Source organism: Methylobacterium sp. ap11, from assembly GCF_900110515.1.
Classification (GTDB): Bacteria; Pseudomonadota; Alphaproteobacteria; order Rhizobiales; family Beijerinckiaceae; genus Methylobacterium; species Methylobacterium ajmalii.
Window position 1 is genome coordinate 322932 of record NZ_FOEB01000004.1, and the last position, 56737, is coordinate 379668.

50 protein-coding genes, 1 tRNA gene and 1 pseudogene (1 of these 52 running past the window's edge) are annotated in these 56737 nt (G+C 70.6%); 11 read left to right on the top strand and 41 right to left on the bottom strand.

Going from position 1 to position 56737, the window contains the following annotated elements:
* The 7 genes from BMX97_RS32720 to BMX97_RS32725 all read right to left on the bottom strand — a co-directional run.
* The coding region (locus BMX97_RS32720; RefSeq protein WP_177202146.1) for an MCP four helix bundle domain-containing protein at positions 1-1265 on the bottom strand (1265 nt) is incomplete at its 3' end.
* A gap of 61 nt (positions 1266-1326) precedes the next feature.
* On the bottom strand, positions 1327-3444 hold the full coding sequence (locus BMX97_RS08100; RefSeq protein ID WP_143074580.1) for a methyl-accepting chemotaxis protein: 2118 nt from the start codon (positions 3442-3444) through the stop codon (positions 1327-1329).
* Positions 3445-3529: 85 nt separating this feature from the next.
* Entirely contained in the window at positions 3530-5512 is a 1983-nt protein-coding gene (locus tag BMX97_RS08105; RefSeq protein WP_091747802.1) for a methyl-accepting chemotaxis protein, read from the bottom strand.
* A gap of 38 nt (positions 5513-5550) precedes the next feature.
* Entirely contained in the window at positions 5551-5961 is a 411-nt protein-coding gene (locus tag BMX97_RS08110) for a chemotaxis protein CheW (protein WP_060849471.1), read from the bottom strand.
* An 86-nt stretch (positions 5962-6047) separates the two neighbouring features.
* Positions 6048-8141 carry a chemotaxis protein CheA gene (locus tag BMX97_RS08115; protein ID WP_091747806.1) on the bottom strand — a complete coding sequence of 698 codons (2094 nt, stop codon included), beginning with the start codon at positions 8139-8141 and terminating at the stop codon, positions 6048-6050.
* 455 nt (positions 8142-8596) lie between these two features.
* Complete coding sequence (locus BMX97_RS08120) at positions 8597-8962, bottom strand: response regulator (RefSeq protein WP_091747809.1); 366 nt, start codon at positions 8960-8962, stop codon at positions 8597-8599.
* A gap of 17 nt (positions 8963-8979) precedes the next feature.
* Positions 8980-9270, bottom strand: coding sequence for an STAS domain-containing protein (locus tag BMX97_RS32725; RefSeq protein WP_177202147.1), 291 nt, complete (start codon positions 9268-9270; stop codon positions 8980-8982).
* A 350-nt stretch (positions 9271-9620) separates the two neighbouring features.
* Between BMX97_RS32725 and BMX97_RS08130 the strand changes: the two genes are divergently transcribed.
* A complete protein-coding gene (locus BMX97_RS08130; RefSeq protein ID WP_177202148.1) occupies positions 9621-10706 on the top strand; it encodes a methyl-accepting chemotaxis protein in 1086 nt (361 codons plus the stop codon).
* A gap of 870 nt (positions 10707-11576) precedes the next feature.
* Positions 11577-13139 (top strand): CRISPR-associated endonuclease Cas3'', encoded by a 1563-nt coding sequence (locus tag BMX97_RS08135; protein ID WP_280142790.1) that lies wholly within the window; start codon positions 11577-11579, stop codon positions 13137-13139.
* Between the two features lie 16 nt (positions 13140-13155).
* Here the strand turns inward: BMX97_RS08135 and BMX97_RS08140 are convergent.
* Positions 13156-13231: transfer RNA gene (locus BMX97_RS08140), tRNA-Glu, on the bottom strand.
* A gap of 128 nt (positions 13232-13359) precedes the next feature.
* Between BMX97_RS08140 and rlmB the strand changes: the two genes are divergently transcribed.
* On the top strand, positions 13360-14241 hold the full coding sequence (gene rlmB / locus BMX97_RS08145; RefSeq protein ID WP_244538329.1) for a 23S rRNA (guanosine(2251)-2'-O)-methyltransferase RlmB: 882 nt from the start codon (positions 13360-13362) through the stop codon (positions 14239-14241).
* A gap of 40 nt (positions 14242-14281) precedes the next feature.
* Here the strand turns inward: rlmB and BMX97_RS08150 are convergent, their stop codons facing one another.
* The 10 genes from BMX97_RS08150 to phnG all read right to left on the bottom strand — a co-directional run bounded on the left by BMX97_RS08150 (position 14282) and on the right by phnG (position 22813).
* A complete protein-coding gene (locus BMX97_RS08150; protein WP_091747821.1) occupies positions 14282-15844 on the bottom strand; it encodes a CYTH and CHAD domain-containing protein in 1563 nt (520 codons plus the stop codon).
* Between the two features lie 117 nt (positions 15845-15961).
* A complete protein-coding gene (phnN, locus tag BMX97_RS08155) occupies positions 15962-16492 on the bottom strand; it encodes a phosphonate metabolism protein/1,5-bisphosphokinase (PRPP-forming) PhnN (RefSeq protein WP_177202149.1) in 531 nt (176 codons plus the stop codon).
* Entirely contained in the window at positions 16492-17628 is a 1137-nt protein-coding gene (locus BMX97_RS08160) for an alpha-D-ribose 1-methylphosphonate 5-triphosphate diphosphatase (protein ID WP_091747992.1), read from the bottom strand. The genes phnN and BMX97_RS08160 overlap by 1 nt, the downstream gene beginning before the upstream one ends.
* A 14-nt stretch (positions 17629-17642) precedes the next feature.
* Positions 17643-18347, bottom strand: a complete 705-nt coding sequence (gene phnL / locus BMX97_RS08165; protein WP_091747827.1) for a phosphonate C-P lyase system protein PhnL — start codon at positions 18345-18347, stop codon at positions 17643-17645.
* The gene (gene phnK / locus BMX97_RS08170) at positions 18344-19117 is read right to left on the bottom strand and encodes a phosphonate C-P lyase system protein PhnK (RefSeq protein WP_091747830.1); all 774 of its coding nucleotides are present in this window, start codon (positions 19115-19117) and stop codon (positions 18344-18346) included. The genes phnL and phnK overlap by 4 nt, the downstream gene beginning before the upstream one ends.
* Complete coding sequence (locus tag BMX97_RS33585; RefSeq protein WP_244538330.1) at positions 19114-19821, bottom strand: GNAT family N-acetyltransferase; 708 nt, start codon at positions 19819-19821, stop codon at positions 19114-19116. Before BMX97_RS33585 ends, phnK begins: the two co-directional genes overlap by 4 nt.
* Entirely contained in the window at positions 19814-20689 is an 876-nt protein-coding gene (locus BMX97_RS08180) for an alpha-D-ribose 1-methylphosphonate 5-phosphate C-P-lyase PhnJ (RefSeq protein WP_091747833.1), read from the bottom strand. Before BMX97_RS08180 ends, BMX97_RS33585 begins: the two co-directional genes overlap by 8 nt.
* A gap of 13 nt (positions 20690-20702) precedes the next feature.
* A complete protein-coding gene (locus BMX97_RS08185) occupies positions 20703-21809 on the bottom strand; it encodes a carbon-phosphorus lyase complex subunit (protein WP_091747836.1) in 1107 nt (368 codons plus the stop codon).
* Positions 21810-21812: 3 nt separating this feature from the next.
* A complete protein-coding gene (phnH, locus tag BMX97_RS08190; protein ID WP_091747839.1) occupies positions 21813-22400 on the bottom strand; it encodes a phosphonate C-P lyase system protein PhnH in 588 nt (195 codons plus the stop codon).
* Positions 22400-22813, bottom strand: coding sequence for a phosphonate C-P lyase system protein PhnG (phnG, locus tag BMX97_RS08195; RefSeq protein ID WP_091747995.1), 414 nt, complete (start codon positions 22811-22813; stop codon positions 22400-22402). The genes phnH and phnG overlap by 1 nt, the downstream gene beginning before the upstream one ends.
* Before the next feature lie 146 nt (positions 22814-22959).
* On the opposite strand from phnG, the gene phnF reads away from it, so the two are divergent.
* Together phnF and BMX97_RS08205 are read left to right on the top strand one after the other, a co-directional pair.
* Positions 22960-23709: a phosphonate metabolism transcriptional regulator PhnF gene (gene phnF / locus BMX97_RS08200; protein ID WP_091747842.1), complete on the top strand. Its 750-nt coding sequence runs from the start codon at positions 22960-22962 to the stop codon at positions 23707-23709.
* 161 nt (positions 23710-23870) lie between these two features.
* Positions 23871-24101, top strand: coding sequence for a hypothetical protein (locus BMX97_RS08205; protein WP_091747845.1), 231 nt, complete (start codon positions 23871-23873; stop codon positions 24099-24101).
* 16 nt (positions 24102-24117) lie between these two features.
* On the opposite strand, the gene BMX97_RS08210 is transcribed toward BMX97_RS08205, so the two are convergent.
* From BMX97_RS08210 to BMX97_RS08230, 5 genes are all read right to left on the bottom strand, one after another.
* The gene (locus tag BMX97_RS08210; protein WP_091747998.1) at positions 24118-24888 is read right to left on the bottom strand and encodes an amino acid ABC transporter ATP-binding protein; all 771 of its coding nucleotides are present in this window, start codon (positions 24886-24888) and stop codon (positions 24118-24120) included.
* 41 nt (positions 24889-24929) lie between these two features.
* A complete protein-coding gene (locus tag BMX97_RS08215; protein WP_091747848.1) occupies positions 24930-25589 on the bottom strand; it encodes an amino acid ABC transporter permease in 660 nt (219 codons plus the stop codon).
* 18 nt (positions 25590-25607) lie between these two features.
* Positions 25608-26300 carry an aspartate/glutamate racemase family protein gene (locus BMX97_RS08220; protein ID WP_091747853.1) on the bottom strand — a complete coding sequence of 231 codons (693 nt, stop codon included), beginning with the start codon at positions 26298-26300 and terminating at the stop codon, positions 25608-25610.
* 123 nt (positions 26301-26423) lie between these two features.
* A complete protein-coding gene (locus tag BMX97_RS08225) occupies positions 26424-27275 on the bottom strand; it encodes a transporter substrate-binding domain-containing protein (protein WP_091747856.1) in 852 nt (283 codons plus the stop codon).
* A gap of 219 nt (positions 27276-27494) precedes the next feature.
* The gene (locus BMX97_RS08230) at positions 27495-28730 is read right to left on the bottom strand and encodes an ABC transporter substrate-binding protein (RefSeq protein WP_091747859.1); all 1236 of its coding nucleotides are present in this window, start codon (positions 28728-28730) and stop codon (positions 27495-27497) included.
* 1181 nt (positions 28731-29911) lie between these two features.
* Between BMX97_RS08230 and BMX97_RS31980 the strand changes: the two genes are divergently transcribed.
* Positions 29912-30676 (top strand): hypothetical protein, encoded by a 765-nt coding sequence (locus tag BMX97_RS31980; protein ID WP_143074577.1) that lies wholly within the window; start codon positions 29912-29914, stop codon positions 30674-30676.
* A complete protein-coding gene (locus BMX97_RS08240; RefSeq protein WP_210187624.1) occupies positions 30673-31743 on the top strand; it encodes a GSCFA domain-containing protein in 1071 nt (356 codons plus the stop codon). The genes BMX97_RS31980 and BMX97_RS08240 overlap by 4 nt, the downstream gene beginning before the upstream one ends.
* A gap of 1229 nt (positions 31744-32972) precedes the next feature.
* On the opposite strand, the gene BMX97_RS08250 is transcribed toward BMX97_RS08240, so the two are convergent.
* From BMX97_RS08250 to BMX97_RS08290, 8 genes and pseudogenes are all read right to left on the bottom strand, one after another.
* On the bottom strand, positions 32973-34034 hold the full coding sequence (locus BMX97_RS08250; RefSeq protein WP_177202150.1) for a glycosyltransferase family 32 protein: 1062 nt from the start codon (positions 34032-34034) through the stop codon (positions 32973-32975).
* A 347-nt stretch (positions 34035-34381) separates the two neighbouring features.
* On the bottom strand, positions 34382-34948 hold the full coding sequence (locus BMX97_RS32730; RefSeq protein ID WP_177202151.1) for a hypothetical protein: 567 nt from the start codon (positions 34946-34948) through the stop codon (positions 34382-34384).
* A gap of 757 nt (positions 34949-35705) precedes the next feature.
* A pseudogene (locus BMX97_RS08265) lies at positions 35706-36215 on the bottom strand (transposase); the annotation flags it as partial.
* Positions 36216-36288: 73 nt separating this feature from the next.
* A complete protein-coding gene (locus BMX97_RS08270) occupies positions 36289-36651 on the bottom strand; it encodes a nuclear transport factor 2 family protein (RefSeq protein WP_091747868.1) in 363 nt (120 codons plus the stop codon).
* Positions 36652-36805: 154 nt separating this feature from the next.
* Complete coding sequence (locus BMX97_RS08275) at positions 36806-37429, bottom strand: hypothetical protein (protein ID WP_091747871.1); 624 nt, start codon at positions 37427-37429, stop codon at positions 36806-36808.
* Positions 37429-38241, bottom strand: a complete 813-nt coding sequence (locus BMX97_RS08280; protein WP_091747874.1) for a TPM domain-containing protein — start codon at positions 38239-38241, stop codon at positions 37429-37431. The genes BMX97_RS08275 and BMX97_RS08280 overlap by 1 nt, the downstream gene beginning before the upstream one ends.
* Positions 38242-38245: 4 nt before the next feature.
* Complete coding sequence (locus BMX97_RS08285) at positions 38246-38851, bottom strand: LemA family protein (protein ID WP_091747877.1); 606 nt, start codon at positions 38849-38851, stop codon at positions 38246-38248.
* Between the two features lie 166 nt (positions 38852-39017).
* Complete coding sequence (locus tag BMX97_RS08290; protein ID WP_244538332.1) at positions 39018-41015, bottom strand: methyl-accepting chemotaxis protein; 1998 nt, start codon at positions 41013-41015, stop codon at positions 39018-39020.
* Positions 41016-41234: 219 nt separating this feature from the next.
* Between BMX97_RS08290 and BMX97_RS08295 the strand changes: the two genes are divergently transcribed.
* The gene (locus BMX97_RS08295; RefSeq protein ID WP_244538333.1) at positions 41235-42206 is read left to right on the top strand and encodes a hypothetical protein; all 972 of its coding nucleotides are present in this window, start codon (positions 41235-41237) and stop codon (positions 42204-42206) included.
* A 21-nt stretch (positions 42207-42227) separates the two neighbouring features.
* Here the strand turns inward: BMX97_RS08295 and BMX97_RS08300 are convergent, their stop codons facing one another.
* From BMX97_RS08300 to BMX97_RS32735, 3 genes are all read right to left on the bottom strand, one after another.
* Positions 42228-42509 (bottom strand): hypothetical protein, encoded by a 282-nt coding sequence (locus BMX97_RS08300; RefSeq protein ID WP_244538334.1) that lies wholly within the window; start codon positions 42507-42509, stop codon positions 42228-42230.
* Between the two features lie 155 nt (positions 42510-42664).
* Positions 42665-43162 (bottom strand): peptide deformylase, encoded by a 498-nt coding sequence (locus BMX97_RS08305; protein WP_091747887.1) that lies wholly within the window; start codon positions 43160-43162, stop codon positions 42665-42667.
* Between the two features lie 165 nt (positions 43163-43327).
* The gene (locus BMX97_RS32735; RefSeq protein WP_177202152.1) at positions 43328-43498 is read right to left on the bottom strand and encodes a hypothetical protein; all 171 of its coding nucleotides are present in this window, start codon (positions 43496-43498) and stop codon (positions 43328-43330) included.
* A 229-nt stretch (positions 43499-43727) separates the two neighbouring features.
* On the opposite strand from BMX97_RS32735, the gene BMX97_RS08310 reads away from it, so the two are divergent.
* Positions 43728-45293: a Do family serine endopeptidase gene (locus BMX97_RS08310; RefSeq protein WP_244538335.1), complete on the top strand. Its 1566-nt coding sequence runs from the start codon at positions 43728-43730 to the stop codon at positions 45291-45293.
* Between the two features lie 121 nt (positions 45294-45414).
* Here BMX97_RS08310 and BMX97_RS08315 read toward each other — a convergent pair whose 3' ends face one another.
* The 5 genes from BMX97_RS08315 to BMX97_RS08335 form a co-directional block, all read right to left on the bottom strand.
* The gene (locus BMX97_RS08315; RefSeq protein ID WP_091747890.1) at positions 45415-46374 is read right to left on the bottom strand and encodes a dihydrodipicolinate synthase family protein; all 960 of its coding nucleotides are present in this window, start codon (positions 46372-46374) and stop codon (positions 45415-45417) included.
* Positions 46375-46395: 21 nt separating this feature from the next.
* Positions 46396-47175, bottom strand: coding sequence for a FadR/GntR family transcriptional regulator (locus BMX97_RS08320; RefSeq protein WP_091747892.1), 780 nt, complete (start codon positions 47173-47175; stop codon positions 46396-46398).
* A gap of 112 nt (positions 47176-47287) precedes the next feature.
* Positions 47288-48358: an endonuclease/exonuclease/phosphatase family protein gene (locus BMX97_RS08325; RefSeq protein ID WP_091747895.1), complete on the bottom strand. Its 1071-nt coding sequence runs from the start codon at positions 48356-48358 to the stop codon at positions 47288-47290.
* A gap of 88 nt (positions 48359-48446) precedes the next feature.
* Positions 48447-49367 carry a site-specific tyrosine recombinase XerD gene (locus BMX97_RS08330; protein ID WP_091747898.1) on the bottom strand — a complete coding sequence of 307 codons (921 nt, stop codon included), beginning with the start codon at positions 49365-49367 and terminating at the stop codon, positions 48447-48449.
* A gap of 10 nt (positions 49368-49377) precedes the next feature.
* A complete protein-coding gene (locus BMX97_RS08335) occupies positions 49378-49524 on the bottom strand; it encodes a hypothetical protein (protein ID WP_048426069.1) in 147 nt (48 codons plus the stop codon).
* Between the two features lie 243 nt (positions 49525-49767).
* On the opposite strand from BMX97_RS08335, the gene BMX97_RS08340 reads away from it, so the two are divergent.
* A complete protein-coding gene (locus BMX97_RS08340) occupies positions 49768-50448 on the top strand; it encodes a shikimate kinase (protein WP_236012750.1) in 681 nt (226 codons plus the stop codon).
* A 31-nt stretch (positions 50449-50479) separates the two neighbouring features.
* Positions 50480-51598: a 3-dehydroquinate synthase gene (gene aroB / locus BMX97_RS08345; RefSeq protein ID WP_244538336.1), complete on the top strand. Its 1119-nt coding sequence runs from the start codon at positions 50480-50482 to the stop codon at positions 51596-51598.
* A 144-nt stretch (positions 51599-51742) separates the two neighbouring features.
* Here aroB and BMX97_RS08350 read toward each other — a convergent pair whose 3' ends face one another.
* Together BMX97_RS08350 and BMX97_RS08355 are read right to left on the bottom strand one after the other, a co-directional pair.
* Positions 51743-53113, bottom strand: coding sequence for an aminotransferase class I/II-fold pyridoxal phosphate-dependent enzyme (locus BMX97_RS08350; RefSeq protein WP_091747902.1), 1371 nt, complete (start codon positions 53111-53113; stop codon positions 51743-51745).
* Positions 53110-56737, bottom strand: the 3' end of a protein-coding gene (locus BMX97_RS08355) for a type I polyketide synthase (protein WP_091747904.1). 3809 nt of this gene lie beyond the right edge of the window; 3628 of the gene's 7437 nt are visible here — the last part of the coding sequence; its start codon lies off the right edge, out of view; it ends in the stop codon at positions 53110-53112. Before BMX97_RS08355 ends, BMX97_RS08350 begins: the two co-directional genes overlap by 4 nt.

Consider the following 56737-nt stretch of genomic DNA (forward strand, 5'->3'; position numbering starts at 1 on the left):
GTCGCCCGCAGGTTCGCGATCATCCGCGAGAGCGCCAGGCCCATCGTGTCCTTGTCGGACAGGGGCTTGGCCTCGACCGCGAGGTTGCCGCGCGCCACCTCGTCGGCGAGGTCGGCGGTCGCCCGCAGGTTGGCGGTCATGCGCGCCATGGCGCCGACGAGGTCGCCGATCTCGTCGCGCGAGGTCGCCTCGATCCGCTGGCCGAGATCGCCGAGGGCGACCGCATCGGCGAGGGACACCGCCCGGGTCAGGCCGCGGGAGATCGACAGGGCGAGCCAGGTCGCGAGGCCGAGGCCGAGGAGCAGGGCCGTCGCCACGGTGCCGATGAGGATGGTCTGCCCCTCGGCCGCGTCGGACTTCGCGCGCAGCACCGCCTCGGACATGCGGCGGTTCTGGAACTCGACCAGGGCGTCGAAGGCGCGGTTGGCGGCCGTGCTGGCGGCGGCGTACTCGCCCGAGGTCAGGTCGGTGGCCCGCAGGGTACTGCCGGTCTCGACGAGGGCGAAGGTCTTACGGAACGAGTCGAGCCAGGCCTCGGCCCGGGCCCGCAGGGCGTCGCCCGGGAGGCCTTGCGCGGCGGCGAGCCGGACGATCCCGTCGAGGGCCTTCGCGGTCTCGTCGCGCAGGGTGCGGGCGGCGGACAGGCGCTCCTCCAGCATCGGCAGCGTGGTGGCGCCGGTGGAGGCCTGGAGCTGGCCCCAGGCCCGCTCCGCCCGGTTCTGGAAGGCGAACACCGCCTGCATCAGCTCGCCGGCATTCTGCGCGGCGGCGCGCTGCATCAGCCCCTCGGCCTCGCCGCGCATGCCGTTCAGCGCCGGGCGCCCGGCCGCGTTGATCTCGCCCCAGGCCTTCACGACCACGTTGGCGCGGGTCAACTCCTGGACCTTCGCCGCCAGCTCGCGCTGGCGCTCGTACTTCGTCAGGAGGTCGGCCAGGAGGCGCCGGCCCTCCTCGGTCTGGATGTACTCCTTGGCCTTGGCGAGCGCGTTGACGGCGTCGGCCCGGTTGTCGGCGGACCGCTTGGCGAACTCGGCCATCTGGGCCTCGTCGGTCGACACGACCATGGCGCGCATGTTCGAGACGCCGCGGATCGCCTGGGCCTTGGCGTCGAGCACCAGGTTCTGCAGTTCCGACCGGCTGACGATGAAGGCCGTCGCCTCGTTGGAGGCGCTCAGCCGCTGGTAGCCGACGCCCCCGGCGACGCCGACGAGGACCAGGACCGCACCGAAGCCGGCCGCCAGCTTGAACTTGATCGTTACGCGCATCGTCGTGTCACCGGGAGAGTTCGAATCGTGTCGGGTGTCGGAGCGGGCCGCCCCGTTGCGGTCAGGCGCTGCGCTTGAAGGCGGCGTCGTCCTCGTCCTCGCCCATGTCGAAGGCAAAGCCGCCGGACGCGGCCGGCCGCGGCGGGGCCGGGCGGCTCGCCTTCACGGGGCTCTTCGCCGCGGTCTTGGCCGAGACATTGGCCGGAACATTGGCCGCGACCTTGGCCTTCGGCTTCGCGGGCGCGGCCATCCGGGAGGCGGCGCGCCGCAGCTGGCCCACCGCCGCATCCGTCTGCGCTCCCGCCTCGGCCTCGCCGATGCGGAAATACGCGATCGTCGCCTGAAGCTGCTCGGCCTGCGCCGCCAGCTCCTCCGACGTCGCCGACACCTGCTCGGACGCCGACGCGTTCTGCTGCGTCACCTTGTCGAGCTGCTGGATCGCCTGGTTGATCTGCGCCGACCCCACGTCCTGCTCACGGCACGCCGCCGTGATCTCCTCCACCAGGCCCGCCGTCCGCTTGATGTCCGGCACCAGGCGGCCCAGCATCTCGCCGGCCTCCCGCGCCACCCGCACGCTGTCGGCCGACAAGGTCCCGATCTCGGCCGCCGCCGTCTGGCTGCGCTCGGCGAGCTTCCTCACCTCGCTCGCCACCACCGCAAACCCACGCCCGTGCTCGCCAGCACGCGCCGCCTCGACGGCGGCGTTGAGCGCCAGAAGGTCGGTCTGGCGGGCGATCTCCTGCACGATGGTGATCTTCTGGGCGATCGTCTGCATCGCCTCGACGGCGCGCCCCACCGCCGCCCCGCTCGCCTCGGCATCGCGAGCCGACTGCCGGGCGATGGTCTCGGTCTGGCTGGCGTTCTGGGCGTTCTGGCGCACGTTGGCGGCCATCTCCTCCATCGAGGCCGAGGCCTCCTCGGTGGACGAGGCCTGCTCGGTCGAGCCCTGCGACAGCTGCTCGGCCGAGGCCGACAGTTCCTGGCTGCCCGCCGACACGTTACCGGCGGCGCCGAGCGCCTCCGACACGACGGTGCGCAGCCGGGCGACGGTGCCGTTCAGGGCCCGGACGAGGTCGCCGATCTCGTCGTCGCTGCGCGGCACGACCTCCCTGGTCAGGTCGCCGGCGGCGAGGGAATCGGCGAGGTCGCTCGCCCGCGCCAGGCTGCGGCCGATGCTGAAGGCGATCAGGAGCGAGGAGGCGAGGCCGACCAGCACCGAGGCGGCGACCACGGCGAGCATCAGCGTCTTGGCGGATTCGGCGCCCTTCAGCGCCGCGGCCGAGACCTCGTCCATGCGGGTGCCGGTGAACTGGGCGTATTGCCGGAAGCCCGCCATCACCTCGCGGCCGACCGTCAGGCCGTCGCCGACGGTGATCGCCCGCGCCCGGATGTCGCCCGCCGCGGCGGCGATCTCGGCCACGCGGCCGACGAGGCCGGTGATCTGCTCGGCCTTGGCCCGCACCTCCGCCGACGGGATCCCGAGCGGCACCAGGGCGGCGACGACGTCGCGCAACGCCGCGCCGGTGGTCTCCGACTCCGTCGCGACCGCGCGCCGCGCCGCCTCGATCTCCGCCAGGGTGGTGGCGCCGACGACCTCGAGGCTGACGCGGGCGAGGCGCGCCGTGCGGTAGCGCAGGGTCTGGAGGTCGAGGCCGGCCCGCTCGCGCTCGGGCGACGGGTCGGCCTTGGCGATCCCGGCGCCGGCGGCGTCGAGGGCGGCGTTGAACGCCGACACCGCGGCGAGGCCGTCGCCCTTCCACAGGCCGGCGGCGTGGTTGGCCGAGTTGAGCCGGGCGAACCGGATCATCTCGTCCTGGAGCTGGTTCAGGCGCCTGTAGCCGGCCTCGGCGGGAACGAGGAGCGCACGGCCCCGCTCGCTGGCGCCCTCGAACACTTCCCTGTAGAGCCGCTGCGCCTCGGTCCGGCGGGCGAGCAGGCTCTCGATGTGGGATTCGCGGTCCTTGTCGGCCGTCAGCAGCAGGATGTTGCGTTCCGAGCGGGTCTGGGCCTGGATCTGCTCCTGCAGCTCGCCGGCGCGGATCGCCTGGCGGCCCTGGGCGACGAGGGCGATCTCGGCCTGTCCCATCTCGGAAAGCTGGGTGTAGGCGAGGCCGCCGGCCCCGAGGGAGAGCAGGATCAGCAGCCCCGAGCTCGCGGCCAGCTTGGCCTTGATCGTCATTCGCACGTGAGATCTCCAGCGGATGGTCGCCGTCGCGCGGCGGTCGGTCGTCGTGTCGGGTCCGGGGCAGTCCGCCCCGCCTCGGTCAAGCGCTGCGCTTGAAGGCGGCGTCGTCCTCGTCCTCGCCCATGTCGAAGGCAAAGCCAGTGGCCGCGGCCGGCCGCGGCGCGACCGGGCGGGCGGCCTTCACCGGGCTCTTCGGGGCGATCTTCGATACAACCTTGGCCTTTGCGGGCGCGGCCATCCGGGAGGCGGCGCGCCGCAGCTGGCCCACCGCCGCGTCCGTCTGCGCCCCCGTCTCGGCCTCGCCGATGCGGAAATACGCGATCGTCGCCTGAAGCTGCTCGGCCTGCGCCGCCAGTTCCTCCGACGTCGCCGACACCTGCTCGGACGCCGACGCGTTCTGCTGCGTCACCTTGTCGAGCTGCTGGATCGCCTGGTTGATCTGCGCCGACCCCACATCCTGCTCACGGCACGCCGCCGTGATCTCCTCCACCAGGCCCGCCGTCCGCTTGATGTCCGGCACCAGGCGGCCCAGCATCTCGCCGGCCTCCCGCGCCACCCGCACGCTGTCGGCCGATAAGGTCCCGATCTCGGCCGCCGCCGTCTGGCTGCGCTCGGCGAGCTTGCGAACCTCGCTCGCCACCACCGCAAAGCCCCGGCCGTGCTCGCCGGCACGGGCCTCGGCGGTGGACGAGGCCTGCTCGGTCGAGCCCTGCGACAGCTGCTCGGCCGAGGCCGACAGCTCCTGGCTGCCGGCCGACACGTTGCCGGCGGCGCCGAGCGCCTCCGACACGACGCTGCGCAGGCGCTCCAGCATGGTCTTGAGGGCGAGGCCGAGGGCATCGCGGTCGGAGAGGGGCCTGGCCTCGACGGTGAGGTCGCCGGCGGCGATCGCCTCGGCCACGGACGCGTTCGCCTTCAGGTTCGCCGTCATGGCGTTGAGCGAAGCGACGAGGGCGCCGATCTCGTCCTGCGAGCGCACCGTCAGGGTCCGGGACAGGTCGCCCTCCGCCACCGCGTCGGCGAGGCCGACCGCCTCGGCGAGGCCGCGGCTGATCGCCAGCGCGATCCAGGTCGAGGCGCCGATGCCGATCGCGAGCGATCCGAGGAGGATCGCGAGCAGCATCATCTTGGCGCTGTCGGCATTCGCCGCGCCCTGCACGGCCGCCTGCGTCATCTCCTGCTTGATGAACGCCGCGACCTCGTCATAGGCCTTGATGGCGGCGGCCAGTTGCTCGCGGCCCTCGCCCATGGTGAGCGTCGCGGCGCGCAGGTTGCCGCCCTCCGCGGCGATCGCGAGCGCGCGCTTCACCAGCGGGGCGGCGGCCTCGTACCGGGAGGCGAGATCGACGGCGCCCTGGCCGAGGCCGGGGGCGGTGGCCTTCGCACGGGCGAGCTCGGCCCGAAACACGGCTTCGAGGGCATCCGCCTCCTTGACCACGCCGTCGAGCTCCGCGAGCGAGCCCGTCGACAGCATGAAGGCAAAGGAGCGGGTGTAGCGCAGCCAGTCGGCGCGCAGGCGCTCGAAGGCGAGGGCGCCGCGCAGAGCCTCCTCGCCCCCCTCCTTGACGATCCGGTCGCGGAGCGCGTCGGAAGCTGCCGTCAGCTGCCGGACCTGCGGCAGGATCTCGGCCTGGTAGAACTGCGAGGCGCGGAAGTTCGAGTTGAGCGAACCCCACTTCGCCGTCTCGGACTGGGTCCGGCCCGCCGCGGCGAGCTTGTCGGCCGCCGTCGCGAGGAGGCGCTGCTCGTCGCCGGTCGCACCGCGCTCGAGCTCGGCGCGCAGGCGGGCGAGCTCGGCGTTCTGATGGGCGAGGAGCTGGCCGAACTCGGCGATCCGCTTCGGATCGCTCTCGAGCACGATGTTCTTCTCGGTCCGGCCGGCGGCGCCGAGGGCGTTCTGCAGGTCGGAGATCGTCCCGACCCGCTGGCCGCGCGCCGCCAGCACCTGCTGGCTCGCCGCGAGCTCGCTCAGGCGCCAGTAGCTCAGGCCGCCGGCCGCCGCGGCGAGCAGCAGAACCAGGCCTGAGGACGCCGCGAGCTTGGCCTTCACCGAGAGCTTCATCGTCTGAACTTTCCGTCGTGATCGAGAGGGCCGGGATTTCAGGCCAGGATGGCTTCGAGGTCGGGCACGATCACGAACTGGTCGTTCCACTTGATCAGGGTGCGCACGAAGTCGGGGCGGATCGCGAGGCCGACCCGCGGCATCGGCCGGGCATCCGAGAACTGGATCTCGGTGACCTCGTGGACCTTGTCGGCGGTCAGCCCGACGCAGACCGGGTCGCCGTCGATCGCGAGCTCGACCACGACGATGCGGGTGTCGGGGCTCGCCGCCCGGGGCGGCAGGCCGAACCGCACCCGCAGGTCGGCGAGCGGGATGATGGCGCCGCGCACGTTGACGACGCTCGGCAGGTGGGGCCGGGCCCCCGCCACCCGGGTGGGAGGCAGGGGATCGATGATCTCGCGCACGAGCCCCGCATCGATCGCGAAGATCTCGTCGGCGATGCCGACCATCAGCGCCTGCACGCGGGTGCCCTCCTGCGCGGCGGCGCCCGGGACGGCGGGGGCTTGCGGGCTCTCGGCCCGGGCGGCGAGGGACATCAGGCGGCCTCGGTCAGGTTGGAGCCGTGCAGGTCGATCCCGGCCCGGGCCTGGCCGGCGGCCAGGAGTTGGGGCACGTCGAGGATCAGGGCGGCGCTGCCGTCGCCCAGGATGGTGGCGCCGGAGAACATCGTGACGTCGGCGTGCAGCTTCGACAGCGACTTGATCACCGTCTGGTGGCTGCCGACGATCTGGTCGGCGACGAAGCCGACCCGCTCGCCGGCGAGCGCCGTGATGATCACCATCTGGTGCGGCTCGGACGGGACGTCGCAGCCGAACAGCTCGCGCAGGCGCAGGTACGGCACCAGCTCGCCGCGGATGTTGAGCAGGCTGCGGCCCCGCGCCTCCCGGTCGGCCTCGGGCAGCTCGACGCATTCCTCCACCGCCGAGAGCGGGATGACGTAGTGCCCGTCGCCGACCCGGATCAGCAGGCCCTCGATGATCGCGAGGGTCAGCGGCAGCCGCAGGGTGAAGGCCGAGCCGGCGCCCTGCTGGGTCGCGAGGTCGATCGAGCCGCGCAGGGATTCGATGGTCTTCTTGACCACGTCCATGCCGACGCCGCGGCCCGACAGGGCCGAGACCTCCCGGGCGGTGGAGAAGCCCGGCGCGAACAGGAACTGGTGGACCTCGTGGTCGCTCAGCGGCGTGCCGGGGGACAGGAGGCCGTTCTCCTCGGCCTTGGCGCGGATGCGGGCGGTGTCGAGGCCGGCGCCGTCGTCGCGCACCGTGATCAGCACCTGGGCGCCGGCATGCTCGGCCTTGAGCAGGATGCGCCCGGTCGGGGCCTTGCCGCCGGCGGCGCGGCGCTCGGGCGCCTCGATGCCATGGTCGATGGCGTTGCGGATCAGGTGGACGAGGGGATCGGCCAGGCGCTCGATCACGGTCTTGTCGAGCTCGGTGTCCTCGCCCTCGGTGACGAAGGCGACCGGCTTGCCGAGGTCGCGCGAGAGGTCGTGCACGAGGCGGCGGAAGCGGCCGAAGAGCGAACCGATCGGCACCATGCGGATGCCCATCGTGGTGTCGCGCAACGCCGCGGCCAGGCGCTCGATCTCCTCCGCCACCGCCTTCACGGCGGGGTCCGAGCGCAGGGCAGCGATCTGGTTCAGCCGCGCCTGGGCGATGACGAGCTCGCCGACCCGGTCCATCAGCGCGTCGAGGCGCTCGGCCTGGACCCGCACGGTGGTGACCGCCTGGTCGTCGGTGCGGCGGGCGGCGGCGGGCGGGGCGGCGACCGGCGCGGGCTCGGCGGCTTCAGGGGCAAGGGCGTCGCGGGCAAGGGCGTCGCGGGCAAGAACGTCGCGGACTTGAGCTTGGACGACCGGGGCCTCGGGCGCCGCCGGCTCGGGAAGTGGCGCCGCCGGTTCGGCCGTCGGGTCGAAGCCGGCGGCCGGCCGCAGGGTGAGCGTCATCTCGTCCGAGACGAACAGGAAGACGTCCTCGATCGCCTCGCGGGTGACGCTGCCGGGCATCACCACGTCCCAGCCGAGATGGAGCCGCGCGGGGTCGAGGGCGGCGAGGTCCGGCACCGCGTCGGTGCGGGCGGTGACCGACCGGGCGCCGAGATCGCGCAATTCGTCGAGGAGCGCCAGCGGGTTGGTGCCGTTGCGCAGGATGTCGGGATCGAAGGCGAGGCCGAGATGCCAGTCCGGCCGGTCGGCCGCCGCCTCGGGGAGCGGCGCCTCGGCGGGGACCGGCACCTGCGGCGCGTCCGCCCCGGCGCCGGGCCGGACCAGGCGCTGCAGCTCGTCGAGGATCGCCGCGCCGATCACCGCGTCGGTGCCGTCCGGGTTCTCGATCAGGAGGCGGATGTAGTCCTTGGCCGAGAGCGACACGTCGATCAGGGCGCGGCTCACGCTGACCTCCCCCTGGCGCACGAGGTCGAACGCGGTCTCGAAATCGTGGGTGAAGGTCGCGACCTGGGCGAAGCCGAACATCGCCCCCGAGCCCTTGATGGTGTGGAGCGCCCGGAACGCGGTGTCGATCAGCGCCCGGTCCTGCGGCCGGTCGCCGAGGTCGAGGAGCGTCGATTCCAGCCGGTCGAGAAGTTCGCTGGCCTCCGTCAGGAAGACCTCGGCGGGATCGATGTGGGTCATGGCGGTACCGGATCACGCGGACGGCGCGGACGTGGCGCGCCCCCGGCAAACGAGGCGGGGCCGCCACCCTGGCGCGCCGTCTGTCGCAGGGTTCGTGACCGCAACCTGGCGCCGCCGTCGATAAATTTCTGTAAATCAGATACAAGTTTAGCGAGATCGGGCCGGAACCGTTCCGCCTGACGCCAAATGTAGAGAGACCGTTAACCGCGATGGCAGCGGCGCGCTCGACAAGGTCGGGAGGCCGGAGACGGCGATCTACCCCGCATCGTGGCGCCGCGCGCGGGGAGCGTGCGGCCGGGACCTGCGGGCGGTCCTTGCCGGTGCTGGGGCGCGAGCGATCGACGGGGGCGTTCCGTCACGCCTTCATCCCGGCGCGCCGCTCGGGCGCCCCGGGATGGGCAACGCGGATGCGCCGGGTGGAGCAGGGCCCCCGGAGGGCGAACCGCCGCGCCGGCTCAGCGCCGCACGAGCTTCGTCACCACCGAGACCAGCTGCTCGGGCTTGAACGGCTTGGTGATCCAGCCGGTCGCGCCGGCGGCCTTGGCCTGCTGCTTCACGCCGTCGTTCGACTCCGTGCTCAGGAACACGATCGGCAGGCCCGACAGCGCCGGGACGCCGCGCAGCCGGCGGATCAGCTCGAGCCCGTCCATTACCGGCATGTTCAGGTCGGTGATGACGAGGTCGATCGGCTCCGCCTGGGCCTTCTTCAGGCCCTCGGCCCCGTCGCCGGCCTCGATGATGGTGTGCCCGGCCGGGCTCAGCGCGACCCGGATCATCTGCCGGATGCTGGGGGAATCGTCGACCGTCAGGATGGTGGCCATGGTGCTGTTCGACCGCTTCAGTGTCCGGGCGGGGGAGGGGCGAGGTCGGACAGGGGGACGCCCGCCCGATCGAAGGCGGCGCTGGCCGCCGCCGAGAGGCCGGTGACGCGCAGCGACCCGCCCGACCGGCGCGCGGTGCCGACCGCGGCGAGCACGACCTGCACGAAGGTCACGTCGGCCCGCACCACGCCCTCGCCGTCGACGTCGACCGGTCCGGCCGCCAGGGCGTCGCCGAGCCGCGCCTGGATCTCGGCCGCATTGCGGATATCGCAATCGTCCGGCAAGGTCAGCGTATAGCGATCGGACATTCCACGCCCCGACAACCCGGTAACGTCGACACGGGAGTACGTGTCCTCTCCTGCGAGATACGCGCCCCAGGCGTAAAGATTCGATGTACGCAGACCGCGTCGACCAGGAAGGACGGCCAGGCACCGGCCGTCGCCGGTGCGCCGTCGGCGGCGGACAACACTTCCCGATCGTGCGCCGCACGGGCCCGCTACTGCAACTAACGAACCGCGGGCGAGGGATTTTTCGTTCGCCGTCACGCGCGACATAACCCTTCGTTCAGCCCAAGGCGCCTATTCCTCGACGGCACAGGGACGACGCGAAGCGAGACGACGGCCGACCGTCCAATCGCCGTCACAGGATGGTGCCGACGATGCAGACCCAGTTTCCCCGGCACCGGGCCGCGGAGCGCCCGCCGATCCTGTCGCCGGAGAACGCGGCCTTCCTCCAGGACTGGCTCGGCCTCTCGGCCGTGCAGCGCCGGGCCCTCGACGCCCTCGTCGGCGAGATCGACGGGGTGACGGCCCATACCGAGAGCCACGTCCAGGACCTGTCCGGGCGCTTCCAGCGCATCGCCGCGGCGAGCCGCGAGCAGGAGGGCATCATCGCCGGGCTCGCCGACGCGGTCCGCTCCGTCACCATCGACGAGCGCAAGCTGTCGCTGTCCGAGGTCTCGGCAGGGTTCGAGGCGACGTTCTCGTCGCTCTCCACCAAGGTCGCCGCCCTGTCGGAGCGGGGCGAGGCGATGGTCTCGACCCTCGACGGGCTCCTGGGCACGCTCGGCCGGATCGAGTCGAGCGTGGTCGAGATCGACAAGATCAACCGCCAGACCAACCTGCTCGCGCTCAATGCCAAGATCGAGGCGGCGCGGGCGGGCGACGCCGGCCGCGCCTTCGCGGTGGTGGCCGACGAGGTGCGCGACCTCGCCAAGTCGATCAGCGCGGTCTCGAGCGGGGTGCGCGAGCAGATCGGCGCCATCGCCGGGGGCCTGCGCGGCAGCCACGCCGCCATGCGGGAGATCGCCTCGGTGGACGTCTCCGACGAGAGCCGCGCCGCCACCGCGCGGTTCCGCACCGTGATGGAGACCCTGGCCCAGCAGGGCGACCGCTTCGCGGCGATCCTCGACGGCACCGCCCGCACCACCGGCGAGATCACCGCCGACGTCTCGGCCGCGCTGGTGGCGATGCAGTTCCAGGACCTCGCCAAGCAGCGGCTCGACAACATCGCGCGCTGCCTCACCGCCCTGTCGGCGGCCCTGGCCGAGCAGGAGGGGCGCACCCCGCTCGCCGCCGACCCGGACGAGACCCCGGACGCCGCCTGGGCCGAGCGGATGATCGCCGCCGTGACCCTCTACGAGATCCGCGAGCGCCTCGGCCAGCGGATCCTCGGCCGGCCGGCCGGCGGCCAGGAGCCGGCCGCCGCGAGCGGCGCGGACGACGACGGGATCGAGCTTTTCTGAGAGCCTGTTTGACTTACGACGACACGATCGCGAGGGGATTTTCCATCCTACCCTCCACCTCATCCTGAGGTGCTGGCGATCATAGATCGCGGGCGATCGAAGATCGCTGAGCCTCGAAGGAGGGATCCAGTGATCTCGGAGGCTTCTGAAGCCCTCCTTCGAGGTCAGTCGATCACAGATCGCGAGCGATCTCCGATCGCCGACACGTCAGGATGAGGTTGTTTATTAGATAGATTATATCTATCGTTCAAGCAGTCTCTGAGACCTCGCTTGATCTCGATGGAAGTCTTTCTCCCACTCCCGGCCATTGGGACACGCAAGGCCGAGCAGGGCGACGAGACGGCCCGGAGCGCGGACGGGGCAGGGGACGCGACAGCTGGAGCGCCCGCTGACCACTCGGTGTGGGCTCGCGGAAGACGGAGGTTCCGGCCCCGTCGGTTCAGCCTCCTGACCGAGGTCACGGAGGCGATGCGTCATGAGGCCAACGACAGAGGTGCCACGCTCCACGGGAATCCAGGCGACCCGACCCGCTTCCTCCTTCACGAGATTCGGGCCGATCGCGGAGATGTTGTGAACGTCGAGCAGGCTGCTGAAAAAGGGCTTCGCCCATCGGCAGAAGCAGATTCGCTCCTCTGCGATGGTATTGCGACACATTTGCGCCGACCCGAAGAAGCGCCGTAGAACGGCCTCAAGACTCATATACGATCATGATGATATTAAAACCAATACTGCCGATAAAGACAGGCAAATATCAATATTATTGATAAATAATCTCATGTGTCGCACATGAACATTGAAGGGAAAAGCATGAACGTCTTTTCGCAGGACGTTCTCTGGGCGAAACGCGATGCCGCGGGCCGATAGCATTCCCTGGTCGGGCATTCAGCCGATGTGAGCGCGGCACTGGCGGCACTGTTGGATCTACCGCTGATCGGCACCCGCCTGCAGCGGCTATGTTGGGCGGACGAAGCTGACGCCGCGGCGATTTCGGCCAAGCTCTCGGCACTCGCCTTCCTTCATGACATCGGCAAGGCCAATCGCGGCTTCCAGGCCCGGTCGAACGCCGATGCGCCGCATGTCGGCCACATCGATGAACTCGCCTGGGTGTTCTCCGTTCGCCACGGCGCAGAGGCCGTGTGCGACCGCCTCTACGGAAGGCTCGGGCTCGACCGGGTTGCGGCTTGGCTTCCAAGCGACAATCCGGGCCTGTTCCACGCGGTGTTCGCTCACCATGGGCGCCCGTGGGTCCTGGGCGGCGGGGGACGTCAAGCCGATGACGGGGATGCCTCGGCGCAGTGGTGGGACGGGCCCGACGATCCCATGGCCAAGCTCGCGCCGATGCGGGCAGCGTTCGACACCTGGTTCGGGAACGCCCTCGCCGATGCGAGCCCGCTGCCCGACCACGCAGCCTTCGAGCACGCCTTCGCGGGACTCTTGATGCTGGCCGACTGGCTCGGCTCGAACCCGTCACCCGACTTCTTTCCCTTCGACGAGGGCCGGCCCGAGGACCGGATGGCGTTCGCGCAAGCCCGTTCGAGCGTCGTCCTCTCCGCGACCGGCCCCGATGCGCGGCCCGCGCGCGCAGCCGCGTGCCGGGTCGGGGCCAGCTTCGCCCAGGCCTTCGCGCAACCTGGCCGGCCGCCTTTCGTGGCGAGGCCGATCCAGGCCGAGACGGCGCGGCATTGTGCGCGACTGCTGGTGCTCGAGGCCGAGACCGGCTCTGGCAAAACCGAGGCCGCCCTGTGGCGCTACTGCGAGCTCTTTCGCCAAGGCGTCGTCGACGGCCTCTACTCTGCCCTGCCGACCCGCGTCGCGGCCACGCAGATCTTCGAACGGGTCAAGCGGTGCCGGGACAACGTCTTTCCGCCGCACCAGCGGCCGGCCGTCGTCCTGGCGGTCCCGGGCCAGATGCGCGTCGACGAGGCGGAGGGCACCCGCCTGCCCGATTTCGGCGTGCAATGGAGCGACGACGGCGATCGTGCGGCCCGTTGGGCCGCCGAGCATCCGAAACGATACCTCGCAACCCCGATCGCCGTCGGCACGATCGATCAGGCGCTGCTCGGCGCGGTGCGGGTGAAGCACGCGCATCTGCGCGCCGTCTCGCTGCTGAACAAGCTCCTGGTGGTCGACGAGGTCCACGCCTCCGACGCCTACATGGAGCGGCTGCTCGCGAACCTGCTGCGCTTCCATGTCGGGGCGGGCGGCCACGCGCTGCTCCTGTCGGCGACGCTCGGGGCGGGCGCCCGCGCCCGCCTGCTAGGGGGGCGGGGCTGGTTTGCCGGAGAGATCGTCGGGCAGGGGAAAGCGAAACTCGTAGCGGCCAGCGCGGCGCTGAACGAACTTCATGCGGCCCATCGTACTTGGTCCCGTAGCGCGCGAGTGTACCGCGCCGGCGGGCAAGCACCTGAAATTCAACAGATTCTGGGGTTGTAATGATTTTACCACCGCGTGGCGCGCCCTACGGGACTCGAACCCGTGTTTTCGCCGTGAAAGGGCGACGTCCTAGACCGCTAGACGAAGGGCGCCGTGCGGGGCGAGGGGAGCTATAGTGGGGTTCGGTCGGCAGGGCAACCGGATTGATGGGCTTGACGGGGGCCGGGGGCTCGGTCTTGTCGGCCGTGGATATGGGCCTTGAACGCGGGCGGGACGCAGGATGACGACGAGGCAGGCGCCGCGTGGGGGCGGTTGGAAGAGTGGGCCGGGCAAGGGTGGGCCGGGCAAGGGCGGCTCGGGCAACGGGGGGTTCAGCAAGGGGAGTTTCGGCAAGGGCGGCTTCAACCGGGGGCCGGCCCGCGGTGGGGCGGGCGGGCGGCCCGGCGGCGACGATCTGGACGGGCCGGCCCTGCTGTATGGCTGGCATCCGGTCTCGGAGGCGCTGCGCAACCCCAGGCGCGTGCTGATCAAGCTGCTCGCCACCGAGAACGCGATGGTGCGCCTGACCGAGGAGGTGGGCGAACTGCGCATCGTGCCCGAGATCGTCAAGCCCGGCACCATCACCGGGCTGCTCGGGCCGGACGCGGTGCACCAGGGCCTCTACCTCGAGGCCGAGCCGCTGGAGGGCCCGGCCTTCGACACGCTGCCCGCCGACGCGGTGCTGCTCGCCCTCGACCAGATCACCGATCCGCACAATGTCGGCGCCATCGTGCGCACGGCGGCGGCGTTCGGCGTCACCGCCATCGTGACGACCGCCCGGCACTCGCCCACCGTCACCGGGGTCCTCGCCAAGTCCGCCTCGGGCGGGCTCGAGCATGTCCCGTTCGTGGTGGTGCGCAACCTCGCCGAGGCCCTGATCGAGCTCGGCGAGCGCGGCTTCACCCGGGTCGGGCTCGATTCCGAGGCGCCCGAGACCCTGGACGCGGTCGGGCCGAAGACGCCGCTCGTCGTGGTGCTCGGGGCCGAGGGCAAGGGGCTGCGCCAGCGCACCCGCGAATGCTGCGACGTGATGGCCCGGATCCCGTTCCGGGGCGCGATCCAGAGCCTCAACGTCTCGAACGCCGCCGCGATCACCCTGTACGCCCTGATGCCCCACGCCTGACGGCGTGGGGATCTCGCACCCGACGGCGCGGGAGCCGGTGTCAGCGCCAGAACGGGCGGACGTCGACCAGGGCCTCGTGCGCCTTGGCGGCCTCGGCGAGCAGGTGCCGTGTGCGTGCCTCTGTGTCGGCGGTGGTGAGCCCGGCGGCGAAGACCGCGCCGGCCGGCGCACCCCGGGCGAGGTCCTGGGCGAGGGTGTGCGCGGTGGCAATATCGTTGAGGTCGCCGAGATGGTCCTGGAGGTCGGCCAGGGCCTCGACGAAGGCCGCATGGCGCTTGGCCGCCTTCCTGGCCGAGCCCTTGCCTGCTCCCTTTCCAGTGTAGAGCGCGGCGAAGAACTCGGCGCCGTAGCGCAGCTTCTTGGCGGCGATCCGCACCCGGTGGCGCTCCTCCGGATCCAGGTCGGCGAGGTGGCGGCCGCGCTTCTTCACCTGGCGGCGGCGGCGCTCCAGCTCCTCGGTGGCGAAGGCCCGGGCCGGTCCGTCGCGGAGCGCGGCGTTCGGGTTGTCGGGGCCGAGCCAGGGCCCGGTCTCGATCCAGGCGACGAGGTCGAGGAGGAAGTCGCGCCACGCGCGGCTCTCCAGCACGCCGCGCACGACGGTGTGCGCCGCCTCGCGCTCGGTCTCGAGGTGGCGCTCCAGGATCAGGAGGCCGCCCTCGTCCGGGCGCCGCTCGCGCTCGCGCGACAGGGTCTTGCCGAGATAGACGTCGAGGTTGCGGGCGTGGCCGAAGGGCTCGCTCAGGCGCTTCAGCTCGGCCTTGATGCCCGGCATGCGCCGGTCCTCGATCACGGCGCCGAACAGCGAGAAGGCCGAGCGCAGGCGGCGCAGGGACACCCGCAGCTGGTGCAGGGCCTCGACGTCGCGGTGGCCGAGCAGCACGGTCTCGTTGAGGCGCATCTGGCGCAGGCAGGCGAGGGCCACGGCCCGGAACGCCGCCGCGGCGCTCATGCCGGGATCGAGCGGCACCGGCTCGGCCTTTACGGCGCGGCCGAGGCGGTCGCGGACCAGCGCGTCGCCGCGCTCGAACTTGCTCAGCACGCCGAGGCGCAGCGGCACGTCGGCGGCGAGCGCCCGGGCGAGGTCGAACAGGGCGGCGGGCGCGCCGCCGGTCAGCTCGAGCTCGATCTCGCTGACCGGCGAGACCCGGTCGTCGGGGGTGACGAGCCGGCCCTGGTCGAGCGCGACCTCGATGCGGCTGCCGGCCGGCCCGGTATCGGCGAGGCGGCGCAGGAAGCGGGTGACGCTGGAGGTGTAGAGGGGGGCGAGATCCTCCGCGCCGCCGAGGAGGTCGGCGAGCGGGGTGCCGGCGAAGGCGGCGGGGTCGGGGTGCGGGCCGGAGACGGTGGTCTCCCATTCCGGACGGTCGAACAGGCCGGCGGCGGCGGAGCCCCGCGCCTTCACGGTCTGGAGGTGGCGGTCGCCGTCCCGGCGCACCCGCAGGGTGTAGCCGGCCTCGCGCAGGCGGCTATCCGGCGTGTCGTAATAGACCGAGGTCAGCTCGGTCTCGGCCCAGTCTCCGGCGAGCAGCGGGTGCTCCCGCAGCCGGGCGAGGTCGGAGGCCTCGACATCCAGCTTCAGCTCGGTCTCGCGCGGTTCGCTCATCACGGCGGTCCTGATCTCCCGTTCGACCCGTTCGATGTCAGGGGTCGAACGGAAATCATGGCCGAGGCGAAAGGTTTCGCCTAGGCCTTGCCGTAGGCGGAACACGCGAACGGCGCGTCAGCGGGCTCGCAGATGCGCGAGGAGCCGCGCCGCCCCGGCCTCCGGGGCGCCGTCGTTCACCACCACGAGGTCGGCGACGACCGAGGCCGAGCGGGCGAGCCGGGCGCCGAGGTCGCCGTCCTCGCGCCGGCCGCGGGCGGCGAGGCGGGCGGCCAGCACGTCGGGCGGCGCCGTCACCTCGACCACGCTGACGCCGGGCAGGCGCCGGCGCGCCTCGCCGACCACCCGGCGCGAGACGTTGCAGATCACGACATGCCCGTCGCGGGCGAGGAGCGCGGTCTCCCCCGGCAGCGCGTAGCCGAGGTTGTGGGCGCGCCAGGACAGGGCGAAGCGACCCGCCGCCTCGCCCTCGCGAAACGCGTCCTCGCCGATCGTGTCGTTGTCCTCGTGCTCCGAGGGCGGACGGGTGACGAGGCGGCGCGGGAAGACGAAGCGGGGCTCGTCGGCCAGAGTCGCGCGGGCGAGCCGCAGGAGGGTGTCCTTGCCGGCCCCGCTCGGGCCGACGACGAGAACGAAGCCGCCGGCCATCACGCGACCCGCGCGCCCTGGCGCCAGACCTGGCGCACCACCGGCACGCCCGCGGCGGGGCGCACCCGCACGAGGTCGGCCCGCAGGCCCCGGGCGATGGCGCCGCGATCGGTCAGGCCGGTGGCCCGGGCCGGGTTGGCGGTGACGGTGGCGATCGCCTGGGGCAGGGTGATGGCGTCGACCCGCTCGGGCAGGCCGAAGGCCGCCATCAGCAGGCTCGCCGGCACGTAGTCGGAGGAGAGCACGTCGAGCAGGCCGTCCCGGGCGAGGTCTTCCGCCGCGACGTTGCCGGAATGCGAGCCGCCGCGGATCAGGTTCGGCGCGCCCATCATCACGGTGATGCCGGCCTCGTGCGCCGCCCGCGCCGCGTCCACGGTGGTGGGGAACTCGGCGAGCCGCACGCCCTCGTCCCGCGCCATGGCGACGTCGGCCAGCGTGGTGTCGTCGTGGCTGGCGAGCGCGATGCCCCGCTCCCGGGCGAGATCGACGAGGGCCGGGCGGTTGATCGCGTTGAAGGCCTGGCCGTCGCGGATCTTCAGGGCGGTGTTGGCCTGAATCTCGGAGAGCGAGCGGCCGCCGCGGGTGGCGTAGGTGTAGTACTTGTCGATGTCGCGGAACTGGCGCTGGCCGGGGGTGTGATCCATCAGCGAGATCAGCCCGACGGGGTAGCGCGCCGTGAAGTCCCGCACCGTCTCCATCAGGTCGGCGGAGGGGATCTCGCAGCGCAGGTGCGTCCGGTGGTCGGCGCGGAAGAGGTCGGCGCCCCTCGCGGTCTCGATCGCGCCGGCGAGCTGCATCAGCTCGGGGCCGAGCCCGCTGCCGTCCGGGTCGCTGCCGGCGCGCAGCGAATCGAACACCGTGGTGATGCCCGACGCCGCGATCTGCGCGTCGTAGGCGAGCACGGCGCCGAGCGGGTGCCAGCGCACCTTGGGGCGGGGCGCGTAGTGGCTCTCGAGGTGGTCGGTGTGCAGCTCGACGAGGCCCGGGATGAGATGGTCGCCCTGGAGGTCGAGGCCGCGCTCGGGCGCGCGGCCCTCGCCGATCTCGGCGATGCGGCCGTCGACCACGGCGAGCCAGCCGTGCTGCACCCGGTCGGGCAGCACCAGGGTGGCGTTCTCGAGGATCCGGTCTTGCATGGAGGTCCCCTTCATCAAGCAGCGCGCTTGTGGGCGAAGGCGGTGACGTCGACGACCCGGGTCGCCACCGCCTCGCGGACGTCGGTGTCGTGGAAGATGCCGAGCAGGGCCGCGCCGGCCGCCTGGCGGGCGCGGATCAGCTCCACCACCACGGCGCGGTTCTGTGCGTCGAGGGAGGCGGTGGGCTCGTCGAGGAGGAGGATCGGCTGCTCGGCGATCAGCCCGCGGGCGATGTTGACCCGCTGCTGCTCGCCGCCCGAGAAGGTCGCCGGCGGCAGGTCCCACAGGCGCTCGGGCAGGTTGAGGCGGGACAGGAGCTCCTCGGCGCGGGCGAGCGCGACCTCCGCCGCCATGCCGCCCTCGCGCCCGGCCGCGGCCACCACCTCGCGGGCGCCGACCCGCGGGATCACCCGGAGGAACTGCGACACGTAGGAGATCGTGCGGCGGCGCAAGGACAGGATCTCGCGGGGCGACGCGGAGGCGACGTCGGTGACGGTGTCGCCGTCGCGCACCAGGATCTGCCCGCGGTCGCAGCGGTAGTTGCCGTAGGCCATCTTGAGGAGCGAGGACTTGCCCGCCCCCGAGGGCCCGCCGAGCACCACGCACTCGCCCGGATGGACCGCGAGATCGGCCCCGCCCATCACCGGCAGCTGCACGCCGCCGCGCAGGTGGAGCGTGAACGTCTTGGCGACGTCGCGGAATGCGAGAGCCGGATTCATGCGGCGAGCACCGAGGAGACGAGGAGCTGGGTGTAGGGCTCGGCCGGATCGTCGAGCACCTGGTCGGTGAGCCCGGTCTCGATCACCCGGCCGGCCCGCATCACCATCACCCGGTGCGACAGCAGGCGGGCCACCGCGAGGTCGTGGGTGACGATGACGACCGCGAGGCCGAGTTCGGCGACGAGCCCGCGGATCAGGTCGAGGAGGCGGGCCTGGACGGAGACGTCGAGGCCGGAAGTCGGCTCGTCCATCAGCACCAGGCGCGGGCCGGTGACGAGGTTGCGGGCGATCTGGAGGCGCTGGCGCATGCCGCCGGAGAACCGCGTCGGCGGATCGTCGACCCGGTCGGCGGCGATCTCGACCTTGGAAAGCCAGTCGAGCGCCGTGCCGCGGATGTGGCCGTAGTGGCGGGCGCCCGCGCCCATCAGCCGCTCGCCGACATTGCCGCCGGCCGAGACCGCCATGCGCAGGCCCTTGGCCGCGTCCTGACGCACGAAGCCCCAGTCGGTGCGCATCAGCGCCCGGCGCTCGGCCTCGCTCAAGGATGCGAGGTCGCGCATCACCCCGTCGCGCATCCGGTAGGCGACGTGGCCGGAATCGGGCTGAAGCTCGGTGGCGATCAGCGACAGCAGCGTCGACTTGCCGGAGCCGGATTCGCCGACGATCGCCAGCACCTCGCCGGGATCGAGGTCGAAGGAGACGTCGGCGCACGCCGTGCGGGCACCGTAATGCTTGGTCAGGCCGCGGGCCTGGAGCAGGGGGGCGCTCATGCCGTCGTCTCCTCGTCGGTCACAGAGTGCTCCGACACATCGGCCGAAACGACATTGGCGCGGGATCCCCTCTCCCGTGTGGGAGAGGGGTAGGGGTGAGGGTGACACGCTTCAGTGTGAAGCTGTGAGCGCGGTGCTGACAGCGGGACGGCCTGCGTCTTCTGCGGAACCGTAGCACCCTCACCCCCAGCCCCTCTCCCACACGGGAGAGGGGGGATCCCGCGCGTTTCCTCATGACCGAGATGCCCTGCATCACCCACAAAGGGCGGATCGAGCCGGAAGCTGTAGCCGTAGCGCTCGAAGCCGAGGCTCTCGTAGAAGCGATGGGCGGGCTTCGCGTCGACGTTGGAGGACAGGGCGAGCTTGTAGCAGCCCTTTTCGGCGGCGAGCCGGCCGGCCTCCTGCATCATCCGCCGGCCCAGCCCGGTGCCGCGCTCGCTCGATGAGACCACCACGCTCTCGACGAGGGCCGACGGCGTGCCCCAATGGGCGATGTTGTCGAGGATGACGAGGCAGAAGGTGCCGACGATCCGGCCCCCGACCTCGGCGACGTAGAGCCCGTAATCGGGATAGGCGTCGAGGCGCGCGAGCAGGGCCTCGGCCTGGTCCAGGGTCGCGACCCGGCCGGCATTGAGCTCGGCGTAGAGGCCGAGCACGGCCGGCAGGTCGGGCGCCGAGGCCCGGCGGATAGTCGAGTCAGACATACGCCGCCTCCAGGCCGCCGGTGCCGACATGGCCGTCGGCCCGGCGCTCCTCGCAATGGTCGGTGTCCGAGCAGACGAACATCCGCCCGCCGGCATCGTCGAGCAGCACCTCGTCGAGATAGACCCCTTCCGCGCCGCACAGGGCGCACGGCCTGTCGAAGCTCTGGACCCGGAACGGATGGTCCTCGAAGTCGAGGCTCCGCACCCGCGTATGGGGCGGCACGGCGTAGATCCGCTTCTCGCGGCCGGCGCCGAAGAGCTGGAGCGCCGGGCAATCGTCCATCTTCGGGTTGTCGAATTTCGGCGTCGGCGACGGGTCCATAACGTAGCGGCCCGCGACCTCGACCGGATAGGCGTAGGTGGTGGCGATGTGGCCGTGGCGGGCGATGTCCTCGTAGAGCTTGACGTGCATCAGCCCGTACTCGGCCAAGGCGTGGAGCTGGCGCGTCTCGGTCTCCCGCGGCTCGAGGAAGCGCAGGGGCTCGGGGATCGGCACCTGGTAGACCAGAACCTGCCCCCCGTGGAGCGGCGCCTCCGGGATGCGGTGCCGGGTCTGGATCACGGTCGCGTCGCGGGTGCGGGTGGTGACCGCGACGTCGGCCGTGCGGGCGAAGAAGGCGCGGATCGAGACCGCGTTCGTCGTGTCGTCCGAGCCCTGGTCGATGACCTTGAGCACGTCGCTCCGGCCCAGGATGGCGGCGGTGACCTGCACGCCGCCGGTGCCCCAGCCGTAGGGCATCGGCATCTCGCGGGAGGCGAAGGGCACCTGGTAGCCGGGGATCGCGATCGCCTTGAGGATCGCCCGGCGGATCATCCGCTTGGTGCCCTCGTCGAGATAGGCGAAGTTGTAGCCGGTCTCGGCGTTCATTCCGCGGCCTCCTTCATCGCGGCCTCGGCCCGGCCTTGGGCGCCGCATGCCGGGCGGCGTGCTCGGCGCGAAGCCGCCGCACCAGCTCCAGCTCGGCCTGGAAATCGACGTAGTGGGGCAGCTTCAGGTGCTCGACGAAGCCGGTGGCCTGGAGCGCGTCGCAATGGGCCAGCACGAATTCCTGGTCCTGCGCCGGAGCGCCGACCGGCTCGCCCAGTTCCTCAGCCCTCAAGGCCCGATCGACGAGGGCCATCGCCATCGCCTTGCGCTCGCTCTGGCCGAAGGCGAGGCCGTAGCCGCGGGTGAACTGCGGCGGCACCTCGGCGCTGCCGTGGAACTGGTTGACCATCTGGCACTCGGTGAGGTCGATCTCGCCCAGCGGCACGGAGAAGCCCAGCTCCTCCGGCACGAACTCGACCGCGACCGTGCCGACCCGGATCTCGCCGACGAAGGGGTGGGTGCGGCCGTAGCCGCGCTGCGTCGAGTAGCCGAGCGCGAGCACGAAGCCCTCGTCGCCCCGCGCCAGCGCCTGGAGGCGCAGCGCCCGGTCGGCCGGGAAGTCGAGGGGCTCGCGGGTCAGGTCGCCCGGGGGGGCGCCGTCGTCGGGGGCGGAGGGTTCGATCAGCCCGTCCCGGCCCAGAAGGTCGGTGACCCGCGGCGCATGGGCGGCATCCGCCAGAGGCTGGGCTTCCTCGGCCACCGGCGCCTCGCCCTCGGCGGCGAGCGCAAAGTCGATGAGGCGGTGGGTGTAGTCGAAGGTCGGCCCGAGCACCTGGCCGCCGGGCAGATCCTTGTAGGTGGCGGAGATGCGACGGTGGAGCGTCATGGCGCCGGTCTCGACCGGCTCGGAGGCGCCGAAGCGGGGCAGGGTGGTGCGGTAGGCCCGCACCAAAAAAACCGCCTCGATCAGGTCGCCGCGCGCCTGCTTGAGGGCGAGCGCGGCGAGGTCGGAATCGTGCAGCGAGCCCTCGGTCATCACCCGGTCGACCAGCAAGGCCATCTGCTCGCGGATCTGCGCCACCGAGAGCTCGGGGACATTCGTGTCGCCCCGGCGGGTCTCGGCGAGCAGCCGGTGCGCGTTGGCGATGGCGGCCTCGCCGCCCTTCACGGCCACGTACATGGGTCAGCCCTCCTGGACGCGGGTGGAGCGCGGCAGCGCGGCGACCCGGCCGGGCGCCGCCAGGATCAGGTCGATCCCTTGCGGGAAGCCGGCATGGTTGCGGGCGAGCCGCGCCGGCATGTCCGCCGGCAGGGGCGAGGCCGCGAGGCGCGCGCTGTCGCGGATGCCCGGTCCGTCGAGGTGCCAGCCCTCGTCGCCCGACAGGGTGGCGACCGCGAGCACCAGGGTGGCGGAGCGGTCGGGATAGGCCGGCGTGCCCTGCGCGAAGGCGTCGAATGTCGGGCAGGCGGCGGCGTCCGAGACCACCGCGAAGGCGGCCTCGGCCGGATCGTCGGTGATGCGGGCGCCGGTATGGAAGCGCAGGAACTCCGCGACGGCCGGGCTCTCCGCCAGGCCGGCATCGAGCCAGAGCGGCGCGTCGGCATCGGCGAGCGCCAGCGCGACGGCGGCGAGTTCGGGCGTCAGCGGCGCCGGGGGCGCGAGGCCGGTCGCGAGGGCCTGGATCGTGCCGGGACGCGCGAGCGCATCCATGACGGCGCGGAAGACGCCCTGGGCGTCGTGGACGGGGTCGGCAAAGCCGCGGGCGAGCATCAATCCTCTCCTCTCGCCATGGTGAAGAAGTTCACCCGCGTCGCCGCGATCCGGCGCGCCTGGGCGGTACGTTCCTCCGCCCGGCGGGACGCGACGGGCGCGAGCGCCGCCTCCACCGCCGCGCGCCGCTCGGGGACCTGCCACAGCGCGTCGAGGGTAGCGGCGAGCCGCGCCTTCGACCGGTCGCGGCCGAGATGGTAGGCGAACCCGGTCGCGCCGCCGGGCAGGCGCACCGCCGCCCGGGTCACCGTCGCCTCGCCGAGGTTGAACGGCCGCCCGTCGCCGCCGATGCGGCCGCGGGTCATTACCAGGCCGGTCTCGGGCGGGCGCAGGTCTTCGGCCTCGTCGGTCGCGCCGAGCTGTGCCAGCGCCCGGTGCAACTCCTCGGGGCGGGCCTGCCCGCAGAGCGCCATCACGGCGCGGCGGCCGGCGGGATCGGACGCTTCGGGCTGGCGGTCGGCCGGGTTAGGATGGGGCATCGCGGGGTCCGCTGGCATCTCGGTTGTCTAATGGTATAGACAACCGACGATCCGGGAGCAAATGAAGTTTGGATGACGGTATGGACGCGGGCGACGACGGCGCGGTGACGGTGCTGGCACGGGGGGAGGGGCTGGCGGCCTGGCGCCAGATCGCCGACGGCGTGGCGGCCGATATCGAGGCCGGTCGCCTCGCGGCGGGCAGCCAGTTGCCGACGGAAGCCGCGTTGGCGACCCGGTTCGGGGTCAACCGGCATACCGTGCGCAGGGCGCTCGCCGCGCTCGCCGAGCGCGGGCTGGTGCGGGCGACGCAGGGGCGCGGCACCTTCGTGGAGACGCCGCGCCTCGCCTACCCGATCGGCCGGCGCACCCGCTTCTCGGAGATCGTCAGCCAGGCGGGCCGCGAGGCCTGGGGCGATCTCCTGGCGGCCGAGACCGTCCCGGCCGACCCGGCGACCGCCGAGGCCTTGGGCCTCGCGCCTCAGGATCCGATGCTCGAACTGCTGACGATCCATCGGGCCGACGGCACGCCGCTCTCGACCGCCCGCACCTGCCTGCCGCTGCCGCGCTTCGAGGGATTCGCGGCGGCCTACGCGGCGCTCGGCTCGCTCACCCGGGCCTACGCGGAGTTCGGCATCGCCGACTACACCCGCCTGTCGACCCGCATCACCGCCCGCCCGGCCACCGCCGACGAGGCCGCCCGCCTCGATCTCGCGCCCGGGCGGGTGCTGATCATGCTGTCGAGCGTCAACGTCGACGCGGCGGGCGTGCCGATCCAGGCGACCCGCAGCCTGTTCGCGGCGGACCGGGTGGAGCTGGTGGTGGAGGGGTAGGGGGCACTCCCGTCTCCCCGGGGGATAGGGCGAGCGCCGATGACGCGGACATTCCCCCCCCTCTCCCCGCGGGCGGGGAGAGGAATGTCCCGCGCCCCGCTTTCCACCGAACTTCCTGCCCCTTGGGCAGTTACCCCGCCGCCCCGCGCCGGAGATCCCCGATGCCCATCCGCCCGACCTGCGCCGCCCTGCTGCTCCTCGCCGGCCTCCTGCCGCTGACGCCCGCGCAGGCCGGGCCGGCCCAGGACTACATGTACCAGCGCCGCCAGCTCGGCCGCGGCCAGGTCTGCCGGCCGCCGCTGAAGTTCGCGGCCGGCGCCTGCGTGCGGCGCTGCCCGGCGGGCTACCAGGACAACGGGAGCTATTGCCGCCTGCGCAACATGGTGCGCTGAGCGCGACGCGGCGGGATCACACCGCCGCCTTATGGAAATGGCTGAGGAAGGCTTTCGTCGCGGCCTGCTGCGGGTCCTCGATGACCTGCCGGGCCGGTCCCTCCTCGACCACGAAGCCGTCGCGCATGAACACGCAGGTATCGGCGACGTCGCGCGCGAAGGCGATCTCGTGGGTGACGAGCACCATCGTCATGCCCTCCGACGCCAGCTGGCGCACGACGGTCAGGACCTCCCCGACGAGCTCGGGATCGAGCGCCGAGGTCGCCTCGTCGAACAGCATCACCTCCGGCTGCATCGCCAGCGCCCGCGCGATGGCGACCCGCTGCTTCTGTCCGCCGGAGAGCCGGTCGGGATAGGCGTCGGCCTTCTCGCGCAGCCCGACCTTGTCGAGGAGCCGGACGGCGAGGTCCCGGGCCTCGTCCCGCCCCCGGCCGAGCACGGTGACCGGCCCCTCCATGACGTTCCGGACGACCGACATGTGGGGAAAAAGGTTGAAGTTCTGAAACACCATGCCGACCGTCGAGCGGAAGGCGGCGAGGTCCCGGTCCCGCGGCATCCGATGGTCGGGGCCGAAGCGCATCGCGTGCGACCCGATGCGGATCGTGCCCTCGCACGGGATGGTGAGGAGGTTGAGGCAGCGCAGCAGGGTCGACTTGCCCGAGCCGCTCGGGCCGATGAGCGAGAGGATCCCGCCCTTCGGCACGCTCAGGGAGATGTCCTTGAGCACCGGCACGGGGCCGAACGCCTTCCTGACGTGCTCGACCGCGATCATCGTCGTCTCCGGCATGGCCCGCACCGCTTGCGTCGTCATGGGGTCCCTCCTCGTGCTCACCGGGCGAGCCTGCGCTCGAGGCCGTGGGCGAGGGTCGTGAGCGGGAACAGAATGATGAAGTAGATGACCGCGATCATCGTGTAGACCTCGAGCGGCTTGTACGTCGCCGAGGTGATGAGCTGTCCCTGGTAGAGCAGATCGGGAACGGCGAGCACGGACAGGAGCGAGGTGTTCTTCAGCTGGAGGACGACCTGGTTGACCAGGGGCGGGATCATCCGCTTGAGCGCCTGGGGCAGGACGACGCGCCGCATCAGCGCCGCCCGGCGCATGCCGAGCGCCCGCCCGGCATCCCACTGGCCGGTGTCGATCGAGGCGATGCCGCCGCGGATGATCTCGGCGAAGAACGACGCGCCGTAGAGCGTCAGGGCGATGAACGCCGCCGTCGCGGGCTTGAGCTCGACGCCGATCACGATCGGGAGGGCGTAGTAGATCCAGACCAGCTGCACGAGCACGGGCGTGCAGCGGAAGATCTCGATGAAGGCCAGGAGCGGGATGGTCACCACCCTGGCGTTGGCCAGGCGCGCGACGGCGATCAGGCCGCCGACGACGAAGCCGGCGATCGCCGTGACGATGGTGAACCCGATCGTGTACAGGGCGCCGATCGCGATCAGCCCCTTGTATTGCAGCAGGAACGCAAAGTCCCACTCGTAAGTCATCGTCTGCTCCGGCCCGCTCTACGGGTATCGTGTCTGCGTGAGGCCCGAGTGAAACCAGCGGCCCAGGGTGATGACGTCGAAGACGGGGACGCCGAACGCGTCGGCGACGGCGCGCGAGAACGGCGGCAGGTTGGTGCATTCCATCACGATGGCGCCGACGTCGCCCCGCGCGATCAAGGCGCCCGCGGCCTCCAGGACGTCGCGGGCGAGGGCGGCCGCGTCGTAGGCCGCCTCCCGCTCGATCAGGCCGCGCAGCGCCCCGTTCGCCGGCAGGCCGACGACCGGCGTGGCGGGATCGGCCCCCACCTCGACGAAGTGGGCCGGCGTGAGCGCGTCGGCGTCGTAGGTCACGACCCCGGCCCGCTTGCCGCCGGGCAGGCAGCGGTCGATCAGCGGGAGTTGCATCAGGCTCGAGGTCGCGAGCGGCAGCGACATCCGGGCGGCGAGCCAGCGCTGCCGTGCCGCGAGGAACCCGCACGACGTGATGACGCCGACGGCGCCGCGGGCCCGCAGCGCCTCCCCGGCCGCCACGAAGGCGTCCGCCAGGTCGGCGTCCCGACCCCCGACGACCCGCCGCGCGGTGGCGCCGCGCACGACCTCGAACAAGACCGGAAAGGGCCAGCTCGCCGCGTGCCCGACATCGCCGGGGGGACGCTCGAACCGGGTGTCGAGCATGATGATGCCCAAAGGCGGGGCGGGGTCGGGGGGCATGGCGCGAGACGGGGAGGATGGGGTCGATGGCGCGAGGACCCGGCCCGGGCGGGACGTCCCGGGCCGCGGCGACGGGCGCGCGTCAAACGGCTTTTCCGGAAGTCGTCTTCCGGAAAAACCGGATCAGAACGTGATCTCGGCCGGGATGTCCCCGGCCTTGACCCCGACCAGCTCCAGGCTGGAGGTGATCCAGCCCTTCATCGCGCCGAGGCCGCGATTGTACTCGAGCCAGTTGTCGACGAAGGTCCGGAACCGGGGATCCGGCTCGGCCCGCACGCCGGCGCAGGTCGGCTGCGCGCTCGCCGGCGTCGGCACGATGATCTTGCCGACCTTGGGGTTCTTCTTCACCGTCACCAGCGACAGCATCGCGACCTGGATGACGCAGTCGGCGCGGTTCGACTGCACCGACAGCATGGCGTCGTCCGGGGTCTTCAGCGCGAGCAGCGTGGCGTTGGGGATGATGCGCCGGGCGAACAGGTCGTGGGTCGACCCGATGTCGACGGCGACCCGGACCTCGGGCTTGTTGAGGTCGGCCCAGGTCTTGGGCTCGAAGCCCGGCTTGGCGATGATGGTGAAGGTGTTCAGCATGATCGGCCGGGTGAACTCGACCGTGAGGGCGCGGGAGGGCGTCGGCGACAGGCCGAACATGATGTCGATCTTGTTCGCCTGGAGGTCGAGCACCGCGTTGCCCCAGGTGGTCTCGGCGATCTCGAGCTCGGCATCCATCGCCTTGGCGAGGTCCTGCGCCATGCTCACGCAGAAGCCGGACCACTCGCCGGACGCGATGTCCTTCTTGTAGTACGGCTCGGTCCCGACGATGCCGGCGATGCGCAGCTTCTTGGTCCGCCGGATGCGCTGGAAGGTGTTCTCGGCCGCGGGCCCCGTCTGGGCCCGGGCAGTACCGATCGGGGAGAGGGCGGCCGCCGCCAGCGTGCCGGCGCCGAGAAGCGATGCGATGTCCCTGCGTGATACCATGACGGGCCCTCTCCTTGTTAGCTCGGCGGTTCTTAAGCCCTTAGGCCGCATGGCGGGAGTCTTGTCGATAGGCGCGCCGGCGCCGCCATGCCCGGATTGCGGGCAGGTCTGACAGGGGCGGCGTCCGGGCCCGGCCCCGGTCCGGGACATGGGGGCCGGACGGGATCCCGGCCCGCGACGGCCGGGTTCCGCCCCGCCCGCGGGGGCGGGGCGGCGGCGCTACTTGGCGGCCGCCTTCACCAGCGGGCAGCCGCCCTCGGCGAGCGGCCGGAACGCCTCGTCGCCCGGCACCGTGGCGATGAGCTTGTAGAGGTCCCATTCCCCGGTCGATTCCTTCGGGGTCTTCACCTGCATCAGGTACATGTCGTGGACCATGCGGCCGTCCTCCCGGATCTTGCCGTTCGTCGCGAACATGTCGTTGACCGGGGTCTCGCGCATCCGGGCGACCACCGTCTTGGCGTCGTCGGTGCCGGCGGCCTGCACCGCCTTCAGGTAGTGCAGCACCGAGGAATAGACGCCGGCCTGGTGCATCGTCGGCATCAGTCCAGCCTTCTCCTTGAAGCGGGTCGCGAAGGCGCGGGTCTCCGGCGTGCGGTCCCAGTAGAAGGCGGTGGTGAGCAGCAGGTTCTGCGCCACCTCGATGCCGAGGCTGTGCACGTCGTCGATGTTGATGAGGAGCGCCAGCAGGGTCTGGCCGCCCTGGACGATGCCGAACTCGTGCGCCTGCTTGATCGCGTTGACGGTGTCGCCGCCGGCATTGGCGAAGGCGATCAGCTTCGAGCCCGAGCCCTGCGCCTGGAGCAGGAAGGACGAGAAGTCGGCGGTGGCGAAGGGCGCGCGCACCGTGGAGAGCACCTTGCCGCCCGAGCGCTTCACCTCCGCGACGGCGTCGCGCTCCAGCGCGTGGCCGAAGGCGTAGTCGGCGGTGACGAAGCTCCAGGTGTCGAGCCCCTTCTTCACCGCGGCATTGCCCGAAACGTGCGAGAGCGCGTAGGTGTCGTAGGTCCAGTGGATGCCGGTGGGCGAGCATTGCGGGCCGGTGAGGTCCGAGGTGCCGCCGCCCGAGACGATCAGCACCTTGCCCTTCTCCTTGGCGATCTGCTGGACCGCGAGCGCCACCGAGGAGGTCGGCACGTCGAGGATCACGTCGACGCCGTCGCGGTCGTACCATTGCCGGGCGATGTTGGAGCCGACATCCGGCTTGTTCTGGTGATCGGCGAACACGACCTCGATCGGCTTGCCGTCGAGGCTGCCGCCGAAATCCCTGACCGCCATCTCGGCGGCGATCACCGAGCCGCGGCCGGTCGAATCGGCGTAGACGCTCGACATGTCGTTGAGGACCGCGAGCTTGACCTTGCCGTCGGAGAGCCGCGGCTCGGCGGCGCGAGTCGGGACGGTCAGGGCACACAGGGACGCGGCGGCGAGCAGCGCGGCGCGAAGGGGCGTGAGGGGCATTGGGCGTTCTCCCGGGCACGTCCGCTTCTGGTCGAGCGGATCGTGGCGGGCCCATCAGAGGGGGCGGGGCGGCGGAGCGCAAGTCCGGGATCGCCCGGGCCTCGCCCTCGTTCCCCGCAAGCCCGGTCCGGGAGCCCGCCGGCCGGGTCGGCCGCCGCGTGGGATCGTCCAGGAACCCGACCCGCGTGCAGGCGCCGACATGCTCAGCCGGAAGAGCCGAAGAGTGCGGCGGTGCCGTCTTCGCACGAGGCCGACCTCGAGCCGACGCATCGAGGGGTGGTGATCGAGAGAGCAGGCAGCGTGGGCCTATCCAGGCAGGCACACAAGGGCGTCAGACCGACTCACGGCGATCACGGACGGCGCGCTGAATGCTCGAAGAAGACCGTGGCCGGGGAGCGTGGATTCGACCCATCACCCACGGAGTCAGAGGCCTATTTTAAATTCGAATTTTCAAAGACTGAGCGCTTTGACGCCCGTCCGACCGCAACCGTAGCGATCGAGAAATTCGGGATTTTGTCTAACCCCTGAGCTTATGATTTCACCCTCAGAAGCCCTCCCCGCTACCGTCCTCGCCTGGTCCCGCGGCCTCGCCAGCCTCTCCCCGGGCGTCGTCCCGTGCCGCGGGCTACGGCCCGACGAATGGCGCGAGACCCATCGACCGTGCGGCGAGTTCGTCGAGCGATGGGGGATCAGGCACATGCGGCAGGGTGGGACACGCTGTGGCTGTTCGGGGTCCACTTGGAGCGCGGCGCGATCCGCGCGGACCACAGCGGGATCCTCGTGACGCTCTCGGTCGAGATCCACGGGGTGCCTCCGAATGTGCCAAGCTTGGGCGGCAGACTATCTATGACACTTTCTGCTCACGATTGGCACAGCTCGACCCCAAAATCGGCAAATTTAGCCTCAAGTCGATGCCGCAGCGTCATATATTGGTTTAGATAAAATGACTTAGTATAGCTATATAAGTGCTGATGTATTATTATTTTTTGTTATTTAATTCGTTTTATATTGACGCAGTAGCATTCCGATATGATCTATAGCCTAATTCCATTACAAAATCATGCTATTCGCGACTTGACATCTGCTCGTTGCGGCGTCATGTTTCGCACGAAAACGTTTTCGTGTAGTTTCGCCAACAAAAAGATGGCGATACGCTTGGGATAATCTGTCTGGAATGTGAGATGCAAACCTATAAGGCAGTCTCTTTTGGTCACAGCCATCTCACTTCACTTATGCGAGGGTACAAGTCGATCGAAGAATCAATATATGACCGGCTCCGCGTGGATTTTATATCGCTTTTTGAGCAGAAATTTAACCCAAACCTTCACTGGGACAATGGTGTAGCTTACAACGAAAATATATTAAAAGAAATCTGCCGTGCTGCCGAGAAGATAGAAGCTTCTCATATATACGCTTCTCTATTAGGCTCTGAACATTATATCTGGTCGATTACTGGTAGTGATCGGAAGTTTGATGTAATATTACCGTTTGCTCCCGATCTTCCGTTTGACTCTACTGCAAATATAATTCCCTACACTACAATCTTGCAACATTTTGAAGATTCGATTGGCCCTGCCCTCCGAATTCTTGATCATATAAGGCCATTTGTTAAGCAAAAAATTCATCAAATACTACCTCCACCGCCAGTAGCTAATGTTAATAAAATAATCAACGCTCCGGCGGAGCCGCTGCAAACTTATATCAAAAAATTTGGCGTTCCCCCTGCTTTGTTGCGACTTAAAATGTGGCTTCTATGGATAGAAGTTGCAAAAAACATTGCGAATGAAAATGGTATTGAAATCGTATATCCGCCCATGGAGTGCGTTGATGATGACGGAATGCTGAAATCTGGTTTCGAGCATGACGAAGTGCATGCTGGCACCGAATATGGCGCACTTGTGTGGCAACAGATAAATCGCAGTCTCATCAAGGATAATGAAATATGACAATGCATCCATACAAAACACTACCTAAAACAGCATTTTGGCGGTCGTCCGTTTCTCAGACGCCGCCAGACGCGGTTGATCCCATAGGTCCATTGAAATTTACAATATCTAACAAAGATAAGGTTATGACAGCGGGAAGCTGTTTCGCTCAGCATATTGCTAGATACCTAAAAAATAGTGGATTTGAATACCTTGTTACTGAAAATGCTCACCCATTGCTATCTAAGTATCACTCTGAAAAGTCGAACTATGGGACATTCACAGCGCGCTATGCAAACATTTATACGACACGGCAAATGCTACAGCTACTGAGGCGGGCATACGGCTTATTCAAACCGCAGGAAGACCGGTGGGCCAATGGAGCCGGTGGGTATCTAGACCCGTTTCGGCCGCAAATTCAGCCTGGCGGATTCTCGTCAATCGACGAGTATGAGGCCGATCGCACTCAACATTTTGGTGCAGTTCGTCAAGCCATCGAAGAGCTTGATGTATTCGTATTTACGCTAGGCCTCACCGAATGCTGGATGTCGTCTATTGACGGAGCCGTTTTTCCTCTGTGTCCAGGCACGTCCGGCGGAGAATTTAAACCAGAGGAACATAACTTTTACAATATGACCGTTCTTGATGTTATGAGAGATCTTGAGGAAATCAAAAGTTTTATTGATAAAAAAAATAGATATGCAAAGTTTATACTCACCGTATCTCCGGTGCCATTAGCAGCGACAGCTTGCGAGGATCACGTTCTAACCGCAACAGTCCATTCTAAATCGGTTTTACGCGCAGCTGCTGGCGAATTTGCATCCCGGCATGATGACGTTGCCTACTTTCCTTCTTATGAAATAATAACTGGAAGCTTTAATAGAGGAAATTATTTCGCAGATGATCTTCGTTCGGTAACTGAGGACGGCGTCGGGCACGTTATGAATCTATTTCTAAAGCATTATGGCGGTTTATCGAGCGATAAATCGCCGGATATCCGTTCCGAATTACATCGCCCAACCATACAAAACACAGAAGAAATTGTGCGAGTTATTTGTGAAGAAGAAGCCTTAAGTCAATTCCAATAATTATGTAAAAACGATGCAATTTATCATTTATTCAAGCTTTGTAATTGAAAATTACAGCGAACTCGTGCCATTAATTGGTGAACTTCGTGTGTCCGTCGGGCAGGATGCACAAGCAAAAAACTCTACTGCATTGCCTGGACGGTAGGTACCTCGCTCAACCGCGGCATGAACCGCGGCGAGCGACCATGGTGTGGTCGAGGCGGGCGGTGCGGCGGTTGGATGAGAGGGCGGGTCGGTGACTACCGACCGCCGCATTGTCTACCCGTTCCGCGACGATGGCCGGTCGCGGTCCATCCCCTACCGCGGGAGAGCTGGCCGACGCGGTGCAGGTCGGACATGATCCTGGCGCGACCGAGCCGTGGACGGACCACGACGCGATGGGCGGGTGGCGGCGGACAGCGCTCGCACCGGCGGAACTCGAGCGGGTCGTGGCGGGCGTCGAGCTGCGCGACCTTCGCGGGCGGAGGGTCCGGTGAGGCGCCGCCGCAACCCGCGCCGATCCTATGACGAGGCCCGCAGCGAGGCCGCGCCACCTACCGTCGGCAGTGCCCACGCGCAGGGCGAGATCACGGCTTGGGTCTCGTGCCACGACTGCGGGCATGGGGCGATCGTCGCCACCGACCAGTTCCCACCCGATCTACCGATTCCCGACATCGCGCTCCGCCTGCGACAGCAAGCGCATCGGCGTGATGCTGGACATGCAGGCGCTCTACGCGCAGCTCGAGTCCGAGATCGGCTGGAAGATGGAGATGAAGCCCTGGTCGACGGTGGATCAGTTGGGCGTGCCCCGGGCGCGGGAATAGGCCATCGGCAGGAAATCACAGAGCCGATTGCAGCGCCCCGGGCGATGCGCTGGCAAAGGCGGGGACGTCCCGCCAATTAGGGCATGGAGACGCTGGACGCGCCGCGACTGGGAAAAATACTGCCTTAAGTTCGGCGTTTGACAGCGGCCCCATGAAGAATATTAACCGACCTACGACGCTACGGAATGATCGCAGTGTATTACAGCGATGTCTTCGAACGACGCGAGGCAGCTGAGCAGTAAGTTTCCAATGCTTAGGCCCGTGAACAGCTTGCCCAACTGAGCACTGATAATATCGCACCTCTATTGGATGACTGGCTTGTTTGGATTATGGATCGCCACTCCAATCGCCGTTGATGTTCCGACGCATAGCAAGATAAGCGACGGGCCCGCCTGCCATTTATTGGCGGGCCCTTATCGTTAAATATTAATCACTTGCCTCTTCGTGCAAATGATTTTCATATCTTGATTTCCAATTCTTATTTGGGTCTTTTTTGTATTCTAGTCTCAGATCTTCAACGGCAACTCGCCTATAATCAGCCTCTGTATGCAGGAATAGCTTCTCAAGGCGCGGATCGTTTCTTCCGTTCTCTACCAAAATATCCAATATAGTCATAGTAAAAAGACCCGGTCCGCTTAGAATCCAGGGGGAGAGCTCATGATTAGATCCATCATTATCGATAGTTCCCTGAACAGCTCTAAGCAGCATTTCTCCGATCAGAGGACACTTGACGCTTGAGCCGATGAACCAATTATTTATGCATGGCGGCGGCCCCGGACTCACGTTGACAACTATCTCGGCCTCCTCAGGTATGAGACTAGCTACATTTCCAAAGCGTCTTTCATCGGCATCAATATATAATCCTCCATTCTCGTATAAATAAGCAAGTCTGAATATATCAGATTTTCCTGCGGCTGTTGGCGCAAGATTGAAAGCTTTAACGTACTCTTCTGGGAACCCGTTCGTGAGAAAATCCCTTGCAAAACTTTCGTCAACTAGCGTATGATCGAAGCTATCTTCTTCTTTTTTCCAAATATTTATAAGTTCAAGCACCCCCTCCGGCGGAGATTTATCCCAAAACTGTATAATTTTTTTCGGAATAGTGGGTGATACTTGTTTTTCCGGATCTTCATTCAGAGCAGAGTAGGAAATTATTCCATTGTCGATGTAAATATCTAGTAAACTTATCCATCCGGTAAAGTGGTTTCTTTTTACGATGTATAAAACCTCCCCCCAAGCGAGCGCAGCATCATATTTGCCGGCACTGCGTAGCCCTTCAATCGTTTTTTCCAGTTCGTCTAAAGCTGCATTATTCCGCATTATTTCGTCAGCAGTGATTTTTCCTGCGATATAGCTGAAATAAAGATCGTAGATCGCGGAATCACCGTTTTGAATATATTTTTGAGATTCAGTAATTTTTTTCTTGAGTATTTGCTCTTTATTTTTGATAATCGAACAATCAGATTGGTAAGTATAAAAATCGTTCATCCCGATCACCCCCCAAGGCCGACATTCGCGGCATGCGGCGAAACCGGCACCATCGCTCAGCGAGCTTCGCGTGTCCATTAGATACGGGCTGAATGAGGATACGCAACCCAAGGTAGAATTTTCCAAGGCATCTGGCAAAAAGATTTTGTCTGAAAGGAGAGGCGCGCTGGCAGGTAGCCGATAAAAGGCGCCGCTCGGCGATTGCCGTCGGGCCCTCAGGCGGGGTCTCGGGTCTGGAAATCCGCCGGTCCAATGGCTCGGCGGCGGGGCGGGTTCCATGGTGCTACTCGTGCCGGTCGACGGTCCGGTTGTAGGTGACCTGCTCCCGGTCGATGCTGCGCAGCAGGTCAGTCTGGGCCTCCGCCGCCTCGCGCGTGATCCGAACGCATTCCGCGATCCGCACCATGTGCTCGAGCTGCTGGCGTCCGATCTCTCGCAAGTCGCGTAGAATCGTCAGCACGGGCTGGGCCTTGCAGATGCACCATGGTATCGCCCACCGAGCCGGGCGCCGGAGCCGGCACCTCGCGCTTGTCCGTGTTCGCTTGCAGCACCATGGCGACGCAGGTCGCGGCCACGACGACGCCGACGAAGATGGTCAGGGTCCCGAAGACCGGGATGACGTAGGACGGCGCCTCCGCCGTGAAGGCGTCGACCACCAGGGCGAGGGTCAGTTGGCCCATCACCAGGGCGCAGAGCCCCGAGCACACCGCCCGGATGTCGGCGCCATTCGGCTTCGTGATGCCGTTGTCGATGTGGCCATTCAGCCAAAGCGCGGTGACGCGCAGCACGCCCACCGCCCCGGGGAAGAAGGCCATGTCGCCCTCGCTGAACCCGTGCTCGGCGAGCGGCTCCAGCGACGCGCGTTCCATCGGATCGCCCGGCATCGCGAGCGTCGCGGCGATCAAGAGCACCACGCCGACGGCCGCCGCACACACGCGACGTTGTCCTGTTTGATGCCGGAGAAGCCCGCATCGGCAAACGGCTGTACGACGCGAGGATTGTTGGTCGCGCCCGCGCCTTCGCGAACGCCGAGCTCGCCTTCTGCGAGGGCGAGCCAACCGGGTTTATCGACAGGAGCACGCCGGTACGAGTCCCCGGCCTACCGGGCGATCCTGTCCCTGCGCACGGCGCATTCCGACGGCGTCGTCGTCCTGATCGACGGCGTTTCCCCCGACCACCGCGGCCCCGACGCCCTCGCCGGCCGGCCGACCGCGCGGAAGGGGCTTGCGCCCGACCGAGCACGGCGCTGATACCCCGCTCGCCCTTTCGGGGCGTCGGAGCGTAGCGCAGCCCGGTTAGCGCAACAGTCTGGGTGGAAAGATGTCCATGTCATGAACCGGCCGGTAATTCCCGGAGGCTCCCCCTTCTGAGAGCCTCTCTGATCGGGGTTCGTGAGGCAAGCGTCTCCCGATCGATGTTTCCTGTGTCCCGGTGTGTCGCTCCCGCGGGTCACGCGCTTCTCTTCGCGGTCGGCGCGCGGCCGCCGCATGATGGGGTCAGGAGAGCGAGGCGTCTCAATCTGTTTCACGACCTGGCCTGCTGACGCAGGCCGGTTCGAGACGCTCAACGAGATCGCCTCGCCCATCGTCCCCACGGGAACGATCCGGGTCACCCTCGCGGGTGACGTCCGGCCTGCCGGCGTTCAGTTCGCCGCAGCAGGCGTATCTTGCGTCAGGCAGCCATGATGGCCGGCATGATGGCCGGCGCCGGCTCCTTGCCGAAGCGGAACGCGGTCCCGTCGCTCCACATCCGGTGCAGGACGACGGCGAGCTTGCGCGCGACCGCCACGCGGGCCCGCGTCATGCCGCGATGCTTGGCGAGTTGCATGCCCCAGGCGCGCAGGCTCGACCGTTTGCGCGAGCGCGTCAGCAGAGAGTGCGCGGCCTCGTAGGGCGCGGTGCGGGCGAGTTCGTCGCCGCAGCGGCTGACCTTGCCCTGGATGTCGGTCTCGCCCGACTGGTCGCGGGAGGGCGTCAGGCCGAGGTGGGCCCCCACGTCCCGGGAGTGTCGGAACCGCTCCGGCCGGTCGATGGTGGCGCGGAAGGCCAGCGCGGTGATCGGGCCGACACCCGGCACGCTCATCAGCCGGCGGCAGACCCCCTCGCCGCGCACGATGACGAGAACCTGACGGGTCAGCCGGTCGAGTTGCTCCAGCATGGTGGCCAGGATCGCCAGCAGGGGCGTGACGAGCGGCAGGATCAGGGGATCCGGCGGGTGCGGGGATCACGGGCTTCGGCCCTCAGGGCTTCGGCCCTCAGGCCGGCACCCGGTCGAGGAAGCCGGTCACCTCGGCGAGGCGGCCGTCGTCGAGGATGGCGAAGTCCGTGCCCTCGACCACGCCCTCGCCCCCCTCGGGCGCCAGGGCCCAGGAGAAGCGGAGGCGGTCGCCGTAGCCGTCGGGCCGGCCGGCGAGGCGGAAGCGCAGGCCGGGAAAGTGCGCCTGCACGGCGCCGATCAGGGCGTCGAGGCCGTCATGGCCTTCGCCGGCCATGAGGGGGTCGCGGTAGCGGGCGGCATCCTCGGTGAAGGTCTCGGCAAGGAGCGCGCGGCGGCGGGCCGGGTCGGCCTCGTTCCAGGTCGCGAGGTAGCGGGCGGCGAGGGCGGCGGGATCGGTCATCGGAGCGTCCTTCCGGGCGGGTGCCGGACGAGAATGGACGCGGGCCGGGGGGCACGTCGATGACCTGCCGGGTCATCATCGAACGACCCGGCAGATCGTCGCCGGCAGATCGTCGCCGGCAGATCGTCGCCGGACGGCCCGTCGGGTCGTCGCGCTACTCGGTCACGATCACCCGGTTGGGCAGCTCGTCGGTGTCGCCGGGCCGCGGCGGGGCGGCCGCGGCCAGGATGGCGCCGGTGGCCTCCACCGCCCGCACCAGGCCGTCCGCCAGGGCGTCGCGGCGCAGGGCCGCCACGAGGTCGGCGAGGACCGCCTGCCAGGCCTCCGGGGCGGGGCCGATCCCGATATCCGCCACCACGTCGGCGTAGCGCTCGGCGAGCGCCACATAGATCAGCACGCCGGTGCGGCCGCTCGTGCCGGCCAGCCCCCGGGCCTCGAACTCGTGCCGGGCGGCGGCGCGGGCGCGGGCGCGGCGCAGCGGACGGGGCAGGGCGCGGGGCAGGCGCGCCCGGACCGGGCCCGCCGCGAGGCTCACGAGGAGCGCCAGGGCCGCGACGAGCTGGACCAGGAAGATCCGGGTGGCGGAGAGGCCGGTGAGCCCGATCAGCGGCCAGGGCACGATGAGCGCGCCCGCCAGCGCCAGCGACGGGGGCAGGCTGCGGTAGGCCCCGGAGCGGGCCGCCACCATCACGACGATCTCGCCCGCCGTGCCGCGCTCGGCCTGTGCCACCGCGGCGGCGATGCGGGCGCGCTCCGCCTCGTTCAGGATGCCCGCCATCACCAATCCCCCGAGGCGCCGCCGCCGCCCGACGAGCCGCCCCCGCCCGAGAAGCCGCCGTCGCCGAACCCGCCGCCGCCACCGAAGCCACCCCCGGCCCCGCCGCCGAACCCGCCGCCGAACCCGCCCGGGCCCGGCACGACGATCCAGCCGCCGCCGGAGCGGCGATGCGGCCGGCCGGGGCCGCCGCGCCCCCCGGCAAGCAGCCGGACGAGCACTAACCCGACCAGCACGAGCAGGATCACGACCAGCACCGGATCGAGGCCGCCGCCGGAATCCTCGCGCACCTCGGCCCGGCGCTGCCATTCGGCGGCGTCGCCCGAGAGGATGCCCAGGATCCCGTCGACCCCGGCCCGGATGCCGCCGGGAAAATCCCCGGCCTTGAACTTCGGCGCCACGGCGCTGGCGATGATCACCTTCGACAGGGCGTCGGTCAGCGCGCCCTCGAGGCCGTAGCCGACCTCGATCCGCACCTTGCGCTCGGAGGGGGCGATCAGGAACAGCACGCCGTTGTTGCGCGCCTTGGTGCCGAGGCCCCAGGCGCGGAACAGGCGGTTGGAAAAGTCCTCGACCGAGGTGCCCTGGAGCGACGGCACGGTGGCGACCACGACCTGGTCGGTGGTCTTGTCCTCGTGCGCCTTGAGCGTCGCGGCCAGAGCCTCCCGCTCCTCCGGCCGCAGCAGGCCGGCCCCGTCGACGACCCGGCCGGTGAGCGACGGCAGGTCGAGGGCCGACGCCGCCCCCGCCCAGAGGAGCCCCGCCCACAGGACCAGCAGGACGGCGAGGGGGCCGGCGCCCGGGACTCGGCGCATCGCCCTAGAACTTCACGTTCGGCGGGCGGCTGGCATCGGGGGTGGCGGTGAAGGCCTCCATGGGCTTGGCCTCCGGGTAGAGGGTCGAGGCGATCCAGCGGCCCGGGACGGTGCGGATCTCGGTGTTGTAGGCCTGTACCGCCTGGATGTAGTCGCGCCGCGCCACCGCGATGCGGTTCTCGGTGCCCTCGAGCTGCGATTGAAGGGCGAGGAAGTTGGCGTTCGACTTCAGGTCGGGATAGCGCTCGACGGTGACGAGGAGCCGGCCGAGCGCCCCGGAGAGCTGGTTCTGGGCGTCCTGGAACTCGCGGAACTTCTGCGGGTCGCTCACGGTCGCGGCATCGACCTTGACCGAGCTCGCCTTGGCGCGGGCCTCGGTGACCTGCACCAGCACGTCCTTCTCCTGCTGGGCGTAGCCCTTCACGGTCTCGACGAGGTTGGGGATCAGGTCGGCCCGGCGCTGGTACTGGTTCTGCACCTCGCCCCAGCGCGACTTGGCGGCCTCCTCCAGGGTCGGCACCCGGTTGATCGCGTCGCAGGCCGACAGGGAGGTGGCGAGGGCGAGCGCCACGACGGCGAGGCGCAGGCGGCCGAGGAGGGAGGCGGTCATGGCGGCGGCGGGGCTCCGGGTCCGGGGCGGCGCCTCGACGGCGCCGCGAGCGTTGCCGTGTCGCAGATAGGCGGCGCCCCGCCGCAATCCAGCGCCCCCCGGAACGCGAAACGGCCCCGGCGCGGGCGCCGGGGCCGTACGGTCCGTCGGGACCGGGGTCGAGGCGTCAGGCCGCCCGGATCGCCTGCAGGAAGCGGTCGACCTGGCCCTTCACCGCCATCGACTGGTCCGAGAGGCTGCGGGCGGCGTCGAGGACCTGGCTCGCGGCGTGCCCGGTCTCGCTCGCCGAGGCCGTGACCTGGCCGATGTTGCTCGAGACCTCCTGGGTGCCGCGGGCGGCCTCGCCGATGGTGCGGGAGATCTCGTTGGTGGTGGCGGTCTGCTCGGTCACCGTGGCGGCGATGACGCCGGAGATCTCGTTGACCGACACGATGGTCTCGCCGATCTGGCGGATCGCCCCGGCGGCGTGGCCGGCCGCGCCCTGGATCCGGGCGATCTGGCTCGCGATCGCGTCGGTGGCCCGGGTGGTCTGGCCGGCGAGCTCCTTGACCTCGGCGGCCACCACCGCGAAGCCGCGGCCCGCCTCGCCCGCCCGCGCCGCCTCGATGGTGGCGTTGAGCGCCAGCAGGTTGGTCTGGGAGGCGATGGCCGAGATCATGGTGACGGCGGTGCCGATCTCGTCGGCGGCGCGGGCGAGGTCGCCCATCGCGGTGCCGGTCGAGTCGGCCTCCCGCCGGGCGAGGCCCGCGACCTCGTTGGAGCGCAGCACCTGGCGCTCGATCTCCTGGAGCGAGGCGACCAGCTCCTCGGCGGCGACCGCCACGGTCTGCACGTTGGTGGCGGTCTCCTCGGAGGCGGCGCTCACCGCGACGGCGCGCCGGTTGGTGCCTTCCGCCACGCCGCTCATCGCGTGGGCGGTGGCGTCGAGCTGGGTGGCGGCGGCGGCGACGACGTCCAGGGAGGCGACGATGTCGGCCTCGAAGCCGCGCACCAGGCGGTCGACGGCGGCGACGCGCCGGTCGCGGTCCGACTGGTCGGCGAGCGCGCGGGCCTCCATCTCCTGGCGCGCCACCGCGTTGGCGCGGAACACGTCGACGGCCTTGGCCATGTCGCCCATCTCGTCGACGGCGTCGCGCGAGGGCACGTCGACGGCGAGGTCGCCCTGCGCCAGCCGGGTCATCGCCCCGGTCATGCCGCGGATCGGCCCGATGATGCCGCGGGCGATGAGCAGCGCCAGGCCGAAGCCGAGGGCGACCGCGGCGCCGATCATCCCGATCAGCAGCGCCTGCGCGGTGGCGGCGGCGCTGGTGGTCGAGGCGGCGATCACGTCGACGGCGGTCTCGATCGAGCTCCGGGCGGATTCGCCGGCCTTCTCGATCGCGGCGAATTTCGGCAGGAAGCCCTGCTCGTAGAGGGCGGCGCTGCCGGTGAGCGCCGTCGCGGTCGCCTCGAAATGCTCCTTGTAGAAGGCCAGCGCCTGGCGCACCGCCGCGATCGGCTTGGCGTAGGCGTTGAGCACGTCCTGGTCGGCGAGCGCCTTGAGGGCGGCCTCGGCGTTGCGGGCGTTGGTCGCGAAGGTCGTCGGGCCCGCCGCGTCCTGCACCGCGAGGAAGCGCCAGTTGGCGACGCGCACCAGCAGCATCGCCGACTCGACCGCGGCGGCGCGCAGCACCTCGGCGCCGGTGCCGTTCGCCCGCACCTCGGCGACGAGGGCGCCGGAGGCCTTCGTCAGCGCGTCGCCGCCGGTGAAGAGCTTGGCCTTGCTGTCCTGGATGAGCGTGCCCAGCCGGCCGAGCTGGGTCATGTCGCCGGCGAGGCCCTGGGCATTGGCCAGGATGGTGCCGTAGAGCGCCTTGCGCTCGGGCGAGATCGCGGTGCGCTCGAGATCGGCGCTGGTCTCGTCGATCCGGGCGAGCGCCGCCTCCATCGACTTCAGGCTCTCGGGGGCCTGGGTGAACCGGTACTTCTGGGCCTGGCTGGCGAGCTGGTTGGTGAGGCTGTTGACCGAGAAGACCCGGAGCGCGACGTGCTCCAGCTTGGCCCGCTCCTCGTAGCGCGCACCGGTGCCGCTGCTGCTGCTCAGGGCATAGACGCCCAGGCCCGCCGACAGCGCCACCAGAATTCCAAAGCCGCCGTAGAGGCGCGTGCGAATACCCGTCTTCACGAGCGACATCTCCTGATCCGGCGGCGACTCTTGACGGTTATTCGTTGCGGCATGGTTAATTGCCAATGAGCGAATACAGTTCAAACGGCCGGCCGGAGCCGGCCGGCGCGCGCCATGTCTGTCGCGGGTGCGCCGCGTCGGGGGCGAGACCGGTTTGGCGGAACGCCGCGGCGCGGCTATGCCTTCGCGGCGCGACGACGGCGATTCGGACGAGGGGACATGGCGCGGCGGGCGGCGAAGCGGGAGAAGCCCGGGCGAGAGACGCCGGATCGAGAGGGGCCGGATCACGGGACGCCCGCGGGCCCGGGTGGGGAGGGCGCACCCGACGCCGCTCCGGCGGCCGTCCCGTGGCGGGAGGGGCGCAACGCCGCCGCCCGGGCGCGGCTGGAGAAGTCGCTGCCGGCGGTCTTCCCGGTCCCGGTGCTGCGCCACGCCCTCGCCCGGCCGCTGGTGCCGCCGACGCCGCGTCTCGCGGTGGAGAGCTACTGGCGCCACCACATCCTGCGGGCCGACCGGCTGGCGCGGGCGCTCGCGGCGCGCTCGGGCCAGCCCGAGGGCTGGACCTGGCGGCTCGGCACCGCGAGCCCCGAGGCCGCGGGCCCGCGCAAGGGCGGCCGCGGATCCGGCACGGCCGGCGAGGACCTGTCCGAGAAGGGGCTGCCGTTCAGCTTCCGGATGCCGCCGGCGCCGTTCCGCGAGGGGCCGCACGCCCTGGGCAAGGGGCATTGCTGCGTCTGCGGCCAGCCGGTCTACCGCTTCGGCTGGCACCGCGACCTGTGGGGGACGGGTGCGCCCAACCGCAACGCCGCCTGGCATGCCGCCTGCGTCGCCGCCTGGAAGTTCTGGATCGCGCCGACCGACCACGTGAAGGAACTGAAGCGCCGCCAGGGCCATCGCTGCGCCCAGTCCGGCAAGCGCCTGCTGCGCACCGCCGAGATCGACCACCGGGTGCCGCTCTACCGGATCTGGCGCGAGGAGCGGGCGCGGCCCTGGCCCGCGCTCCTGGCCTATTGGGGCGTGCCGAACCTCCAGGTGGTCAACCGGGCGATCCACGTCGACAAGTGCGCTGCGGAAGCCGGGGAGCGGGCGAGCGTCCGGCGGGCGGGGGGCGCGCCGGACGAGCCGTTCGGTCCGGCCGCCCTCGACCTCGTCCTGTCGGGGGATCCCCTCTCCGGTCCGGGAGAGGGGTAGACGCCGCGGGCGGGGGCGCCCCTACCGCGGAAAGAGGTGCAGCCCGTCGTCCGGCAGCAGGTTGCGGGCGGGGCCGCCGGTCTGCTGGCCGCCGCCCTGCTGGTAGGCGGGCCGCTCGGGGTGACGGTCGTTGTCGCCGCCGGTGTCGTAGACCCAGGGCGCGGACCAGGGCGCGCGGCCGCCGACCGTGCCGGTGGCGTCGATGTCGCGCGGGGGGTAGCGGTACGGGGCCGGCTGGGCGGAGGCCGCCAGGGTCGTCGCCAGCAGGGTGGCGGGGATCAGGAGAATCCGGAGGGCGCGCATCGGCATCCTTTCCGCGGGGTGGGGAGGCCGCCGGGGGCGGCCCGATTGCCGGGATAACGGCCAGGCTGGCCCCGCCGTTCCGGTACGGCAGGGACCCCGACCCTGCGGCCGCTCCGGTTAAGGCTTCCTGGCGAGGCCGACCGGCGGGGGCGCCCTCAGCCCCGGTGCAGCTTGGCGTAACGCTTGAGCACCCGCTCGCGCTTGAGGCGCGACAGGCGCTCGATCCAGAACAGGCCGTCGAGCTGGTCGATCTCGTGCTGGAGGCAGGCGGCGGCGAATCCCTCCTCCTCGGCCTCGTGCGCCGTGCCGTCGAGGTCGCGCCAGCGCACCCGCACCCGGGCCGGGCGCTCGATCTCCTCGTCGACGCCCGGCATCGAGACGCTGCCCTCGCGGTGGCGCGCGGTCTCGGGCGAGGCCCAGACCAGCTCCGGGTCGACGTAGGTGCGCGGCGTCAGCTCGAGCCCGGCCCGGATCACCGTCAGCCGCGCCGGCACGCCGATATGCGGGCCGGTGAGGCCGAGCGCCGAGACCGCCCGCAGGGTGTCGAGGAGGTCGTCGGCGATCGTCCGCAACGCGGCGTCGAAGGCCACGACCGGGCGCGCGGCGAGGCGCAGGCGCGGGTCGGGATAGAGCACCAGGGGGCGGACGGGCATCGGGGAGTCCCAGGCGGATTGCGAAGGTAGCGGCCGGTCTTGCGACGGGGCCCCGCGCCACGGCAACGGCCTGGGCCGGCGAGGCGCCGGGGCCGGGGCTTGGGTCCGGGGCTTGGGTCCGGGGCTTGGGGCCGGCACGGCGCCGGCCCACCGTGGCACGTCCGCTCAGCGGGTGTGGAACGAGGCCGGCCACAGCCCGGCCCGCTCGACGCCGACCACCAGCACCACGACGGCGAGGGCCATCGCGAGGGCGACCAGCAGGTTGCGGCCCGGCACGCCCCGGGCGATCAGCACGAGCACCAGCAGCAGGGAGATGACCGAGAGGGCGATGTCCATGGGGTTCCTCACGGCAGGATGCGGGCTCGAAGCGCGGCATCGGGGCGGGGCGGTCCTGCGTCAAGCCGGAGGCCGGCCCGCCGTTCCGGCGCGGGACCGGTCCGGCGCAGCGTCCGGCGCCTGACCGATCCGTAATCTTCGATCCACCGGCCCGTCAGGCCCGCCGACCATAATGGCTCCATCGACCGGCCGCGAGCGCGGCCTTCGCCACACGGAGCCCGAAACCCCGATGTCCAAGACCCCGATGTCCAACACCCCCGAGACCGCCCCGACCTCCCGCTTCCACCGCAAGGCCCTCGCCTCCGTGGCGGCCGTCACCCTGGTGGCCACCGGGGCGCTCGGCACCGCGTTCCTGCCCCCGAGCAACCCGGCCTACGCCCAGGCCCTGCCGCAGACCCCGATCACCACCGCCGAGCACCCGCCGGGCAGCTTCGCGCCGATCGTCAACCGGGTGAAGCCGGGCGTGGTCTCGGTGAAGGTGAAGCTGAAGGACGACGCCTCGGACGACGAGGAGGGCGGCGGCCAGCAGAACCTCCAGAACGTGCCGCCGCAGCTGCGCGAGTTCTTCCGCCGCTTCGGCGAGGGCGGCCCCGGCGGCATGGGTGGCGGCATGCAGCGCCCGCAGCGCCACGGCGGCGGCGCGGCGCAGGGATCGGGCTTCTTCATCTCGGCCGACGGCTACGTGGTCACCAACAACCACGTCGTGAACAACGCCAAGTCGGTCGAGGTCACGCTCGACGACGGCCGCACCCTGCCGGCCAAGATCATCGGCACCGATCCGAAGACCGACCTCGCGCTCCTCAAGGTCACCGACGGGGCGCCATTCCCCTACGTGAAGCTCGCCCACGGCGCGCCGCAGGTCGGCGACTGGGTGGTGGCGATCGGCAACCCGTTCGGCTTAGGGGGCACCGTCACCGCCGGCATCGTCTCGGCCCGCGGCCGCGACATCGGCGCCGGCCCCTACGACGACTTCCTGCAGATCGACGCGCCGATCAACAAGGGCAATTCCGGCGGGCCGACCTTCGACGTCAAGGGTGAGGTCGTGGGCGTGAACACCGCGATCGCCTCGCCGTCCGGCGGCAATGTCGGCCTCGCCTTCGCGATCCCGTCCGAGACGGTGCAGGCGGTGGTCGACCAGCTGCGCGCCGACGGCAAGGTCGCCCGCGGCTATCTCGGCCTGCAGATCCAGCCGGTGACGAAGGACATCGCCGACAGCCTCGGCCTCGACAAGGCCAAGGGCGCCCTGGTCAACAGCGCCCAGGACGGCACGCCCGCCGCCAAGGCGGGCCTGAAGTCCGGCGACGTGGTCCAGTCGGTCAACGGCGAGCCGGTGAGCGATGCCCGCGAGCTGTCCCGCAGGATCGCCTCGCTGAAGCCCGGCACCAAGGTGGATCTCGCCTATGTCCGCAACGGCAAGGCCGAGACCGCTCAGGTGACCCTCGGCACGCTGCCGAACGACACCAAGGTGGCGAGCGCCGACGACCGCGGCGGGCGCCGCGGCGACAGCCAGCCGCGGCTCGGCCTCGAGCTCGCCCCGGCGGGCCAGGTCGGTGCCGGGAGCGAGGGCGTCGCAGTGGTGAGCGTCGATCCCGACGGCCCGGCGGCGGCCAAGGGCATCCAGGAGGGCGACGTCATCCTCGACGTCGGCGGCCAGCCGGTCTCGAGCCTGTCCGACGTCGCCTCCCGCATCCGCGCCGCGGAGACCGACGGCCGCAAGGCGGTGCTGATGCGGATCAAGAACGACAAGGGCACCCGCTTCGTGGCGATCGGGCTGTCGGCGTCCAAGAACGGCTAAAGCTCCCCGACGGCCAAGGCCCCTCGGGGCCGACATCCAGGCGCCGGCCCCGGGAGGGGCCGGCGCGTCCGCGTGCGGGGGCGAGGCCGCCTCCCGCGGGGTGGTTCCGGGCTACAGGCCGTCAGCGCCCCCAGCGAAGGACCGCCGCGTCGAGGCTGCGGGCGATCTCGATCAGCCCGGCCCGGGTCGCCGGGTGGGGCAGCTCCAGGGGCGCGCGCACGGCGTCGGAGCGGATGATGCCGCCCTCCTTCATCAGGATCTTGGCCGCGGCGAGCCCGGTCTGGCGGTTCTCGTAGTTGATCAGCGGCAGCCAGCGGCCGTAGGCCTGCACCGCCTCGTCGCGCCGCCCGGCGAGGTAGGGGTCGAGGATCTGGCGGATGCCGTCCGGATAGCCGCCGCCGGTCATCGCACCCGTCGCGCCGGCATCGAGGTCGGCCAGCAGCGTGATCGCCTCCTCGCCGTCCCACGGGCCCTCGATCGCGTCGCCGCCGAGCTCGAGCAGCGTGCGGAGCTTCGCCGCGGCCTGCGCCGTCTCGATCTTGAAGTACGAGACGTTCTCGACCTCGCGGGCGAGCCGCGCCAGGAAGGCGGCGGACAGCGTGGTGCCGGAGACCGGCGCGTCCTGGATCATGATCGGGATCGAGATCGCGTCGGAGACCGCCTGGAAGAACCGCTCGATTCCCGCCTCGGTCACCCGGATCGTCGCCCCGTGATAGGGCGGCATGATCATCACCATGGCGGCGCCCAGGTCTTGCGCCCGGCGCGAGCGCTCGGCGCAGATATGGGTGGCGAAGTGGGTCGTCGTGACGATCACCGGCACACGCCCGGCGACGTGCGCGAGCACCGCCGTCATCACCTCGTCGCGCTCGGCATCGGTGAGGACGAACTGCTCGGAGAAGTTGGCGAGGATGCACAGGCCGTTGGAGCCGGCCTCGATCATGAAGTCGATCGCCCGGCGCTGCCCGTCGAGGTCGAGGGTGCCGTCCTCGTGGAAGATCGTCGGGGCGACGGGGAAGACGCCGCGATAGGGGCGCGGCGCGGGGGTCGTCTCTCGGGTGGACGTCGCTTCTCGTACGGACATGGCGTTTCCTCCGGGGCTCGGTCAGGCCGCGGCGCCGTGGCGGCGCAGGCCGTTGTGGATGACGTGGCGGACGGCCTCCGCGGCGCCCGCGGGATCGCGGTCGGCGATGGCCGCCACGATGGCGGCGTGGGCGGTAAGCGTGGCCTCGCGCTCCGCCGCCTCGACGGGGGCGCTGAGCTGGAACGAGGCGCGCAACGCCACCTCGATCACCCCGCCGATCGAGCGCATGAACGGGTTGCCGGAGGCGACCGCGATCGCGACGTGCAGCGCGAGGTCGCCCTCGGCGAAACCGGCGGAATCGGAAGCCTCGTCGCGCATCCGCGCCAGGCCCGCCTCCAGGGCGGAAATGTCGGTCGGCCCCCGGCGCTCGGCGGCAAGCGCCGCCGCCGCCGGCTCGACGGCGAGGCGGATCTCCGCGAGATCGCGCAGGAAGCGCCGGTCGATGCCGGCCTCGAGGTGCCAGGCCAGCACGTCGGCGTCGAACATGTTCCAGGCCGCGCGCTCGCGCACCACCGTGCCGACCCGGGCCTTGGTGGTCAAAAGCCCCTTGGCGGCGAGCGTCTTGACGCTCTCGCGCAGGACCGGGCGCGACACCCCGAAGGCGGCGAGCAGTTCGCCGTCCCCGGGCAGCCGGGCCCCCGCCGGGTAGCGGCCGGCGATGATCGCGGTGCCCAGGCTGCGCGCCACCGCGGCGTGGTTCGACCGGGCGCGCCCGGCCGGGATCACCACCAGCCCGCCCGCCGCGCCGGAGGGGACGCCGCCGGGCTCGTTGTCGCCGGACAGGACGAAGGGTGCGCGCATCCGTGGCCGGGCTCGTGCAAGGCGGCGCCCCCGCGGCGCCGGCCGGCCCGTTACAGCACGAGGTCGGCCGGCTGAAAAGTCATACTGTTTGACTTTTCACTCCGTCGGACCGTCACGATCCGGCGGCCTCGCGCGCCTCCGTCACCGCCTCGGCGGCCTCCCGCCGGTCGTCGGCATCGGCAGCCGGGGGTTCCTGCACCGCCTCGGCGCGCGCGTCGCGGCACAGTTCGATCAGGATCGGGAAGTGGTCGGAGCCGACATGCTCCAGCCGCTCCAGCCGGGCGAGCAGAAAATGCTCGGAGAAGAAGACGTGGTCGAGGGGCCAGCGCAGGATCGGCCAGTCGGCGTGGAAGGTCGGGTAGGCGCCGCGCCCGACCCGCGGGTCGAGGAGGCCGCCGATGGCCTGGAACAGCCCCGTGGTGCGCGACCAAGCGACGTCGTTGAGGTCGCCCGCCACCACCGTGGCGCCGCCCTCGCGCGCGACCTCGCGGGCGACCAGCACCAGCTCGCCGTCCCGGGTCGCGCTGCTGTGGCCCGGATGCGGCGGGCGCGGATGCACGCCGTGGAAGGTGAAGCGCTCGCCCGACGGCAGGGTAACTCCGGCGCGCACCGAGGGCACGTCGTCCTCGATCAGGAAGCGCACCCGGACGTCGTCGAGGGGCAGGCGCGAGTAGAACATCAGCCCGTAGGTGTTGTCCTGCGCCTGGTCGACCCCGTGGGGGTAGCGCGCCCGGAGCGGATCGAGGGCGTCGCGCCAGCCGGCATCGGTCTCGAGCGCCAGGACCATGTCGGGGTCGTGGCGCTCCACCACCCGCAGGAGCCGGTCGTAGGCCCGGTTCGATTGCAGCACGTTGACGATCAGGATGGCGACGCGGCGCTCCCGCGCGGCGTCCGCCGGGGCGGCCTCGGCGGTCGGCCGCGCCAGGCGCGTGAAGGGCAGGATGTGGCGCAGCTGCAGGCCGAGCGCGGCCAGGAGCCCGGCCCCGAGGGCGAGCGAGACGGCATCGTGCCCGGCCGCCACCAGCAGGACCAGGACCGGCAGGATCGCGGCCGCGATCTGGAAGCGCGGGAAGTCGAAGGTGCGCACCAGCCCGGCGCGGCTGCGCCAGAACGGCAGCAGCGTCGCGGCGACGAGGAGCGCCGCCAGGATCTGCGCGACGAGGGACAGGGTCGAGACCGGCACGCGTGCGTTTCCCCCCGCGGCTTCTTCCGCCGCACCGGGGGACGAGATAGGTCGCGTCCGCCCCGGCGTCACCCGGGGCGCGACAGGATCAGGCGCTTGCCAGCGGGTGGAGGTCGCGCACCATCTGCTTCAGGCGCTCGTCGAGGACGTGGGTGTAGATCTGCGTCGTCGAGATGTCGGCGTGGCCCAGCAGCTCCTGCACCACCCGGAGGTCGGCGCCGTTCTGCAGGAGGTGGCTGGCGAAGGCGTGGCGCAGGACGTGCGGGCTGATCTTGTCGGTGCGCAGGCCGGCGGCGGCGGCCACCGCCTTCAGGTCGCGGGCGAAGGCCTGGCGGGTGATGTGGCCGGTCTCGCTGTCGGCGGGAAACAGCCAGGGGCCGGGGGCCGTCAGGGTGCCGAGGTGGGCCGCCATGGCGGAGCGCGCCACCTCGGTCAGCGGCACCAGGCGCTCGCGCCCGCCCTTGCCGCGCACCACCAGGAACCGCTCCTTGGTGGACCCCGCCGCCCGCGGCAGGGCGACCAGCTCGGAGACGCGCAGGCCCGTGGCGTAGAGAAGCTCGATCAGGCAGTGCATCCGCCCGGCCCGGGCCGCCTCGGCGGGGTTCGGCGCCTTGGCGGCGGCCTCCTTGGCGACGGCGAGCAGCCGGTCGACCTCGGCCACCGAGAGCACCTTGGGCAGGCCGCGGCCGCGCTTGGGGCCCGAGACCGGGGCGGTGGGATCGCCCTCGGTCAGGCCCTCCGCATAGAGGAAGCGGTGGAAGCCGCGCACGCAGGACAGCCGGCGCGCCGCCGAGGTGCTCTTGAGGCCGCGCGCCTCCAGCTCGGCGAGGTAGGCCCGGATGCCCGCGGGCTCGACGGCGCCGGGATCGAGGCGCAGGCCCGCCAGATGGGCGAGATAGTCGTCGAGGTCGCGCCGGTAGGCCGCGAGCGTGTTGGCGGCCGCGCCCCGCTCGGCGGCCAGCATGTCGAGATAGGCGTGCATCAGGCCCTGGGGGCCCAGGGTGCTCATAGCCCGCCGCTCATTTCGGCTGCAGCTTGGCGTTGGGGATCGTGACGGAGATCTCGCGCGGGGTCGGCTCGACGAAGGTGGCGAGGGCGAACATCGCCGCGAAGGCGATCCCGGCCAGGACGGCCACCACGACGAGGAAGCGGAAGAGGGTCGGCACGTCGGACGGGCCCCGGGATACGCGTGGCAACGAGCGGCGCGGACCGGAGCCAGCCGCCACCTTGGCCGTCGGTTCGACCACGCGCCGCCCCGCGAGGCAAGGCCGGGTCCCGTGCTGCAGCGCGGAATGCCGGCGGCTGTTGCGCGGGTGCCGAAGCGAACGCAGAGGCACCGGCGAAGCGCGTGGTTTTTCCCCGATATCCGCCGTTTCGCCCTGCGCGAAAAACAGGCTAAAGAACGCCGCATGAGCCAGCGCCCCCCTCATGAGCCATCGATCGAGTCGCGCGTGCGCCGAGGCCTCGGCCTGCGCTCGATCGTGCTGGTCGGCCTCATGGGCGCGGGCAAGAGCACCGTCGGCAAGCGCTTGGCGGGCCGCCTCGGCCTGATCTTCAAGGACGCCGACCACGAGATCGAGGCCGCGGCCGGCCTGACCATCCCGGACATCTTCGCCATCTACGGCGAGCCGAGCTTCCGCGACGGCGAGGAGCGGGTGATCGCGCGCCTGCTGCGCGAGGGGCCGATGGTGCTCGCCACCGGCGGCGGCGCCTTCATGCGGCCCGAAACCCGCCAGCGCATCGGCGAGTCCGGGGTCTCGGTCTGGCTCAAGGCCGAGCTCGACGTGCTGATGCGCCGGGTGCGCAAGCGGCCGGGCCGGCCGCTGCTCCAGAACGAGGACCCCGAGGGCACGATGCGGCGGCTGATGGACCTGCGCCATCCCGTCTATGGCGGGGCCGACGTGATGGTGGTCTCCCGCGAGGTCTCGCACGACCGGGTGGTGCAGGACGTGCTGGAAGCCCTCGACGCCCACATGCTGGGCGACCCGGCGGACGGCTATGCCGGCGGCGCGGCGGGCGATCCCACGGGCTCGCCGCCCGAGACCGGCGGCGAGCCCGAGACCGCCGGCCACAGCTTCGCCGCCCACTGATACGAATTCCCGCTCGACGACGGACGACGCCGTGACCGCGCAGATCCAGACCGTTCACGTCCCCCTCGACGGGGGCCGGGCCTACGACATCCTGGTCGGACGCGGCCTGCTCGCGGGGATCGGCGCCCGCGTCGCCGCGCTCAAGGCCCGGGCCGTCGCGGTGGTGAGCGACGAGACCGTGGCGGCGGAGTACGGCGCGGCCGTCACCGACGCGCTCGCCGGGGCGGGCCTGCGCACGGCGCTCATCGCGGTGACGCCCGGCGAGGGCTCGAAGAGCTACGCGGGCTTCGCCCAGGTCTGCGACGGGCTGATCGGCCACCGGATCGAGCGCGGCGACCTCGTGCTGGCGCTCGGCGGCGGCGTGGTCGGCGACCTCGCGGGCTTCGCGGCGGCCTCGCTGCGCCGGGGCGTTCGCTTCGTGCAGGCACCGACCAGCCTGCTCGCCCAGGTCGATTCCTCGGTCGGCGGCAAGACCGGCATCAACTCGCCCCACGGCAAGAACCTCGTCGGCGCCTTCCACCAGCCGAGCCTCGTCATCGCCGACACCGCGACCCTCGACACCCTGCCGCCGCGCGAGCTGCGCGCCGGCTACGCCGAGGTGGCGAAGTACGGGCTGATCGACGACCCCGATTTCTTCGCCTGGTGCGAGGCGAACCTCGCCGAGATCTATGCCGGGGGGCCTGCGCGGGAGACGGCGGTGGCCTCCTGCTGCCGGGCCAAGGCCGGGGTTGTGGTGCGCGACGAGCGCGAGGACGGCGAGCGGGCGCTGCTCAACCTCGGCCACACTTTCGCGCACGCCCTCGAGCGCCTGACCGGCTACCAGGCGGCGCGCCTCGTCCACGGCGAGGCGGTGGCGATCGGCCTGTGCCTCGCCTTCCGGTTCTCGGCCCGGCTCGGCCTGTGCCCGGGACAGGATGCCGGCCGCGTCGCCAACCACCTGGCGCTCGCCGGCCTGCCGACGCGGCTCGATCAGGTTCCGGGCGGAAGCGGCGACGCCGACCAGCTCCTCGACGCGATGCGCCAGGACAAGAAGGTCCGCGACGGCGCCCTGACCTTCATCCTGGCCCGCGGCATCGGCCGGAGCTTCATCGCCCCCGGCATCGAGGCCGGGGCGGTGCGGGAGTTCCTGGTGGACGAGCTACGCGGCTGACGGGGCATCCGGTCACGACACGGCCCGGGCCGCCGAGGCGGAGCCCGGGATCCAGACCTGCGGATCGGTGCGGACCCTGGCCGAACGCCGGTCGCCTCGTCCGGGAAGCGCCCGGGCCCCGCGACGGGACCCGGGGTGGGGCCGTCAGGCCCGCCGCGCCATCAGCCGCTCGACCAGCGAGCCGCCCTGGTTCAGCTCGTCGAGCTCGTCGGCGAGCACCGTCACGGTCTCGCGGATCTGCTCGGGCGTGTGCTCGGAGGTGATGAAGAAGCGCAGGCGCGACGAGCGCTCCGGCACCGCCGGGTGAATGATCGGCTGCACGTTGATGCCGCGCTGGAAGAGCCGGTCCGACAGGGTCACGGCCTTGAGCGAGTCGCCGAGGATCACCGGCACCACGGCGAGGCCGAGGCTGGTGCCGACATCGAGGCCGCGCTCGCGGGCACAGGCGAGGAACAGCGAACCGTTGCGGCGCAGCCGCGCGACCCGCTCCGGCTCGCGCAGCATCAGCGCCAGCGAGGCGGTGGCGGCGGCGGCGAGCGGCGGCGAGAGGCCGACCGAGTAGACGAAGCCGCCCGCGGTGCACTTCAGGAGCTCGACGAGCGCGCCGGCTCCCGCAACGTAGCCGCCGCAGGACGAGAGCGTCTTCGACAGCGTGCCCATCCAGATGTCGACGCTGCCGGGGGGCACGTCGCAATGCTCGTGCAGGCCGTGGCCGTCCTTGCCCAGCACGCCGAGGCCGTGGGCGTCGTCGACCATCAGCCAGGCGCCGTAGCGCTCCTTGAGGGCGACGAACCCGGCGAGGTCGGGGGCGTCCCCGTCCATGCTGTAGAGGCCCTCGATCACGATCAGCGCCCGGCGGTGCTCGTGGCGGGTCGCGTGCAGGAGCGACTCGAGGGCCTGGAGGTCGTTATGGGCGAAGCTGCGGCGCTGGGCGCCCGACAGCTGCGCGCCGGTGACCACCGAATTGTGGATCAGGGCGTCGTGGTAGATCACGTCGCCGGGCTCGAGCAGCGCCGCGATGGTGGCGACGTTTGTGGCGTGCCCGCTCACCATGACCACGCAGGCCTCGGTGCCGTAATGGGCGGCCAGCGCCTTCTCGAGGACGAGGTGGCCCGGGCGCTCGCCGGCGACGATCCGGCTCGCCGAGGCCGAGGTGCCGTAGGTCGACAGCGCGGCCTGCGCCGCCGCGTTCACCTCCGGATGGCCGTTGAGCCCGAGATAGTCGTAGGACGAGAAGTTGGTGAAGGTCCGCCCGTCGATCTGCGTCGTCGCGCCGGCCTTGGCGTCGTGGACGCGGAAGAACGGGTTGCCGAGGCCGATCAGGTCGGCGGCGGAGCGCTGGAGCTTCAGCTCCTTGTAGGCCGGCAGGCTGTCGAAGCTCTGGGCCTGCGCGAGCGCGGGCTTGGGCTCCGGCCGGGCCGGGGCGGGGCGGACGGGAGCCTTGCCGAGGCGGGCGGCGACGAAGCCCGCCAGGGCCTCGCGCCCGCCCGCGCCGTGGGAGGATCCGCTGCTCATTGGGTGATGACCTTGATGTCCTGGCTGTTCTTCTCGACCAGCGCCTGGAGGGATTGCAGCGCCTCGGCATCGGCCGACTCGACCCCGCCGTGGCGCTGCGACAGGCTGACCACCGCCGCCGCGCTCTCGTCGACCGGGGCCGCCACCGACTGGATCAGGGTGTCGGCGAGTTCGGTCACGGTTTGGCCGCTCGACACGCCCGACGGCGGCGCGTCGAGGCCGAAGCGCTCCTGCAGGCTCGCGCCGAGCTCGACGCCCATCAGCGAGTCGAGGCCGATCTCGGAGAGCTGGCGCACCCGGCTGATGTCGTCCTTGGGCAGGCGCAGGATCCGGGCGATGTCCTCCACGATGGCATCCGCCACCGTCTTGCGCACGTCGTCGAGGTCGTTGGCGCGGAGCAGGCCCGGGATGCTGATCGCGACCGCGCCACCGGCCTCCGCCTGCTGCTCGGAACCGAGGCTGGCGTAGCTCGGGGAGCGCAGGGTGGCGAGTCGCTCGCGCGCCTTGCCCCAGTGCATCGACGCGATGGCGATCACCCCGTCGTCGGAGGCACCGCCCTGCACGCCCAGCGCCTCGGCCATCAGGTCGAGGGACTTGCGGGCATCGACCGGGGTGACGCCGACGCGGCCGGCCAGCGTCTCCATCACCGCCTTGTTGCGGGCGAGCACGCCGACATCGCCGATGGCGCCCCAGGCCACCGCCAGGGCCGGCAGGCCGAGGCGGCGGCGCTGGCGGGCCAGCCCCTCCATGAAGCCGTTGGCGGCGACGTAGGAGCCCTGGCCCGGATTGCCGATGAAGGTCGTTGCCGAGGAGAACAGCACGAAGTAGTCGAGCGCCCGGTCGCGGGTGAGCGCGTCGAGGTGGCCGGCGCCGATTACCTTCGGGGCGATCACCGCCTCCAGCGCCGCCGGATCGAGGTTGGCGATCAGGCCGTCCTGCAGCACCATCGCGCCGTGGATGATGCCGGCGAGCTTCACCCCCTTGGCCTCGACGCGATCCAGCAGGCGCTGGACCGAGGCACGATCGGCGATGTCGCAGGATTCGACCTGGACCGACACGCCGCGGGCCTTCAGCTCGGCGATCGTCGAGAGCGCGGGCTCGCCGGACGGCGCCTTGCGGCCGACGAGCGCGATGTGGCGCGCCCCCCGGTCGGCGAGCCAGCGCGCCGCCTCGATGCCGAAGCCGCCGAGACCCCCGGTGACGAGGTGGACGCGGTCGGTGGCGACCACGAAGGGCTTGCCCGTCTCGGCCGGGATCGTGCCGGCCTTCGGCGGCGCGATCACGATCTTCCCCACGTGACCCGATTGCTGCATCAGCCGGAAGGCGTCCGAGACCTCTTCCGCCGCGAAGGGCTGGTAGGGCAGCGCCTTCAGGCTGCCGTCGGTGAACAGCGCCATCACCTCGCGGAACAGCCGCTTGCCCTCGTCGGGCTGGAACTGGAGCAGCTGGTCGAGGTCGACGCCGAAGTAGGACAGGTTCCGGCGGAACGGTCGCAGGCCGATATGGGTGTTGGCGACGTAGTCGCGCTTGCCCAGCTCGACGAAGCGCCCGAAGGGCTTGAGCGAGTTGAGGCTGCGCTCCATCGCCTCGCCGAACAGGCTGTTGAGCACCACGTCGACGCCGTCGCCGGTGATGCGGCGGATGTCGTCGACGAAGGCGAGCGAGCGGGAATCGAGCACGTGCTCGGCGCCCAGCGCCTTGACCAGCGCCCGCTTCTCGTTCGAGCCCGCGGTGGCGATGACCCGGGCGCCGCGCATCCGGGCGATCTGGAGAGCCGCGAGGCCGACGCCGCCGGCGCCGCCATGGACCAGCACCCACTCGCCGGCCTTGAGGCGGGCGAGCGTCACGAGGCCGTAGAAGGCCGTGAGGAAGGCGACCGGCGTGGTGGCGGCCGCCTCGGACGACAGCCCCTCGGGGGCGGCCGCCACGACCATCTCGGGCACCACGATGTGGGTGGCAAAGCCCGACTGGGCGAAGGCCACCACCCGGTCGCCGGGCTTGAACGCGGTCACGCCCGCACCGACCGCCGCGACGCGGCCGGCGCATTCGAGGCCGAGGCGGGGACCGGCGAAGCCGTCCTCGAGGATCTCCTCCGGCAGCATCGACAGGGCCCAGAGCACGTCGCGGAAGTTGAGGCCGGTGGCCTCGACCGCGATCTCGATCTGGCCGGCACCGGGGGCGACCCGCTCGGCCGGACCCCAATGCATCTCGTTGAGGCCGCCGGTGGTGCTGCGCTCGAGCCGCGCGGCCGGAGCCGCGGCGCCGGAGCGGCGGACGGGCCGCGCCCCTTGCGCGAAGCGCACCACCCGGGTGGCGTCGTCGTCGACCACGATCTCGGTCTCGTGCGTGCCCGACAGGATCAGGTCGCGCAGGCGCTCGGCGGCGCGCTTCGAGGAGATCGACGGCGAGAGGTCGATGCGGCGCACGTCGAGGGAGGCCACTTCGTTGGCGAGCGTGCGGGTGAAGGCCCACACCCCGGCCTCGACGCTGCAGGCCGGCCCGCCGCGGTCGCGGGTGGCGCCGGGGCAGACGACCCAGAGCCGGGTCTGGCGGGTGCCGAGATGCTCGACGCAGCGCTTGAGCCCGAGGCAGCGCTCGCGCAGCCGCTCGGCCGCCTCGCCGCCGCGGTTGAAGGCCCCGGCGAGGTAGACGACCGTGTCGGGGGTCTCGCGCTCCAGTTCGCGCAGCGAGGCCTCGGAATCGAGGATGATCGAGACGTGGACCCCGCCCGCGACCAGGAGGGTCGCCAGCGACGAGGCGGTCTCGGCCGCGAACTCGTCCTCGGAGCCGATGACGAAGGCGAAGGTCTGGCCGGCGGCGGCCTTCGGCCGGGGCGGGGCCTCGGCGAGCAGCAGCAGGTCGTTGCCGTTGCGGGTGACCGCCCGGTCGGCCGCGACCTTGACGAGGCCGACGGCGCTCAACGAGCGCTGCCAGCCCGCCACGTCGTCGAGGCGCCCGACCGGCAGGTTGCCGGCGACCTCGAACCAGCCGGCGCCGAGGCCGAACACCATGTCGCGGAACAGCGAGGCGCCGGGCTCGACCGCCGCGAACAATCCGCCGGCCGCCAGCGACGCCGCGAGCGGGGTGAAGAGGTCGCGGGAGGCGCGGTGGAGCACGTCGCTCGCCAGCACGGCATCGAAGGCGGCGAGGCCGAGCTGCGCCGGATCCTCGACGATCGTGACGCCCGACGGCAGGGCGAGGCGGGCGCGCTCGGCGAGGCGCCGGTCGGCCTCGAACACCGTGAGGCGCGCCTCGTGCAGGCCGGCGAAGGTCGCGACCTGGGCCGAGAGCGGCCCGAACCCGACCTGGAGCAGGCGCAGCGCCCGGTCGCGGGGCAGCGCGGCGGCGCTGTCGTCGAGGAGGCGCATCACCGCGTCGGCCGAAGCCCGCACGGTGGCGCCACGCAGGCAGAAGGCGTCGAGCGCCGCCTGCGGCAGGGAGGGGGCGTCGGAGAGGGTCCCGGCGAGGATGCGCGACACCACGGCGCCGAGATCGGCGCAGAGCAGGAGCTCGGCCGACAATTCGGGATGGTCGGCCGCGATCCAGCGCATGATCTCGTCGGTCGCCGGCAGCGTCACGTCGGCGCGCAGGCGCCAGCGGTCGTCGCCCGCGGCCTCGGCCAGC

Coding starts and splice junctions, on each gene's coding strand:
- BMX97_RS08110 (WP_060849471.1), bottom strand. CDS start 5,961: ATGGTCGGCATCGCCGACGAGATCTTCGCGATCGATGCGGGGCTCGTG.
- BMX97_RS08115 (WP_091747806.1), bottom strand. CDS start 8,141: ATGACCCACATCGATCCCGCCGAGGTCTTCCTGACGGAGGCCAGCGAA.
- BMX97_RS08300 (WP_244538334.1), bottom strand. CDS start 42,509: ATGCGCGCCCTCCGGATTCTCCTGATCCCCGCCACCCTGCTGGCGACG.
- BMX97_RS08220 (WP_091747853.1), bottom strand. CDS start 26,300: ATGCCCCCCGACCCCGCCCCGCCTTTGGGCATCATCATGCTCGACACC.
- BMX97_RS08150 (WP_091747821.1), bottom strand. CDS start 15,844: ATGAGCGAACCGCGCGAGACCGAGCTGAAGCTGGATGTCGAGGCCTCC.
- phnL (WP_091747827.1), bottom strand. CDS start 18,347: ATGAATCCGGCTCTCGCATTCCGCGACGTCGCCAAGACGTTCACGCTC.
- BMX97_RS08310 (WP_244538335.1), top strand. CDS start 43,728: ATGTCCAAGACCCCGATGTCCAACACCCCCGAGACCGCCCCGACCTCC.
- BMX97_RS08280 (WP_091747874.1), bottom strand. CDS start 38,241: ATGCGCCGAGTCCCGGGCGCCGGCCCCCTCGCCGTCCTGCTGGTCCTG.
- BMX97_RS08350 (WP_091747902.1), bottom strand. CDS start 53,113: ATGAGCAGCGGATCCTCCCACGGCGCGGGCGGGCGCGAGGCCCTGGCG.
- BMX97_RS08105 (WP_091747802.1), bottom strand. CDS start 5,512: ATGAAGCTCTCGGTGAAGGCCAAGCTCGCGGCGTCCTCAGGCCTGGTT.
- BMX97_RS32735 (WP_177202152.1), bottom strand. CDS start 43,498: ATGGACATCGCCCTCTCGGTCATCTCCCTGCTGCTGGTGCTCGTGCTG.
- BMX97_RS08315 (WP_091747890.1), bottom strand. CDS start 46,374: ATGTCCGTACGAGAAGCGACGTCCACCCGAGAGACGACCCCCGCGCCG.
- BMX97_RS08305 (WP_091747887.1), bottom strand. CDS start 43,162: ATGCCCGTCCGCCCCCTGGTGCTCTATCCCGACCCGCGCCTGCGCCTC.
- BMX97_RS08215 (WP_091747848.1), bottom strand. CDS start 25,589: ATGACTTACGAGTGGGACTTTGCGTTCCTGCTGCAATACAAGGGGCTG.
- BMX97_RS31980 (WP_143074577.1), top strand. CDS start 29,912: ATGCAAACCTATAAGGCAGTCTCTTTTGGTCACAGCCATCTCACTTCA.
- BMX97_RS08320 (WP_091747892.1), bottom strand. CDS start 47,175: ATGCGCGCACCCTTCGTCCTGTCCGGCGACAACGAGCCCGGCGGCGTC.
- BMX97_RS08205 (WP_091747845.1), top strand. CDS start 23,871: ATGCCCATCCGCCCGACCTGCGCCGCCCTGCTGCTCCTCGCCGGCCTC.
- BMX97_RS08180 (WP_091747833.1), bottom strand. CDS start 20,689: ATGAACGCCGAGACCGGCTACAACTTCGCCTATCTCGACGAGGGCACC.
- BMX97_RS08225 (WP_091747856.1), bottom strand. CDS start 27,275: ATGGTATCACGCAGGGACATCGCATCGCTTCTCGGCGCCGGCACGCTG.
- BMX97_RS32725 (WP_177202147.1), bottom strand. CDS start 9,270: ATGTCCGATCGCTATACGCTGACCTTGCCGGACGATTGCGATATCCGC.
- BMX97_RS08270 (WP_091747868.1), bottom strand. CDS start 36,651: ATGACCGATCCCGCCGCCCTCGCCGCCCGCTACCTCGCGACCTGGAAC.
- phnG (WP_091747995.1), bottom strand. CDS start 22,813: ATGGCGCTCTGCGGGCAGGCCCGCCCCGAGGAGTTGCACCGGGCGCTG.
- phnH (WP_091747839.1), bottom strand. CDS start 22,400: ATGCTCGCCCGCGGCTTTGCCGACCCCGTCCACGACGCCCAGGGCGTC.
- BMX97_RS08340 (WP_236012750.1), top strand. CDS start 49,768: ATGAGCCAGCGCCCCCCTCATGAGCCATCGATCGAGTCGCGCGTGCGC.
- phnN (WP_177202149.1), bottom strand. CDS start 16,492: ATGGCCGGCGGCTTCGTTCTCGTCGTCGGCCCGAGCGGGGCCGGCAAG.
- BMX97_RS08295 (WP_244538333.1), top strand. CDS start 41,235: ATGGCGCGGCGGGCGGCGAAGCGGGAGAAGCCCGGGCGAGAGACGCCG.
- phnF (WP_091747842.1), top strand. CDS start 22,960: ATGGACGCGGGCGACGACGGCGCGGTGACGGTGCTGGCACGGGGGGAG.
- BMX97_RS08250 (WP_177202150.1), bottom strand. CDS start 34,034: ATGAACGATTTTTATACTTACCAATCTGATTGTTCGATTATCAAAAAT.
- BMX97_RS08130 (WP_177202148.1), top strand. CDS start 9,621: ATGCAGACCCAGTTTCCCCGGCACCGGGCCGCGGAGCGCCCGCCGATC.
- rlmB (WP_244538329.1), top strand. CDS start 13,360: ATGACGACGAGGCAGGCGCCGCGTGGGGGCGGTTGGAAGAGTGGGCCG.
- BMX97_RS08230 (WP_091747859.1), bottom strand. CDS start 28,730: ATGCCCCTCACGCCCCTTCGCGCCGCGCTGCTCGCCGCCGCGTCCCTG.
- BMX97_RS33585 (WP_244538330.1), bottom strand. CDS start 19,821: ATGTCTGACTCGACTATCCGCCGGGCCTCGGCGCCCGACCTGCCGGCC.
- BMX97_RS08285 (WP_091747877.1), bottom strand. CDS start 38,851: ATGACCGCCTCCCTCCTCGGCCGCCTGCGCCTCGCCGTCGTGGCGCTC.
- BMX97_RS08185 (WP_091747836.1), bottom strand. CDS start 21,809: ATGTACGTGGCCGTGAAGGGCGGCGAGGCCGCCATCGCCAACGCGCAC.
- BMX97_RS08240 (WP_210187624.1), top strand. CDS start 30,673: ATGACAATGCATCCATACAAAACACTACCTAAAACAGCATTTTGGCGG.
- BMX97_RS08275 (WP_091747871.1), bottom strand. CDS start 37,429: ATGGCGGGCATCCTGAACGAGGCGGAGCGCGCCCGCATCGCCGCCGCG.
- phnK (WP_091747830.1), bottom strand. CDS start 19,117: ATGAGCGCCCCCCTGCTCCAGGCCCGCGGCCTGACCAAGCATTACGGT.
- BMX97_RS08120 (WP_091747809.1), bottom strand. CDS start 8,962: ATGGCCACCATCCTGACGGTCGACGATTCCCCCAGCATCCGGCAGATG.
- BMX97_RS08330 (WP_091747898.1), bottom strand. CDS start 49,367: ATGAGCACCCTGGGCCCCCAGGGCCTGATGCACGCCTATCTCGACATG.
- BMX97_RS08100 (WP_143074580.1), bottom strand. CDS start 3,444: ATGACGATCAAGGCCAAGCTGGCCGCGAGCTCGGGGCTGCTGATCCTG.
- BMX97_RS08160 (WP_091747992.1), bottom strand. CDS start 17,628: ATGCAAGACCGGATCCTCGAGAACGCCACCCTGGTGCTGCCCGACCGG.
- BMX97_RS08210 (WP_091747998.1), bottom strand. CDS start 24,888: ATGCCGGAGACGACGATGATCGCGGTCGAGCACGTCAGGAAGGCGTTC.